Source organism: Curtobacterium sp. MCBA15_008, from assembly GCF_001865065.1.
Lineage (GTDB): Bacteria > Actinomycetota > Actinomycetes > Actinomycetales > Microbacteriaceae > Curtobacterium.
In genome coordinates this window covers 176,663-232,760 of record NZ_MJGN01000045.1, presented here as the reverse complement: position 1 = coordinate 232,760, position 56,098 = coordinate 176,663, and the positions used below count along the sequence as shown (strand labels likewise).

Here is a 56,098-nt window from a genome sequence, read left to right as displayed (position 1 = left end):
CGCCACGAGCCTCCCGTCCGCCGCGGGTCACCGGGGCGCGCGCCGGACGCGCACCGCAGCCGCCTCGAACGACGCGAGCGACGTCCGAACGACACCGTCGTCGAGGGTGATCGGCGCGTCCCTGTCGTCACCGAGGAACGTCGACCGGCCGGCGGTCTCGACGGGGACCCCGAAGGCGAGCTCGACGTCGACCGGCTCGTCCGCGAACGACTGGAGCCGCACGATGGACGCCCCGTCGTCGTCGCCGGCGACCACCGACACCAGTCGCACCCGCGGATCGCTGATCGTGAGGAGCTCGGCCGACGCCCCACCCGCACCACCCGCGCCGGAGGCGGGCACCGCCGCGAGGGGCCGGACGAGGTCGGCGGTCGTCTGCACCGCGACGGCCTCGACCGGCTCGGACGGGTCCGACCGGACCCCGATCGCGTACTCGAAGGTCGCGGTGAAACCCTGCTCGATCGGGAAGTTCGTGTCCCACACGTTGTTGTGCAGCCACGAGTAGACGGTCGCCGCCCGCGTCGGGCTGGTGCTGGCGGGGAACGGCGCGTACGGCAGGGAGATCGTCCCCGGGTGCACGAGCGGAGCGTCCTTCGTCACCCACACCACCGCGTCGTCGGCGTCCTGCACGCTGACCCAGTTCCGGATGGCGCGCATGTGCTGCGGAGCGCCGGGGACGTGCGCCAGGCCGTCGCCGGTCACGCCGCCGGAGACCTCGTACCGGACGACGGGCTCGGCGGCGGCGAAGGGGAAGGCGAAGAACGCGCTTTCCTTCGTACGGGTGACCGGCTTCTCGAGGCGGTTCTCGATGCGGAGGCGGGGCTCGCCGTGTCGCAGCCGGAGCGTGACCGTGACGCTGTCGACCCCGGCCGCCGCGAACCGGTAGACCAGCCGCTCCTCGACGGCGTCCGACACCCGCTCGACCAGCACCGCCGGACCGCCGGTGGTCCGGCTGGCGAGGAGCTCGAGGCGGTCGGAGCTCCAGAGCTTGTTCGCCAGGTGGTTCACGCCGGCGCCCGACGAGCCGTACTCGTCGTAGACGTACCCGTTGAAGCCGGCGGGCGCGTACTGCTCGACGATCTCGCGTCCGGTCGCCAGTTCGACGACGGAGCGGATGGTCGACGTCTGCGGGTCGACGGCGACGCGGAGGAACGTGTTCTCGAGCGTGAACAGCTCGGCTGCCGGCGTGGTGAGCGCGTCGTGCGTCCGCGGTGCCTCGACACTCCGGTCGGCGGACAGGACGTCGACCCGGACGAACCCGAACGCCGGCACGTCGCGCACTTGCACGGTCACCCAGCGCCCGGACTCGCGGTGCAGGGAGTTCGACTGCGGTTCGAGCACCGGGTCGAGCCGCTCGCCGGTGCGGCCGTCGCGGAGGGCGACGTGTGCGCCGAGCGGGACCGTGGACTCCTTGAGCAGGAAGCGGACGGCGCCGGTGCGCGTGGCCCCGGACGCGTTGGCGACGACGATCGCCGCGAGGGCGTCGTCCGGCGTGGCCACGGTGTCCGCCAGGTAGACGAGGGCGTGCTCCTCGAGGTCGCGTCCGTGCTGGTGGCCGGTGAGGGCCTGCGCCACCTTCCACTGCCACTGCCGTTCGCCGGAGTCGTAGCCCTCGTCGCCGTGGGTCCACGAGTTGCTCGCACCCCAGGTGTGCTCGTTGAACATCGAGATCGCGTCGTAGGCGGCGTCGGAGTCACGGCGCTCGGTCGGGACCGCCTGGCCGCCGAGCCACGCGGCCGCCTGCGAGAAGGAGCGGGCGTCGCTGACGGTGGCCTGCGCCTCACGCGCGAGTGCGAGCGGGACGGCGGCCGACCCGACACCTTCGACCCACCAGTCGCCCCAGTCCCCCTCGACGGTGATCAGCTCGTCGCCGTGCCGGGCCTCCGCCTCGGCGAAGAAGTCCTCGTTGGTCGAGACGCGCAGGGTCGGCGACGTCCAGGTCTCGTTCCACCGGCGGACGACCTCCGACAGGTGCAGTCGCGCCGGCCCGTTGTCGCCCATGAACCCCTGTGTGCGCAGGTGCAGGACCTCCCACGGGTAGCCGGGTCGCCCTTCGGCGGTCTCGCCGTGCGCGCCGAAGACCCCGGGCGGGAACGGGTAGCCGCGGGTCGCGAGCGCCGTCAGGTAGGCGGGCAGGTACGTCTCGGCGACCTCGTACGACTCGGTCAGCCCGACCATCGGCCCCTCCATGTAGGCGAGACCGTGCGGGCTGTCCGTCATCCACACCACGACCGAGTTGCCGGCCGGGGTGCGCCACCGGAACAGGCGCGGCAGGTCGAGGGCGCCGTTCTGGTGGGGCATCGACCGCCCGGCCCAGTTGTGCGCGACGGCGAGGTACCGGACGCCGACCTCCTGCAGGGCGTCGGGCAGACCCGCGACCTGACCGGGCACGTCGGTCTGCATGGCCGTGGTGAAGTCGATGCCGTACTGCTCCCGGATGCGCCGGGCTTCGCGGAGGAGCTCGTGGAGTTCCTCGGTCGAGCACGTGTCGGTGTGCAGGTTGTAGGGCATCGCGCTGAGACCGATCGACCCCTGCTGCACGAGCCGCACGAACTCGGCGACCTTCGCCGCCGGACGGTGCCGCTCCCAGTCGGCGAACGCCCAGAGCGCTTCGACGTTCCACCGGAACCGCGCGGCGTCGGGCCACTCGCTCGTCGCCGCGGCGAGCTCCACCGCGGAGTCGAGGTACGAGCGCTGCGACGAGATCACCGTGGTCTGCGGATCGGTGTACCCGAAGTCGAAGTGCGAGTGGTGGACGACGTGCACCGACCAGGCCCGCTGGGGCAGCAGCACGAAGGAGATCGTCTCGTCGCCGAGGTCCGACAGCGCCAGGGCCACCTCGGTCGGCTCGGCGACCGCGCGGACGAGGAGCCGGACGGACGTGTCGTCGGGCGCGGGAGCACTGCCGACGACGAGGTCGCCGGCCGGACCCGTGAGCGCCGCGGTGGCCGGATCGGGGAGCCGGCCGTCGACGAGCAGTCGCACGGCCTGCACGGTGGTGCCCTCCCGCTCGGTCAGCAGCGGCTCGGGGAGGACCCGCACGCGGACGCCCCCGATCGATCCCGTGGCGACGGTCGCCCGGTCGAGGAGTCCGTCGCGGGCCTCCAGGTGCGACCAGGGCTGGGCGGAGACGAGGGCGGGTTCGGTCATCGGAGCAGGACTTCCTTCGGTGGTCGGAGCAGGGAGCGGGACGGGGGACGGCGCAGGCAGTCGGGGTCAGGCCGTCGGGGTCAGGCCGTCGGGTTCAGCCCGCGGGCGAAGAACCGCTGGAACGAGAAGAACACGATGATGGTCGGCAGCGACGCGACGAGCGCTCCGGCGAGCGCCACCGGCGGCCCGTACGTCGAGTAGTTGCCGGTCAGGTCGGCGAGGGTCGCCATCACCGGCCGGATGTTCGGGCTGGTCGACAGGGTCAGGCCGAACAGCAGGTCGTTCCAGATCCACGTGAACTGGAAGACGAAGGCGGCGAGGAGCGCGCTCGTCGACAGCGGCAGGTGGACCTGGAAGAACATCCGGACCCACCCGGCTCCGTCGAGCGACGCGGCTTCGCGCACCTCGTTCGGCAGCCCGGTCATGTGGCCGCGCACCACGAAGAACGCGAACGGGATCGTCAGGGCCACGTAGACGAGCAGCATGCCGTACTGCGTGTCGAACAGCGACGCGGCGGCGAACCCGGTGAACAGCGGCGACAGGAAGGCCTGCAGCGGCAGGATCGTGCCGATGTAGATCACCCAGAACCAGAACGTCGGGCGCTTGACCGGCATGATCGTGACCGCGAACGAGGCGAGCGCCGCGATGAACACCGCGGCCCCCGCTCCGACGACGGAGTAGAGCAGGCTGTTCGCCATGCCCTGGCCGACGTTCGCGTTCTGGAACGCCGTGGCGATGTTGTCGAACAGGGACCACGAGGTCGGCCACCAGGACGGCGTGCCCGAGTAGTCGGCGCTCTTCGTGAAGGCGTTGACGACGAGCAGGTACGACGGGATCAGCCAGATCAGCGACACGACGGTCAGCACGGCCGCGAGGATGCGGCGGGAGGTCTTGGTCATCGAACGGCTCCTGCTAGTCGGTCGGTCGGAGTTGCCGGCGGAGGTACGCCCACGAGGCCACGACGACCACGAGCGTCAGGAAGACGGCCACCGCGGCACCGGACCCGTACCGGGAGAGCGTGAACGTCTCGCGGTACATGGTCAGTGCGAGTGTCTCGGACGCCGTACCGGGGCCACCGTTCGTGAGCAGCAGCACCTGGTCGAAGACCTTGAGGCTGCCGACGATGGATATCCCGACGACCACGACCGTCATCGGGCGCAGCTGGGGGAACGTGATGGACCAGAAGAGCCGCCACCCGGAGGCACCGTCGATCTGCGCCGCCTCGAGGGTGTTCACCGGGATCGACTGCAGCCCGACGAGGAAGAGGATCACGCACGCACCGGTGGCCTGCCACGTGGTCGCGATGATCATCATGACCGTGTTGAGCGGCCACTGCAGCAGCCACTGCGACACGAGCCCGTCGAGGCCGATCATCCGCAGGAGGGTGTCGAGTCCGCCGTCGGTGGAGAGCATGAAGGTCCAGACGACCGCGGTGGCGGAGCCCGAGATCGCGTAGGGCAGCACGATCGCGAACCGGGCGAGACCGCCGAGCCGGAGCTTCCACGTCCCCACGGCGATCGCGAGCCCGATGCCGACGGGCAGCAGCAGCGTGCCGACCACCCACATGAACGTGTTGAGCACGGACTGCCCGAACGCCGGGTCGGCGAACATCGCCTGGTAGTTGGCGATCCCGACCCAGCTCCTGGTGAAGCCGTTGTCGTCGAAGAAGCTGCGGTAGATGGTGAACAGGAACGGGACGACGAGCAGGGCGACGACCAGCAGCACGGACGGGGCGAGGAACGCGCCCCCGGTGATCCGTGCCCTGAGGGGTGCGCGTCTCGTCGGCGCGGGCCGACGTCGTGACGCGGGACGGGCCTCCTGGTCGACGACCGTGTCGGGGACGGGCGGTTGTGTCAGCGTCATGCGGCGTTCCAGGTCTTCCACTCGGTCGCTGCTCGGTTCTGCATGGATCGCAGGGTGGCGACGCCGTTCGCCTTCGACGGGTTGACCATGAAGGACCCGAGGTCCTGCACGTTGCCCTCGATGAGCGGCGTGGGCGAGGCCTCCCAGTAGCGGGTGAGCTCGACGGGGCGCGTCTCGGCGATGTCCTTCGCCAGGTCCTGCACGAGGTGGGACTTCGGCAGCGCGTGCGGGTTCGGACTGGTGTCGCCGAGGAACCCGACCCAGGCGGTCTGCACGTCGGTCGCGAGCCAGTTCTCGGCGACGTCGACCGCGGCGCCGTGGCGGTGCGCCTTCACCGGGACCGACAGGGAGCCGCTCTCGACCACGACGGCCGGCGCGGCGGACCCGCGGGGCGGGACCCGGAAGAAGCCGATGTCCGCGTCGCTGAGCCCGGCGGCGAGGAGGGTGTTCGCGAACCAGGTCCCGTAGAGCATCATGCCGAACTTCCCCTTGCTGACGAGTCCCGGGAGGTCGTTCGACGTGACGTCGGGTGCTGAGAAGAACCCGTCGGCGTACATCGACGACCAGAGGTCCATCGCCTGCTTCGCCGGTTCGTCGGTGTAGCTCGCCTTGTCGGTCGTGACGGCCTTGTAGTAGTCGGGGTCGATCGACGCGAGCAGCTGCATGAACCAGATCTCGGCCTCCCACGTGGTGGCACCGGGCGAGAGGAAGGGGGTGATGCCGGCGTCCTTGAGCTGCTGCGCGGCGGTGAGCATCTCGTCGAAGGTGGTCGGCACGCTGATCTCGTGCTCGGCGAACGCCTTCTTGCTGTAGAACACGGCGTAGTAGCTCTTGTAGAGCGGGACGCCGTAGGCCTTGCCGCGGTAGCTGAAGGACTCGCGCTGCGCCGGGTCGACCCAGCCACGCTCGACGGCCGAGTCCCACACCGGGTTGAGGTCGGTGAGGATGTCGGCGCGCGCGATGTCCTGCAGGCGGTACCCGTTCGTCCACTTGATGAGGTCGGTGGTGCTGTCGGTCTGCGCCGTCATCCGGATGACCTGCGTGTAGTTGTTCACGCTGGCGATCGAGCGCGACGTGATGCGGTACCCGATGCGCTTCGCCAGCACGGCGGACGCCGCGGCGTACCCGGGACCCCAGGTGGGGTTGTCGCTGTTCAGCGTGACCGTGCCGGGCGCCGACGGCTGCGTGTCGGAGCCGCGGGCGCAGGCCGCCAGGGTCAGGGCGAGGAGCCCTCCACCGCCGAGCGCGAGCGCGGTGCGGCGGGTCACGGCGGGTCCTCGGGAGAACGGGTTCGGCATCGGGCGTTCCATTCGACGATGAATTGATAACGTTACCAACCGGAGCATACACGGCACGCGAGCAGCCGCAAGTGGGATGTCCGGTATACAGGGACACATGCAGCCAGCCGCGGGATCCGGACCCGGACGGAAGCCCGCGATGACCGTGAAGGACATCGCACGGGTCGCCGAGGTCAGTCCGATGACCGTCTCCCGGGTGCTGTCCGGCGGCAAGAACGTCCGCCCGGCGCTCCGCGAGCACGTCGAGCGCGTCATCGCCGAGGTCGGCTACCACCGCAACGAGAACGCCCGGAGCCTGCGGCCCGGACAGCGCTCGGGACTGGTCGGCGTGATGATCACGAACATCGGCAACCCGTACTACGCCGGCGTCGTGCAGGGCATCGAGCAGGTGGTCGCCGCGACCGGCCGGCGCATCCTGGTCGGCACCACCAACGAGGACTCGGACCTCGAGCGGCAGCTGCTCTCCGACTTCCTCGGCCGCCAGGTCGAGGGGCTCATCGTGGTCCCCGTCGGCCAGGACGGCGAACGGTTCACCACCGACCGCCTGAACGACGCTCCGCTCGTGCTCGCCTCGCGCACCGTCGACGACGTCGCCGCCGACGCCGTCCTGATCGACGACGTGCACGGCGCCCAGGACGCCACGACCCTCATGCTCGAGGACGGCCACCGCCGCATCGCGTTCCTCGGCAACAAGGTCACGGTGTCGACCGGGCAGCGCCGCCTCGCCGGTTTCCGGAACGCCTTCGCGTCGCAGGGGGTGACACCCGACGACTCGCTCGTCGTGCTCGAGCTGCAGGACACGGACACCGCCGAGCGCGCGATGCGCCGACTGCTCGAGCGCGCGGACGCACCCACCGCCGTCTTCGCCGCGAACAACCGGATCAGCGTCGGTGCGATCCGGGCGATCGCGAAGGCCGTGGCGGACGGCACCGTCGCCTCGCCGCCGCGCCTGTTCGCCTTCGACTCGTTCGACTTCGCGGACATGGCGCCGATCCCGCTGTCGGTCATCGACCACGACCCCGCCGAGCTCGGACGGGTCGCCGCGCGGATGCTGTTGTCGCGGCTGGACGGGACGGCCGACGGGGAGCCGCCGCGGCTCGTCGAGCTGCCGGTGCGGATCGTCCACCACTGAGCGCACGACCGGCTGGTCCGGCCGGTCCGGCCCGGTGCTGCGGCGGCGGCCTGGAGGCGCGGCTTGCGTTCTCGCGCTGCTTCCGTTGTAGTGTTGGTAACGTTATCAGCGCGAAAGGGGCCTCATGTCCGCCTTCCTGCCCACAGGAGTGACCGTCGGTCAGTACGACAAGACGCCCGTCATCGACCTGCCGCCCGGACACGACGTCTGGGCGGGTACGGCCGCCTGGCAGCACCTCGCCTCGCTCCTCTCCGGGCCCGGTCGACGCACCATGGCGGTGGACACCTACCCCGGCAGCGACCTCGACGGTCTGCGTCGGGCACTCGCGGCGGCCGCGCCCGACGCGGTGCTCATCGACGTCGAGGACGCGGCGGCCCTGCCGAACTCCGTGATCGAGGAGCGCATCGCCGCGAACCTCACCGACGACCGCGTCTTCGGGGTCCTCGGCCACCAGGTGCTGTCCGACTTCTACGACGCGGACCGCCTGACCGGCGTGGCCGAACGGGTCCGCACCACCGACGGGCCCGTGGTCGTGTACGGCTGGGGCGCCACGCTCGTGCCGACGTCGTTCGACACCGTGGTGCTCGCGGACCTCGCTCGCTGGGAGATCCAGCGTCGACAGCGGGCCGGGGCGCCGAACTGGCGCGCGGGCAACGGCGACGAGGATCAGCTCCGCAAGGTCAAGCGCGGCTACTTCGTCGAGTGGCGCGTCGCCGACCGGCACAAGCGCGAGCTGTTCGAGCGGATCGACCTGGTGCTCGACGCCAACGGCTCGATGGCCGACGCGAAGCTCGTCGAGGCCGGGACCTTCCTGGCCGGCCTCGAGCTCGCCAGCCGTCGTCCCTTCCGCGTGGTGCCGTTCTTCGACCCCGGCGTCTGGGGCGGGCAGTGGATGAAGGAGGTCCTCGAGGTCGGGGACGCCGACAACTACGCGTGGTGCTTCGACTGCGTCCCGGAGGAGAACAGCCTGCTGTTCCGCATCCGCGACACCGTCGTCGAGGTCCCGGCGCTCGACCTGGTCTTCCGGCACCCACGAGAGCTCCTCGGTGTGAAGACCCACGCCCGGTTCGGCGCGGAGTTCCCGATCCGCTTCGACTTCCTCGACACCATGGCGGGCGGCAACCTCTCCCTTCAGGTCCACCCCCTCACGGACTACATGCAGAACGTGTTCGGGATGCCCTACACGCAGGACGAGAGCTACTACATGCTCGACGCCGCGGACGACGCCGTCGTGTACCTCGGCGTCCGCGACGACGCCGACCCCGCGGCGATGCAGGCCGCGTTGCGGACGGCCTCCGTCGGCGAGGAGCCCTTCCCCGCCGACCGGTACGTGAACACGTTCCCGGCGAAGAAGCACGACCACTTCCTCATCCCGGCCGGCACCGTGCACTGCTCCGGCGCGGACTCGATGGTCCTCGAGATCTCGGCGACGCCGTACATCTTCACGTTCAAGATGTGGGACTGGGGTCGGGTCGGACTCGACGGCGTCCCGCGGCCGGTCCACCTCGACCACGCGTTCGCGAACATCCAGTGGGACCGTCGCACGGACTTCGCACGCGACGAGCTCGTCAACCAGGTCACCGAGGTCGCACGCGGCGACGGCTGGGTCGAGGAGCGCACCGGCCTGCACGAGCTCGAGTTCATCGAGGTCCGGCGGCACTGGTTCGAGGGCGTCGTCCCGCACGACACCGACGGCACGGTGAACGTCCTCAACCTCGTGGAAGGGGCCGAGGCGGTCGTCGAGAGCCCGGACGGTGCGTTCGAGCCGTTCGTCGTGCACTACGCCGAGACCTTCATCGTGCCGGCGAGCGTCGGCCGCTACACGATCCGGCCGTGGGGGCTCGGCGTGGGTCAGCGCCTCGGCACCGTGAAGGCCTCGGTCCGCGGGACCGGCCTCAGCGGCTGAGGGACTCGGTGCCGCCCGGGCACGGCTCGCTACCGGTCGGTGCCGCGTGTCCACGCGACCGCGGCGCCGACGAGCGGCGCGCGGGATCCGAGCGCGGCCGGCACGAGCTGCGGGTCTCGGGCGGTCGTCCGGCCGGCCCGCGTGATCCCCGCGTGCAACGGCGCCGCGATGACGTCCCACGACCGCGCGATCGACCCGCCGACCACGACGCGGGTCGCCCCGAACCGTTCCACCCACGGTCGCAGCGCACCGCCCAGTGCGGACATCGCCGTCGCCACGACCTCGAGCGCCACCGGGTCACCGCCCCGTGCCGCGGCGCAGAGCTCCTCGACCGACCGATCCCGGCCGGACCGCTCGTGGTCGGCACGACGGAGCGCCGGCGACGACATCGTCTCCTCGAGCGGACGTCCGTCGATCGCGAGGCGGTGCACCTCCCCCTGTTCCGGGACCGTCGGACCGGAGTCCACCGCTGCGCCGTCGACGAGGAACGCCGACCCGACGCCGGTGCCCAGCGTGATGCAGACCATCCGGCCCGCACCCACTCCGGCCCCCGCCGCCCACTCGCCGATGCCGTAGGCGACGGCGTCGTTGAGGAAACGCACCGCACTCGGCGGAACCCCGAGGCGTTCGGCGAGCGCCGCGCGCAGGTCGATCCCGGCGATCGACTGGAACTTGTCGACGCCCGCGAACGTGCCCGTGCCGGCCGCGGCGTCGAACGGTCCGGGCATGGCGATCGACCAGCCTCGGAGTGGCACCGATCCGGCTCGGAGGGGTCCGAGCGCGCGACCCGGGCCGGCGAGCTGGTCGAGCAGGACGTCGCGGTCCGCGTGGGGGTCGATCGTCGCTCCCCGCTCGACCAGGACCTCCCCCACGGATGCCGGGTCCACGAGCGCTGCCGTGATGTGACCCCCGCCGACGTCCATGACGCCGACGGGGGTCGCGGTCGAGTGCGATGCGGTCAACTGACGTCCCCGAGCCGACCCGAGGACCATCCGAGCACCGCGAAGACCTGGATCATCGCCGCCTGGTCGAGCGTCGCTGCTGGGCGGTCCCAGGCGGGGTCGCCGCCGCCGCTCGGCTGGAAGTGGAACAGGCCGGTCGCCGGGTCGCGGTTGTCGCGCCAGGTCGCGGTGGCCCACTGCTCGGCGGCTGCCCGGTAGGAGGGGTCGTGCTGCACGGAGTCGAGCAGCAGCAGGTCCTTGAAGTAGAAGGCGTTGAAGACCGCGGGCTGCTGCTGCAGTCGGCCGTCCGCGCTCCAGTAGCGCAGGGACGCCCGTGCCGCCGCCGAGGCCTGCCGCAGGTACTTCGGGTCGTCGGTCGCACGGTAGAGGATCGTCGCCGTGCCGATCATCGCACCGGAGTTGTACGTCCACAGTGTCGGGTCGACGGTGCCGTCGTCACCGAGGCTGTTCCGGTAGAGCCCGGCCGACTGCCGCAGGCACCGGTTGTTCCAGTCGTACAGCCGGGTGCTCCAGCGCAGGTACGACGCGTCGCCGGTCTCCTCGTAGAGGTGCGCCGCGAGCTGCGCGGTCAGTCCGGTGACGTTCGCCGCACGGGTCGTGTTGTCCGGCCGGTCGATCCAGTCGGATCCGCCCGGGCAGGTCAGGGACGCATCCGTGTTCCAGCTCCGGACCGCGACGTCGAACGCCGCTCGGGCGTGGTCGAGCGAGGCGGCGTCGTCGGTCGCCTGGTACTGGCTGACGAACGAGAGGCCCACGACGGCATTGTCGTCGTAGTAGACGTCTCCACCGGTACCGAGCGGTGCGGGGAGGTACGACTCGTACCCGGGGCGGCCACCCGGAGCGACGGCGAAGTAGTGCTCGAACCCGTCGACGCGCGCGGCGGCGGAGTTCGCGTACGCGGGTCCGACGCCGTCGATCCCCTGGAGGTCGAGTGCCGCCTGGGTCGCTTCGCGGTACTCCCAGAGGAACGAGTACGGGTTGCCGGTGGTCGTGTCGGTGTTCTCGCGGTAGAGCCCGTGTCCTGCGGCTCCGGTGTACAGGTTGTCCTGCATCGCGTCGTAGGTCGCGCTCGCCCGTTGCTGCCAGACCGGGTCCGGGGTCGGTCGGGGCGGGGTCGCGGCCTCGGCCGCGAGCGGCACGGTGCTCGCCACCACCCCGAGGACGATCGCGGCCGTGGTGATCCGGGCGGCATGGCGGCGCCGCGTCCGAGCTGTCGCTGTCGCTGTCGCTGTGGTTCCGAGCATCGTCGCTCTCCCGTCGGTTGGTATCGTTACCATAACCGCATCGGGAACACCGGACAAGCCCCCTCCGCGCCCCCGCTCACGCGCCGTGCGTGGCCACGACGATCGCGTGCAGCAGGAGCGCGCCGCCGAAGACGACGAACCAGAACCCGCCGACGACGATGCCCGCGATCGCCAGGCCTCGGCCCCGCTCGCCGGTGCGGCCGATCTGGACGAGGGCGATGACCGACACCACCAGGCCGACGATGTTCGCGACGAACGCCAGCACGAACCCGACGATCGACAGGGTGTTGAGGCGGTCGGTGGGGGTCGGGGCTGCGGTCTGCTGGTCCAGGGTGGACATGGGGTCTCCTTCGGTGAGGTCGGACACCTTCGGCGTCCGTCGAGACCAGCGTGCGCTCGCAGCCGAACGGGTTCGACGGCCGTGCGGATGACGCCGATCCCCCCGCAGGATGATCGTTCCGCCGCGGTACTTCTCGGTCAGGCGCAGATCGCGATGAGCGTGCACCCCTCGGGGCCGGCACGGAACCACCGCTCGGGCTCCTCCGTCACACCGGCGCTGTCCCCGGCGGCGAGGGCGGTCTCGGCACCGTCCACCACGAGCCAGCCGGACCCCCGGACGACGACGTACGCGTCCTCGGCGTGGTCGTCGCGGTGGTCGTGCGGCACCGTGGCCGCTCCCGCGGGCAGGTCCACCTCGTACAGACCGAACCGCGTGATCCCGAGCGGACCCGTCAGTCGTCGGTCGTAGGGGCTCGACGCCGGGTGCTCCGAGTCGCTGGCGGGGACATCGGACACGTGCACGACGGAGAAGGGCATGACGGGATCGTACGACTGCGCACCTCCCCGTCGTCGCGGGTCCGGCCGGGTGCGCGGGCCACTCAGTGGTTGCACGGACGCGCCCCGTCGACCCCGATCCGCAGCATGGTGCGATGCACGAGCAACGCGCGAGTCGGAGCGGGAGCGAGGGCCGGCACCGCTGGACGAACCCGCTGACCGACGGTTGGGAGTACCGCTGGAACGTCCTCGTGGCGCTCCCCGACCGCGATCCGGAGACGCTCGACGCCGTGCTCGCCTCGATCGGGGCATCGCAGGCCAACACGGTGGTCCGGCTCGCCGAGGGCTCCGGGACACCGTCGACCGAGCCGTCGCGGAACCTGGTCTACGCGGTGGACGAGGCGCTCCCCGAGCTGCTCGAGGGCATGGACGTCGCCGTCGTGTCCGGCGACGCGCTCACCGCCCTCGCCGCCGCACAGCACCGGGTCCCCGTTGTGGTGTTCCCCGCCAGCGACGCACAGGACGGTGTCGGCCGGGCACTCGCCTCCGTCGGCGCCGGTGTCGTGGTGCGCTCGGCGGCCGAGGTCGGGCAGGCGATCCGGGCGATCGCGTCGGACGGATCACGGGGACCACGGATGCGGGGGCTCGCTCGTCAGCTGGGCGCCGTCGCCGTCCTGCTCGCCGCCCTCGGGACGTCCGCACTCCGCCTCGTCGCCCGCACACGGGCGCGCTGAGTCCGGTCACGCCGAGCCGGGGTCCGCACGCCGAGTGGGACGGTCGACGTGCGCCGTGACGGCCGCGGCGAGGTGGCTCGCCAGCCCCGCGTAGCTGTCGGCGGACACCAGGCGCTCGTCGCGGGACACCGGTGCAGCGTGGGAGATCGCGGGGACGAAGGTCGCTCGCGGCCTCGACCGGCACAGCTCCCGGGACGCACGGTCGAACGATTCGGCAGCCCGGTCGGCGGCGCCCCCTGCCGGCAGCCGGAAGGCGGGGAGCGTGCTCGGCCTGGGGATCCCGACGAGGAACACGTGCGCTCCGGACCGGGTCAGGACTGCGTCGAGGACGACCGCCATCGCAGTCCGCCACCGCTCGACGTCGCCGAGGCGCACGGCGTCGCTCACACCGCCGATGACCACCGCGACGTCGTGGGCAGCGGTCGGCAGCACGCTCGCCACCGCCGCGAGGTCCGCGACCCGGGCCACGCCGCAGTCGACCAGCGTCACGTGCACCCCGCGACCCGTCGTGCCGCGCAGCGCCCGCGCGAGGTGTCCGGGCAGCGCGAGGTCCTGCCGGAGGACGCCCCAGCCGCTGGCCGCGTCGGTGCCGAACACCAGGACGCGCAGCGGGTGCGGGCCCGCGACCCGGACCGGGGTCGTGCTCTCCGGTCTCGGGTGGCGGCGGTAGGCCGCACTCCCCCGCCGCGACCACATCGCCGCGACGAGGCGCGACAGCGAGGGCAGGCGCAACGGTCGTCCTCTGGTCTGCCCTCGGGGCCGGTGCGGCTGGCTGGCGTTCAGCTGATCGCCGCGAGGAGGACCGTGGGGTCGCCCTCCATCCACCGGCAGTCCATCGTGAACCGCGCGACACGGGGGCCGGCCGGGGTGGCACGGACGTGGAAGGTCCACGTGTTCCCCATCAGGGCGTGCCGCGTCGCGCGCACGTCGGACCCCTCGCCCGGCAGGTAGTGCTGGGCGAGTGCGTACGCCTCCACCAGGTAGCCGTCGCCGAGCCCACGTGCGGAGACGTTGCTGACGGCGTGCATGGTGTCGAGAGGCCCGACGGCCCCGATCATGGTCGGGATCACCGTCTCGCGCCCCTGCAGTACCGGGAACTCGAGCCCGATCTTCGTCGTGGCGGGCGTCATGTCGACGACGACGTCCTCGGTGAGCAGGTCCTCGAGCACGGAGGCATCGGCGGTGTCGAGCGCGCGGGCCCACAGCAGTGGGAGCCGCCCGAGCTCCCACTCGGTCTCGATCGGCAGGGTGGTGGTGATCTCGGTGGTGGTCACGGTGGTGCTCCTTCGGGAAGGTCGGTGGTGTCGGATGGTCAGGACTCGATGAGCGGCTGCTGCGTGCGGAAGAGGTTCCGGGGGTCGACGGCGGCCTTCACGCGCAGCAGCCGCTCCCAGTCGGCCGCGGAGAACGACCGCTCGGGGTGCCCGTCGTCGGGCGCGAAGTTCAGGTACCGCGTTCCGGTGCTGGACGGCCGCATGGCCTCGACGAGCGCCCGCGCCTGCGCGATCCCCTCCGCGTCGGACTCGGGCATGCCGATCGAGACGGCCCAGAGGACGTAGGAGGCGGTCGGTGCGACGATCGCGCCGGCACCGGGGCGGGTGACGTCGAAGGCTCCGCCGAGGTGCCGGAGCTCGACGATGTGGAGACCGGTGTCGGTCGACGGTCCGACGACGTCCAGCAGCGCGCGCTGCGCCGACGGGTCGAGGTCGGCGAGCATCGCCGTCTCCTCGGAGAAGGGGGCCGGGTCGACCGGGTCGTTGTGGATCCGTTCGAAGTCCTCGACCCGGGTCTCCTCGATCGTGTCGAGGACGACCGGGGCGGCGGCACGGAGCGGCGCGAGCAGCGCGTCGGCGCCTGCGGCGTCCCCGAGGTGCGCCACGCGCAGGTGCAGCACGAAGCGCCCGGCGAGCAGCGGGGGGATCCCGGGCACCGGAGGCAGGCGGAGGAAGGCCAGCGACAGTGTGAGGTCGTCCGGGGCGGTCGCCGTCGCCGTCGCGAAGGCAGCCAGGACCGCAGCGGCGTGCCCGCCGTCGTAGAAGAGGCCGCCGCCGATGAACCGCTCGACCGGGAGCAGCTCGATCTCCATCGACGTGACGATGCCGAGGTTGCTCCGTCCGCCGCGCAGGGCCCAGAACAGGTCCGCGTCGTCCTCGGCGGACGCGCGCACCAGCTCGCCCGAGGCCGTCACGACGTCGAGCGAGACGACGTGGTCGGACCCCCACCCGTACTTGCGCCCCAGCACGGGGCTCAGCCCGCCGCCCAGCGTGAAGCCGACCACTCCCACCTGCCCGGACGAGCCGTGGACGGGCGCGAGGCGGTGCGCCGCGGTGCGGGACACGACGTCGCTCCAGCGTGCGCCGGCGGCGATCACGGCTCGGCGAGCGGCAGCGTCGACGTGCACCTCGTTCATCGCCGCCGTCGTGACGAGCAGCCCGCCCCGGAGCGGGCGTGTGCCGTGGTGGCCGGTCGCGACGACGGCGACGGGCAGGCCGTGCGCGGCGGCGAAGGACACCGCTTCGACGACGTCGCTCGCGCTGTGCGCGGTCACCACGACGTCCGGGTGTCGCTCGCCGGCCAGGTTGTAGCCGGCGCACGCAGCCGGGTAGCCGGCGTCCTCCGGGGTGAGCGCGGCACCGTCGAGGGTCGCGTCGAGGGTCTCCACGGCCTCACGGAACGCGGCGCGCGCGCCGTGGTCGACGGTGTCGTCGGTGTCTTCGGTGTCGTCGGGGATGGTCTGGGACAAGGGGTCCTCCAAGAGTGATCGCGCCCCGCACGGGGCTGGTCGGGATCGAGCACACCAGCGCGGCGTCGACGTCGGGTCGATGCACCGTCGACGCCCGATCGGCAGCGTGCCGATGGGTCAGTCGTGGCGGGGCGTCACGGGTTGCACGAGCAGCGTGAAGCGCGATGCCCGGTCAGGGCTTGGTGGGTGGTGGAAGGAGACGTAGGACCGGCGGTGCGCCACGACGTCGAGTTCGGCGAGGAACACCCGCAACCGGCCCCAGTCACGGTCGGTCTGGTCCCCCGGGACCAGGAGGGTCACGGCCTCGTGGCTCGGACGCTCGACGACCCGGATCGTCTCGGTCGGGACCACGGGCTCGTGCACGACCACTCCGACCTCGATGCCGATGCCGGCGTCGTCCGCGGCGACGATCGTCATCGACGCAGAGCCCGTGCTGCTGACGCCCTGGTCGGCGAGCTCGGAGACGAGGTCACGGAGGAGTTCGTCGGCACGTCGGTGCGTCGCGGCCGGACGGAACCCTGCGCTCCTGCCGGAGGTCACGGCGAGGGTCAGCGCGGGCATCGGCACCAACGCGGGAGCACGACCGTCCGCGACCCGCTGGTCGGCGGTCACACGCGCTCCCGGGTCGCGGCCGCGACGACCTGCTCGACCTCGGCGAGCGCCGACTCCACCGACGGCAGCGCACGGATCCGGTCTGCGACGTCCCGGGCGGACCGACGCAGGTCCTCGTCCTCGAGGACGCGGCGGAGCGCCGGACCGACGGCTTCCGGAGAGTCGACGGTCACGGCGGCACCGGCTGCCGTCGCTCGCAGGGCGTTCACGGAGTGGTCGGCACCCAGCGGCATCACCACGAGCGGGACCCCGGCGACGAGCGCCCCGAGGACGGTGCCGGCGCCGCCGACGGTGACGACCGCGTCGACGTCGGCGAGCAGCTCGGCGAGCGGACGGAACGGCACGTTGACGACCCGCACGGCGGAGTCGGGCGAACCCGCACGGGCCTGCACGCCGTTGACGGCGGTCGTCACGAGGTCGACCGCGAGTCCCTCCCGCTCCGACGAGGCGACCGTGCGGTCCAGGAGCGCCTGGTCGGTGAACACGGTGCCCATCGTCACGAGCACCCGCGGACGGGTCCGAGGCGCTGCGGACACCGGGGCGTCCGACGCCCCGACCGCTCCGTGCGCCGACGGGCGCAGGGCGATGCGACGACCCTCGCGGACCGTCCCGGCAGCCTCGAGGAACGCCGGGTAGACGTCGATCCACGCCGCCACCGGCGGCAGCTCGACACCGCGCGCCGCGGCGGAACGCGCGGACGCCGCGGCCATCGCGGCCAGGACGGGCTCCGGGCGCTCCGGGCCGAAGCCGTGCCGGAGGAACGGCACGTCGAGCGCCGCGGCGACGTACGGCCCGACGTGGTCGAGGCTCTCGCTGATGACGACGTCCGGGTGCCAGGCCCGTGCGGCCTCGACAGCGTCGTCCACAGCCGCTGCGACCCGCCGGACGGCGAAGTACTCGGCGACGGTGTCGGGCCGCGGCGCGGTCGCCGGGCTCGTGCCGGTCTCCCGCTGCATGTCGGCCATCGCGACGAGGGTGGGCGGGCCGGCGGGCAGGACCTCGATGTCGGGGCTGCCCTGCGCGTGCACGAAGTCCGCCGCGTCGGCACCGGTGACGAGGGCGACCCGGTGGCCGGCAGCGAGGGCGGCACGCATCAGCGGGACCATCGGCACGATGTGCCCCGGGAGCGGGTTGGCGGTGAAGACGATGCGCATGGTGGACCTCCGTCTGGAGTGGGACTACGAGAGTGGGGGCGTCGCTCAGGCGGCGCTGGTGACCAGCGCCACCGTGAGGAGCACGCCGAACGCCAACGAGGCGAACGACGACAGCTGGAGCGCCGCGATGAGCCGGGGCGCCTCCGCCGGCCGGGAGCCGATGGCCACTGCCGGGAGGGCCAGGGCGAGCGCCGCGGCCGCGACGAGGGTCAGCGGAGCGGCGACGACGAAGACCAGCAGGACGAGGAAGGGCGCCAGCATGAAGAACGCGTACAGCGAGCGCGCGCCCCGCTCGCCGACGACGACCGCGAGGGTGCGCTTGTCGGCGAGCCGGTCGACCTCCAGGTCACGGATGTTGTTGACCATGAGGACCCCGCAGGCGAACAGCCCCGCGGCGGTGCCCGCTGCCCAGCCCTGCCCGGTGACGTGCCCGAGTTGCGCGACCTGGGTGCCGAGGACGGCGACGAGCCCGAAGAACACGAACACCGAGACCTCGCCGAGCGCCCGGTACCCGTACGGCCGCTTGCCGCCCGTGTAGTACCAGGCGGCGACGATCGTCACCGCCCCGACGACGAGCATCCACCAGAGTCCGGTGAGCAGCACGATGACCAGTCCGGCCACCGCCGCGATCCCGAAGAACGTCAGGCCGACGCGGAGGACCGCCCGCGGCGTCGCGGTGCCGGCGCCGGTCAGCCGCGCCGGACCACGGCGGAAGCGGTCCGTCCCGCGCACACCGTCCGAGTAGTCGTTGCTGTAGTTGACACCGATCTGCAGGCAGAGGGCGACGACGAGGCAGAGCACGGCGATGCCGACGTGCCGACCGTGGCCGGCCCACGCCACCGCGCCGCCGTCCGTGCCGGCGACGGCGACGCCCGTCCCGAGCAGCACCGAGACGACGCTCAGCGGCAGCGTGCGCGGTCGGGCACCACTGATCCACTGGCGGGTCGTGGGGCGAGCGGCCATGACTTCGGGTTCCGGCATGGGGCAAGGGTCGTCGCGACCGGGCGCGCCGGCATCCGTACAACCACCGACCTCGTCCGGTCCGGTGGTACCGACCCGGAACATTCATCCTCCAGGGTGATGCGGGTCATCCTGACAGCCGTGGCCCGGACCCCCGAGGGGTCGCACGCTGAGACGATGACGACTCCCCGTGCACGGCTCCTCACGCCGACCATCGCGATCGTGACGCTCGCGGTACTGCTGACCGGGTGCGCCGCCACCGGGAACGGCGCCTCGAGCGCTCCGACCCCGGAGGCTGCGAGCACCGGTGCGACGACCTCCGCCCCGACCGCGACGCCCACGTCCGGTCAGGGCACGACCCCCTCCACGCCGGGGACCGCGCCCGCGAGCGCCGCACCGAGTGGCTCCACCACCGCGTCCGGCGGGTCGACTGCCGGGGCGGGAGACGCCGACGGCGCCCGGTGCACCGTCGCCGAGCTGTCGGGTTCGATCGCGGACGGCGGCGGGGGTGGCGGCGCGGGAGCCGAACGGGTCGCGATCGTCCTCCGCGACTCCGGCACCCGGTCCTGCACCCTGCAGGGCTGGCCCGGCGTGTCCTTCGTGGGCGGGGGCGACGGCGCGCAGATCGGCAACCCGGCCACGCTCGACCGGTCCGCGCCGCACCCGACCCTGACGCTCCGACCGGGCCACGAGGTCCAGGCGATCGTGACCGTCGAGCAGTCGGGCGACTGGGACGCCGCGACCTGCGAGCCGCGCACGACCGACGGGTTCCGGGTCATCCCGCCGGGATCGCGGCAGTCGCTCTTCGTCGCCGCCTCCGGCTCGCTGTTCGAGGCCTGCGCCTCGACGAGCATCCACCAGCTCACCACCACCGCACTCGCGTCGTTCTGACGCGGGCGCTCGTGTCCCGGGCACCGGGACCGATCTGCACAGGAAGCACGCCCATGCGCCCATCCGCGCTCCCCACCGTCCGGTTCGCCGTCCTCGGGCCGGTCACCGCCGCCGCGCACGGTGTCGACCTCGACATCGGGTCGCCGCAGCAGCGAGCCGTGCTGGCGATGCTGCTGCTCGCCGACGGACGCCCGGTGGACGTCGACACGGTCGTGGACCGGATCTGGGGCGACACCCCGCCCCGGAGCGCCGCCGGCGTCCTGCGCACGTACGTGTACCGCCTGCGACGGGTCCTCGCACCCCACGCGGAGGCCGACGGGCTGGTGATCGGGACGGACGGCGGGGCCTACCACCTCGACCGCGGCTCTGCCGAACTCGACGTCGCGGTCGTCGAGACGGCCCGGCGTCGCGCCCGCGAACTGGTCCGTGTCGGTGACGTCACCGGAGCCGCCGACGAGCTCGCGGCCGCGACCGCCCGCTGGACCGGGACCGCACTCGGAGGGCTGCCCGGCTCGTGGGCCGACGCCCAGCGCTTCCGGCTCGGCGAGCTCCACGACGAGGTCGCCCTCGGGCGCGCGACGCTCGAGGTCCGGCTCGGTCGGTACGAGGAAGCCCTGCCGGAGCTCCGACGTGTGGCCGAGGACCGTCCGCTCGACGAGCGCGTCGCCGCGCTCCTGCTCGAGACGCTCCTCGCGCTCGGCCTCCGCAACGAGGCCCTCGGCGCGTACGACGACTTCCGGCACCGGCTCGCCGACCAGCTCGGCGTCTCCCCCGGCAGCGCGCTGCGGCAGGTGCACCAACGGTTGCTGCAGGACGACGTCACGGAACCGGCCGTCGGACTGGAGGCGCCCCCCGCGTCCGTCACCGCGCCTCCCGGCCCGCCGGTCCGACCGCCCACCGCCGCGGCGCCCGCCCAGCTGCCCCCGGACCTCGCCGACTTCGTCGGCCGTGCCGACGAACTCCAGCGCGTCCGACGCGTCGTCGCCCAGGATTCGTCCGGCGGCGTCCTCGGGATCACCGGACTCGGCGGCATGGGCAAGACGGCGTTCGCGGTGCACGCGGCCCACCGGGTGCGCACGGCCTTCCCCGACGGGCAGTTCTTCGTCGACCTCCGCGCCGCCGGCGGCGACCCGCTGACCGCCTCGGACGCCCTGCTGTCGCTGCTCCGGACCGCCGGCGTCCCACGGTCGACGATCCCCGACGGTCTGGAGGAACGCTCCACGGCGTGGCGGTCCCTGGTCGCCGACCGTCGGGTGCTGCTCGTCCTCGACGACGCGGCGAGCAGCGCCCAGGTGCGTCCGCTGCTGCCGTCCGGACCGGGCTCGCTGACCCTCGTGACATCGGTCCGACGGTTCCTCGACCTTCCGGGTACGCGGTGGACGACCCTGCTCCCCCTCGCGCCGGAGGAGTCGATCGACCTGATGGGTCGACTGGTCGGTCACGAGCGGCTCGCGGCCGAGCCGGGGCCGACGGCCAGGCTCGCGGCCGCCTGCTCCCACCAGCCCCTCGCCGTCCGTGTCGCGGCTGCCCGCCTGGCGGACCGGCCGACCTGGACCGTCGCGGAGATCGAGCAGCAGCTCTACGACGACCTCGACCAGCCGGTCGTGATGCACGCCGACTGCCGGATCGTCGACGCGCCGTTCCGACGCGCGTCCGCCGGGCTGCGCGAGGACCAGCGCGATGCCTTCCACCGGCTGTCGCACCTGCCGGAGGGACCGTTCTCCGTGGAGGAGGCGGCACGTGCGCTCCGCCGTGACACGAGGTCGACGCGTGCGGTGGTCGAGGACCTGCTCGACGCGCACCTGATCGTCGCCGAGCCCGGCGGGCGGTACGGCTTCTTCGCCCTGGTCCGCGCGTTCGCGCGACGGCAGCCGGTGCGGGAGCGCGTGGCCTGACGACCGCGCTCGACGGCGGAGGGCGGCACCTCAGTCGTCCTCGGGCAGCAGCGGGTCGGGACCGACTCCGCCCAGCTGCAGCACCACCCACCGGAGGAGCGCGCGGCAGACGACCCAGGCCGTGGCCACGCCGATGCCCAGCGCGACGAGGGACCGGGCGTGACGCGCGCTCACGCCGCGGACCACCGGACGAGGGTGTCCACCTGCCGGAACCCGAGCGACCGGTACAGCCGGAGCCCGTCGACCGAGCTGACGAGGTACGCGGCGGTCGCGCCGTCGGCGAAGCCGTCCTGCACGACCCGTTCCGTCACCGCCCGCCCTGCGCCGTGGCAGCGTTCACCGGGCAGGACCGCGATGTTGTGGACTCCGAGCCCGTCGTCCGTCCGGACGCCGAGGCCGGAACCGACGACGTGGTCGTCGAGCCGGACGGCGTACCCGGTGACCAGCGGGTCGTCGAGCAGTCCGCCTCCGAAGACCGAGCCGAACGCCGCTCGCGGTACCTCGAACCCGGCCGCGACGGTCGCGGTGTACGCACCCCACGCGTCGGCGGACACCGTGTCGACCCGGATCCGCGCCGCCGGTCCGTCCGCCGGTCCCGACCGGGTCGCCGGTCGGAAGTCCGCGCGCTGGCACACCAGGAACGGGTCCTCGTCCCGCTCGGTGAGACCGTGGCGCACGGCGGCGCGCTCGACGGCACGCAGGCGAGCCCCGTCCCGGACCGTCCCCGTCCCCCGCTGGGCGGTGATCGACCAGGGCCGGCCACTCGCCGCGGCGAGTCCGGTTGCCCGGTCGAGGTCGCCGGCGGACCAGGCCGCACCCGTCACCGTGATCGCGTTGAACGCCGCGACGTCGATGCCGGAGTCGGTGTACGTGAGCGAGCCCGCGCGGGCGACCCGTCCGACCGGGCTGGCCGCCGTCAGCCGCTGGAGGGCGTGGACGTGTTGTCGGAGGAGCACTGCGGTCTTCGTGGTCATGGCGCGATGCTCGCCGCAGCCGGCGGACCCCGCATCGGTGACATCACCGGGACGCTGTGCCCGGGGCGGTCGCACGGGTGAGCGGTTCCGTCAGGCGGCCACCCGCTGGCCGCCGGAGCGGTCGACGGTCCGGAGCGGCAGCAGCACGGCGACGGCGACGGCCACGGCGAGCGGAGCCGCGAGCGTGACCACGCCCTCCACCTGCCACAGCACTGGGCGGGTCGACGTCGACGCGTCGACGGCGGCACGGGCGACGAGCGCGGCCAGGCCGATGGCGACGAGCACCACGGCCGGCGACCCGACGAGGAACCAGGCGCGAGGCCGCACGGCGTTCGCGAGGAACCACGCGGCCAGCAGGGCGGCGAACCCGATGCTCGCGGCGACGAACCAGACCGCACCGCCGAGGACCACGCCGACCGCGACCGTGCAGGAGCCGGCGACGGCCGTGACCGCGGCCGCGCCCCACCGCCGGCGGCTCGTGGTCACGCGGGACAGCGCGACGAGCACCAGGGCCAGCGGGACGAGGAAGCCGAGGACGACCTCGAACGCCTCGCCCACGCGGTACTGCGCGGTGCTTGACACGACGAAGAACACCGTCTGGTCGAGGACGGACGCGGCGACGACGGACAGGACGGCGGCAGCGAGGAGGAGCCGGGCGGGGCGAGCGTGCGCGGGACGGGACGGGTTCATCGATCCTCCTGGTCGGGGGTGCGCGGAGCGGTGGAAGGCAGCGGTCGTGATCATCCCGAGCACGAGGGCCGTGCGCAGGACGCCGACCTCCGGAGCGGCCGCGACGTCGGCGTGCCACTGCTCGCGGCGCTCCGCGCGGAGCGGCGCGGTGGACAGGTCGGCCGCTCGGTCGACCCACCAGTGTGCGGTCTCGGCGATCCGTCGGGGTTCCTGTGGCACGGGTGGTCCTCTCGTCGGTCGATTGTGATCGACCTATGTAGATTAAGCACCTCTCGGTCATCGTGACCCGTACTCGTCCTGAGCGTCCACGCAGGTGCGGCAGGGCGTGGCCGAACATTCTTGACCGATCGATCCACAAAGCGTACAGTTCGAGACCGATCGGTCCAGTACCGGGCACCCGCGGCCGTCTCGGGGATACCACCGTGGTGCCGGCCCGGACGGACGCCGTAACGTGCGCGGGCGGATCGGCTCACCACGAGCGACAGGAGCTCCTCATCGACCACGACCACCCCGACCTCGACGGCGACCGCCACGTCCTCTGGGAGCACGCGACGGTCCTGACCGGAGCGGACGCTGCGCCGGTCCCCGACGGAGCCGTCCTGGTGCGGGGCGAACGGATCCTCGCCGTGGGGACACGTCGCGCACTCGCCGCCGCCGCACCCGGGAGCACCGTGCGTGCGGACCTCGACGGCGCCTTCCTCCTCCCCGGACTGGTCGACAGCCACCAGCACGTCGCAACCCCGCCGTCCGTGCCGTACGCCACCGCGCAGCTCGAGCGCGAGGTGTACGGCGGCGTCACCACGATCCGGGTGATGGCCGACGACCTCCGCGTCGTCGCGGAACTCGCGCGGGCCTCCGCCGCCGGCGAGCTCCCCGCCCCCGACATCGCCTTCGCGGCCTTCTTCGCCGGTCCGTCGTTCTTCGACGACGAACGGGTGCGGGTCGCCTCAGCGGGGTACGAGCCGGGGACGGCCCCGTGGATGCAGGCCGTCGACACGCACACCGATCTGGCGCAGGCGGTCGCGGTCGCCCGCGGCACCGGCGCCCGCGCGATCAAGGTCTACGCCGACCTCGCCCCTGAGACCGTCGGTCGGATCACGGACGAGGCGCACCGCCAGGGCCTCCTGGTCTGGGCGCACGGCACCGTGTTCCCGTCCGGCCCCTCGGAGGTCGTCGCGGCAGGAGTGGACTCCGTGAGCCACGCCTGCCTGCTCGGCCACGAGGGCAGACCGATCCCGGCCTCCTACGCACCGCCACGGCAGGACATCGACCTGGATCGGTTCCGCGATCGGGTCCCCGAGTCGGTGGACACGCTGCTGCGGGAGATGCGTCGTCGTGACTGCGTGCTCGACGCCACGCTGTTCGTCGACGCCCACACCGGCACGCCGACGCCCCGCCTGTCCGCTGCCGCACGGATCACCGCCCGTGCCGCCGAGCTCGGTGTCGTCGTCTCCGCGGGGACCGACTTCCCGACGACGCCCGACGACCCGTTCCCCGCGATCCACCGGGAACTCGCCCTGCTGGTCGAGCAGGCCGGCTTCACCCCGGCCCGCGCACTCGCCGCCGCGACGGTCGGCGGCGCGGCGGCACTCGGGCGCTCCGCCGACCTCGGGCGCATCGCACCGGGCGCACGCGCCGACATGATCGCCACCGCGGAGGACCCCACGTCGGACCTGTCGGCGCTGCGGTCGATCACGACGACCATCACCCGGGGTCGTCGCCTCGACCGGCGCGGGTTCGACCCCCGGGCTCGCGCTCGGGAGCGGACGTGGCGCCCCTGATGCGTCCGGTGGCGTGACGTCGACACGACGTCGACACCGCCGACCGATGATGAACCCCCGATGCCGACTCCCAGCGAGCCGTCCGCACCGACCGATCGCCCTGAGGATGCCCGATGCCCATGTCCCCCTCCGTCTCGAAGCCGACCACACAGCACGACCGCGGCGCAGTCCGAGAGCACCTCGCGCGCTCGGGGGTGCTCGACGCCTGGCGCCCCGACCGCGGTGGTCCGACCCCGTGGACCGTCGCCGACATCGCCGATCGCCTGCGCGACCTCGGCGCGGCGGACGCCGACCTCGGGTGGATCGGCGCGGTCGCCGCGGTGACGAACCTCGCGGTCGCGGAGTTCCCCGACGAGACGCTGCACGAGGTCTGGGAGTCGGACGGCGACACGCTCGTGGCCGGCACCCTCGCCCCGCAGGGCACCGGCACCTGGACCGACGGCGCGTTCCACGTGCGCGCGGTCTCGACCCCGGCGAGCGGCCTGCCCTGGGCGGACTGGGTCATGGCGACGGTCCGCGACGCCGACTCCGGCGCGCTGGTGCGGGTCCTCGTCCCCATCGCGGACGTCCGCGTGGAGACGACCTGGGACGCCTCGGGCCTGCAGGACTCCGGTGGTGACACCGCGCACCTCGAGGACGTCGTCGTGCCCGCTCGGAGGACCCGGACCCTCGCGCCGGCGCCGTCGGTGGCTCCGCTGACGTTCTTCGCCACGATCTTCTTCGCCGCCCCGTTGATCGGCGCCGTCGAGTCCGCGCTCGACCGGGTCCTCGACGACGTCGCAGCCCACGGGGAACGATCCGCCCGAGCCGACGTGCGGGCAGCCGTCGGTGCCGCTGCCCGCGACGTGGCCCGTGCCGCGGGTCTGCGCGCGGCTGCGTCGGGCGCCCTCGGAACCCGCGACGAGGTGGACGCGCTGCCCGCCGTGGCCCGTGCCACCTCGGCCGACCTCGCCGTGCAGGCACTCGCCGCGGCCGAGCAGGCGCTCCCGCTCCTCGTGAGCGGGACCGGAGCGGCGGCACTGCGCACGGGGCACCCGCTCGCGCGGACGGTCCGCGACGTCGCCGTCGGCGCGCGGCACACGGCGCTCTCGCCGACCAAGTCGGCGCTCGCCCACACCGACGCGCTGTTCGAGGGTCGCTCCTGATGGCCCGACAACGCGACGAGCAGCCGTCGCACAACCGCATCCCGCTCGAGCGTCGCGACCTGTTGGAGCGCATGGTGCGCGTCGCCGGCGAACGCGGCGGCCGCCTGGCCATCGTCGGGGAACCCGGCGTCGGGAAGACCACGATGCTCGAGGCGCTCGCCGGCCGACTGGCCCAGGACCGCATCGTGTTGATGCTGCGGTTCGACGAGGGGACGACGGGCCCGTACGCGGCGGTCAGGACACTCCTGCGACTCGTTCCCGACCGCATCTTCCGCACCCTGCCCATCGGCTACCGGGCGGTCCTGGAGCAGGTGCTCCAGACCGCTCCCCCGGGGTTCGCCGACCACCGGATGCTCGAAGCGGCGTTGCGGCACCTCTGCAACGTCCTCGCCGCAGCGCACACGGTGGTGATCCTGGACGACGCGCACCTGGCGGACCGGGAGTCCGTCGACCTGATGGCCCCGATGTTCCGGCCACCGCACGAGGCCGCCGGGACGGTGCTCATCGTTGCGCGGGAGCTGGACGCCGGCGGCCCGGTCACCTCGTGGAAGGTGGTGTTCACCGCGTCGCAACTCGCCTTCCTGGCGCCGCTCAGCCCCGCGGCGGTCGCCGGCGTCCTGAAGGACTCCGAGCTCGGGGGCCTCTCCGCGACGGACCTCAACGAGATCGCGACGGAGAGCGGCGGCAACCCGTCGTGGGCGATCGACCTGGCGATCACGCGGCTCTCCGGGGACGACCGGACGGCCGCGTCGACGTCACGTGCCCTCGCGTCGACGATCCGTCGGATCGAACGACTCCCCCCGGCCGTCCGAGAAGTCCTCGCGGTCACGGCGTCGATGCGCGGTGGCACCGTCGAGGCGCTCTTCCACGTGGTCGGGCAGGCGGAGGACGCCCTCGCCGAGGGCGTCGCACTCGGCGTCCTCAGCACCAAGGGGCACGAGGTCGCCGTCCGGACCCCGCTCCTGCGTGCCGCGATGTCGGCGATGCTGTCCGCGCAGGAGCGGCGAGCGCTGCACGCCGGGCTCGCCGAGTCCCCCCTGCCCGCTGAACAACGACTCGAGCACCGCGACGACGCCGTCCTGCCGGGGCCGCGACCGGACCTCGCGGAGGAGCTGCGGGCCGCCTCGGGCCGCGCCCGCCGGATCGGGACGACCTCGAACGCGCTGCGCCTGGCGATGCGCGCGGTCGCGCGGTCCGACGGACGCTCCGACGCGCACGTGGACCGCGTCCTGCACGCCGCGGAACTCGCGGGAGCGCACGGCGATGCCGCGCTCGTCAGGCGGTTGTCGGCGACCCTCGACCCCGCCGTCCTGGCACCGGAGCAGTTCGACCGGATCGCGGTCGTCAGCGCCGAGGCGATCGCGCAGGACCTCGGCGTCGACGCGCTCGACCGTCGGCTCGCGAACGCCAGACGGTCGTTCGAGTCGGGCGACGTGCGCGCATCGATCATCGACGTGCTCCGGATCCTCTGGTCCTCCGGTGGAGCGAGCGACGTCGCGCACGAGCTCGAAGACCGCGCCGCCGAGCTCCCGCCCGAGGTCGCTCCGAACACGCTGCGCGCAGCGCTGGAGGACCTCGCGTTCCGGCTCCTCGACGCGGGCGAGGGACTCTCGTCGGAGATCATCGCGAGGACCCGGGCCGTCGAGTCGGCCAGCGGCACGCTGGACCTGACCTCGAGCGCGGCGTCCATCGAGGCGACGGGCGCCTACCAGGCAGACGACCTCGGCCGTTCGCGTCCCGCACTCACCGCCTTCGTCCGGACCGCGGAACTGCTCGGTGCGCACCCGACCACCACCCGTGCGCTCGCGCACGCGGCCATCGTCGAGATCCTCGCCGGACGCGTCGTCCAGGCGGCATCGCTCCTCCACGAGGCCGAGCAGCACGCGCTCCGCCTGGTGGACCCGCCGGCTCCGCTCACCCGCGCCCGGGGACTCTTCGCACTCACCCGGAACGACCGCGAGACGCTCGAGGAGATCCTGACCGGGTGGTCGAGCCCGGCGGCGACGATCCGCGGCAGCCTGCTCGTCCACGGCCTCGCCGGCATCGACGCGGCCTGGTCCGAGAACTGGACGGAGGCGCGGACCGAGCTCGAGCTGGCCCTGGAGCTGGCCGAGGCGAAGGGCATCGTGGAGCCGGGACGACGCCTGTGGATCGACATCGAGCTCGCCCGTGCCCGTGTCCACCTCGGCGACCTCGACGGCGCCGAACACCTCGCCCGTCGACTCGCCGCGCTCGACGAGTCCCACCGGCGACCCCATGCCCACGGCCAGTCGCTCCGGATCCGGGCGATGGTCGCGATGCGGCGGGGCCAGCAGGACGAGTCGCTCCGGCTCGCCGAGGAAGCCGTGGAAGAGCTCCGCCGCGGCGGCTTCGCACCCGAGTCGGCGCGCGCGCAACTCGATCGTGCGCAGCTCCTGCTGGACGCCGGCCGCAGCGGACGGGCACGACAGGTGCTCGCCGACGTCGCGACGAGCCGGATCCACGCCGACGACCCGCGGATCGCCGCCCGGACACTGCGTCTGGCCGAGGCCGCCGACACCGTCGACGGTCGAGCGCTGCTGACGGCCGCCGAGACCCGGGTCGCGCAGTCGGCTGCCGCCGGACGGACGAACCGCGAGATCGCCGCCCAGCTGTTCGTGAGCGTCAGGACGGTCGAGACGCACCTCGGCAACGCCTACCGCAAGATGGGCGTCCGCACGCGCACCCAGCTCGCCCTCGCCCTGAACGACCTCGGCCAGGACGACCCGGGCCCTGGCCGAGGCTCCGGCCCCGCATGAGCGTCGGACACGCGTCCGGCTCCGGCTCCGGCCCCGGCTCCGCCTCGGGGCGGAGCCGGAGGACCGGTCGGCACCACAACCGAACGGAGTACCCATGACACAGCGCCACCGGTCGCAGCCCCTCGGCATCGCCCGTCACGGACGGCTTCCGCGCCGGCGCGGATGGGGCCGCGTGACGGGCATCGTCGGCGCAGCGGCGGCCGTCGTCCTGGTCAGTGCCACCAGTCTCGTCGCGATCGCGGGTGCGCAGCTCGACGCGGCACCGCACACGGTCGCCCTCAGCACCGACGACCAGAGCGTGGCGCGGGCCGCCGACATCACCGCGATCCCGGGCGGCGCCAACATCCTGCTGATCGGATCCGACACCCGCGTCGGACAGTTCGACGCGGCCGACGGGCTCGCCGGCGCGCGCAACGACGTGACGATCCTCGTCCACGTCTCGGCCGACCACACCCGGTTGACCGCTGTGAGCTTCCCGCGCGACCTGGAGATCCCGCTCCCGTCCTGCAGGAACCCGGAGAGCGGAACGACCTACCCCGCCGCCGCGAAGGCCCTGCTCAACACCGCGCTCGGCCACGGCGGGATCTCGTGCGTCGTGGACACCATCGAGAACCTCACCGGCGTGACGATCCCGTACGCCGGTCTGATCACCTTCGACGGGGTGATCGCGATGTCGAACGCCGTCGGTGGTGTCGACGTCTGCGTCGCCAAGCCCATCGACGACGACTACGTCGGGCTGCACCTCTCGGCGGGGACGCACGCGCTCAGCGGTGCGACGGCGCTCGAGTTCCTGCGGTCGCGCCACGGCGTGGGTGACGCCAGCGATCTCGCCCGCATCAGCTCGCAGCAGGTGTTCCTCTCGGCGCTCCTCCGGAAGGTGACGTCGAACGGCACGCTGAGCGATCCGGTGACGCTCTACCGTCTCGCCGGTGCGGCGCTGAGCAACATGACGCTGTCCGACGGGTTGCACCAGCCCCGGACGATCGTGGGACTGGCGTCGATGCTGCGGTCCATGGACACGTCGGACATGCTCTTCGTGCAGTACCCCGTCACCGACGACCCCGATTCGCCCGCGCACGTCCTCCCTGAGCCCGAGCCCGCTCACGCGCTCGACGTCGCCATCCAGGACGACCAGCGGACGTCGTTGAGCGACTCCACGACGGGGCGGGCGTCCACGCCGGTCACCGCTGCTCCGCCGTCGTCCGACGCCGCGAACGGCAGCGCAGGGGCCGCGCACGGCAGCGCCGGCGCTCCCGGGACCACCCGGGCGCAGCCCGCCGAGCCGGGCCCGTCAGCCACCCCGTTGCCGTCGGCGATCACGGGGCAGAGCGCGGCGGAGCAGACCTGCACCGTCGGGTCGTGACCGCTTCATCGTCGTCTCATGCCGCCAGTGTCAGGTTTTCCGTGTGCAGCAGCTGACGCTCCGAGGGACGGTGATCGCGACCCTGGTGGTCGCCCTCGCCGTGACCTCGGCCGGTTGCACGTCGTCCACACGCCCGACCGGCCGGGACCACGAGCACGTGCAGAGCCTGCGGTCGCCGCGGTGCCACGACTCCTCGCTGTCGGCCAGCGTGAGCGGCCGCGACGGAACGGCGTTGCCGCCCCGTCCGACCGACGAGGGTGCGGTGCTCCTTGCCGTCGTCTTCACGAACGAGGGCGACCACAGCTGCGTCCTGCAGGGATGGCCCACGGCACGCCTGGTCTCCCACGGGAGCCCCTTCGGTCCGGACGCCCTCGAGATCCGAGCCGTCCCCTCGCCGGCGGTCACACTCCGCCCGGCGAAGCGCGCACAGGTGTACGTCGCCCTGCACGCGGGGGAGTCGCCGATCGACTGCGTCGAGGCCGAGCCGGAGGCGCTGGCGGTGGTGCTGCCGCACAGTGAGAGCACCCTGACGGCCGGCCTGCCCACCGGGTACCTCGGATCGACCTGTCGCGCGGAGACGGCGACGTTGATCGGCATCCAGGCGGTGCTCCCCCTCTGAGGTCGGCGCGATGCGCTCGTCCCTCCTGAACTCATCCGGCGAAGTCAGTCCCACTCCACCATCGGAAGGAAACGACCATGAACACGAACACCTCGAGCACACGGGGCCGCGCGTTCCGACGCATCGGCGGCGCAGCCCTCGTCACCGGCGCTGCGGCGTGCGCTGCCGCAGCACTCTTCGGCACGCTGCCCGCCCAGGCGACGGTGACGCACGACGCCGCGACGACGACCACCGCGGTGCGCACGACGTCCGACCGCACCGTCCCCGCGGCGGCTGCGACCGGCGCCCAGCGCGCCAAGGCGGAGAAGGACGCCGCGATCCGCAAGATCCAGAACGACCCCACGACGAAGAACCTCGACGCGTACTACGCGGCGGGCTACAAGTACGAGGACGCGCTCGACCTCGCGGCCCTGTGGAACGCCTCGGACCGGAACCATGCAAAGTTCACCGCCGGGGCGGAGCTCCGTGCCGGCCACACGCTGCCGTTCGCTCCCGGCGCCGGGTTCGCCCGGAGCTACACGAGGGCGCAGCAGGTGCACGCGTTCGAGATCGCCGAGGTCGACGACGGCGGGCTCGCGGCACGCCTCGCCGCCTCGTGGAAGGTGTCCCCGGAGACCGCGAAGGCCAAGGCCGGCGCACTGGCCCTGGCGAACCAGCCGGTCCCGCTGGAGCACCCGACGCCCTCGGCCGGTGACGCGGCCACCGCGTTCGCGGCCGCCGGGTACGACTACGCCGATGCCGAGAAGCTGGCCCAGATCTGGAAGATCGACGCCTACAGCGCCAAGGTCAAGGCCGGTCAGGACCTGCTGAGCTCCCCGCAGATCCCGCTCCCGATCCAGCCGTGACCGACGGACCGGTGCCGGGTCCCCGGACCGGCACCGGTCCCGCGTCTCCCCTCCACCGCACGAAGGACCCACGATGACCACCCTCAGGCGCCGCATCGGCTTCGAGATCGAGCTGCTGGCTCCGCGCGGTTCCGACCGCCGTGCCCTCGCAGGGAGTGTGGCCGACCAGGTCGGCGGCCGCGTGTCGACCGTGTTCCACACGGACTCGGAACCGTCGCTCGTCCCCGGGATGGGGCAGTTCTGGCACCTGACCCCGGGGTTCGCCGTGAACGACGGTGCCGGGCGACCGGTCGCGTCGTTCGTCGACGACATCACGCTGGTCGACGACCTCCGCGACCTCGCGGACCCGACGGACGTGCCGAGCGCGGAAGACGGCTGGTACCGGATCCTGTCCGACGAGCCCCGTCTGCTCCGGCTCGTCGAGCGCCACGAGACCCCCGGCGCACCGTTCGACCGCGTCCTCCGGTCGGCTGCGGAACTGTTCGGTACCCGGGTCGACGTCATCGGTCCCGTCCGCCGGCTCGACGACGAGAGCGGAGCGACCCTCGCCATGGCGACGGCACTCGCGCGCGGACGCGACCGCCCGTGCGAGATCGTGACGGCCCCGTTGACCGCCGACCACCACGCGACCCTCGAACTCCTGCTCGGCCGGGCCCGGACGCTCGGCTTCACCGTGCCCAGGGAAGCCGCGGTGCACCTGCACTTCGACGGAGCGCCCTTCCGAGCGCCCGGACCGTTCGCGAACCTCGTCCGGCTGTTCGCGCTCTGGCGGGACGAGCTCCGGTCGGCGCTCGGCTCGAACCCCGCGGCCACGAGGGTCCGTCGGCTGCCGGACGAACTCCTCGCACTGGTCGAGACCGCCGACGGCTGGCCCGCTCTGCAGACCGCGGCGGCCGGCGTCGGTCTGACCAAGTTCTTCGACGTCAACCTCACCGCGCTCCTCGACGCCGACCCGGTCCGCGACACCGTCGAGGTGCGGATCCTGCCCGGTTCGATCGACGCCGACGCGATCACCGAGCGCGCAGCGCTCGTGGAACAGCTCCTCGACCGGTGTCTCCTGTCGGAGCCCGTTCCGTCGCCCGAGCGCGCGGGTGGTGACCTCCGTGCGCTCGCCGACCACGTCGTCTGACCGGACGCGGCCGATGCCGACCGGCGGGACGATGACGACCCGGGCGCTCCCCGCGGCACCGCAGTGCCGCTGCCGCGTCTACGGCATCCGGTGCGTCCGGCCCGACCGGCACGCGGGCGAGCACGAACGCGGAGCGCTCCGGTGGTGAGCGGTCCGGACGGCACCCGGCCGACCGGTGCCGGGTCCTCCCCGTCCGTCGGCGAGCGTGGGACGGCGACGACGTGAAGGTCCTGCTGCTGGAGGACGACCGGTCCCTCGCGACCGAGGTCGAACGCGTCCTGCGTCGTGCGGGGTACGCGGTCGACGTCACCCGCACCTACCAGGACGCCGACGTCGCCGCGGTCTCCGGCGACTACGCGTGCCTGGTCCTCGACCGGAGCGTTCCCGGTGGCGACGGCTCGGAGCTGGTCGCCGCGCTGCGGAGGAGCGGGGACCTGACGCCCGCGATCCTCATCACCGCACGGGACGCGTTGGCCGACCGGGTCAGGGGCTTCGACCTCGGCGCGGACGACTACCTCGTGAAGCCCTTCGCCGCGGTCGAGCTGGTCGCACGGGTCCGTGCGCTCAGCCGTCGGGGCCAGGTCACGCTCCCCCCGGTGCTCGACGCGGTTGGCATCCACCTGGACGTGCAGCGGCACACGGTCCATCGGCACGCTACGAAGCTGCTCCTCCGCGCGAAGGAGTTCGCCGTGCTCGAGGAACTACTCCGTTCGGGCGGCGGCGTCGTGACGAGGGCCGAGCTCGTCGAACGGTGCTGGGACGAACTCCACGATCCGGCGTCCAACGTCGTCGACGTCGTGATCGGGCAGCTCCGGAAGCGCCTCGGGTCGCCGCCCGCCATCCACACGGTGCGCGGCGTCGGCTACCGCGTGGGGGACGAGGCGGCCGGTGACGCCTGAAGCGCGGCACCTCCGCCGGTTGCGGTGGCGAGGCACGGTGCTCTTCGCGATCACGACGGCGATGTGCCTGGTGGTCCTCGCCGTGATGGCGTCCGTCATCGACTCGCGCTCGCACACGCGCGAGACCTACCGCGAACTCACCGTGCTCGCGGAGCAGCTGGCCCGGTCGGCGGAGTCGTCCGGCCCCGAGGTCCGGTTCGACGCGCAGGACGTCGCGACCTGGACGTCGATCGACGGCACCTTCGCGTACGTCGACCCGGCCGGCATCGTGGTGGCCTCGCCGTCGCAGCGTGCGCTCCCCACGTCTGCGATGATGACCGACCTGATGAAACGAGCACGGCACGGCGACGGGGCCGTCCGGACGAGGGCGCCCGCCGTCGGGAGCGGTCGGCCCGTCGACTGGGTCGTCCTGGCGGTCCCGTACTCCGACACCGTCGTCTTCGCCGGGGCCTCGGCCACTGCCCCACCCGACCACCGTCGGCTCGATCTCCTGCTGGTCCTGACGGTCGCCGGGCTCTGCGCCCTCGGGACCGCGCTCGGACACCTCCTCTCCGGACTCGCCGTGCGTCCGTCCATCCGGAGCATCGAGCAGCACGAGCAGTTCCTCCGCGAAGCTGCCCACGAACTGCGGACGCCACTCGCCGTGATGCGGCTCGCGCTCGACGACGGGTCGCCGCACCTCGGGTCGATCTCGACGCAGGTCACGCGGATGTCGGCGCTGGTGGGCCGGCTCCTCGACCGCGCGCGCATCCGGAGCGCCGACCCCGCGTCGTTCGAGCTCGAGCCCGTCCGCCTCGACCAGGTGATCGAACTCGCCGTGGAGGAGTTCGAGGACACAGAGGGCGGGTCCGGCGTCCGGCTGGACCTCGACCCGTCGGTGGTCGTCGGGCACGCGGAGCTCCTGGCGCAGGCGGTGCGGAACCTCGTCGAGAACGCGCTCCGCCACGGCACCGGCCCGGTCGTGGTGGCGCTCCGCGGCGACGTGCTGATGGTCACGGACCGGGGCTCGGGGATCCCGGTCCGCCGACGGCGCGCGGTGCTCGAGGGTGGACGGACGACCGCTGCGGGTGGGACCGGCACCGGGCTCGCCATCGTGTCCTGGGTCGCCGACGTGCACGGGGCCGACCTCACCCTCGGGGACGCCGAACCGCACGGGCTGCGCGTCACCCTCACCTTCCCGGGGCCGAGCGCTCGACGACCGCGCTCGAACGCGAGGTGACCGGGTCCCCACACCCGGCCCCGCCGGTCGGCTACCGCAGCGCGTCGGTGACCGGTCGTGCGGCGTCCGGGTCGAACCGGCGGAACACCGCGTCCGGGAAGTGCGGGCCGACGAGGACCACGTCCTCGGTGCCGACACGACGCGCGATGGCGCGACGGGTCCGGACGGCTTCCTCGGCGTCGTGGTCCCCGACCCAGACCACGTCAGGGTGCAACACCTCTCCTGGGCAGTGCACCGCATCGCCGACGATGAAGGCGCTCAAGCGGCTCCCCTGCACGGCGAACGCGTGGTGGCCCGGGGTGTGCCCGGTCGTCGCGACGGCGGTGACGCCCTCGACCGGTCGGGCGCCGTCGGTGAGGCTGTGTCGGCGCTCGTCGATCAGGGCCAGCTCGTTCGGTCGCGGGGCGACTGCGTCGGAGCGGTGCTCGGGTCGGTTCCAGAACGCCCACTCGGCGTCGTCGAGCCAGTACTCCGCGCTCGGGAAGGTGTGGACTCCGTCGACGTCCTCGTCCCCGATCCACCCGACGTGGTCGGCGTGCAGGTGGGTCAGCAGGACCGTGTCGACGTCGCCGGGCTCGACCCCGATCGTGCGGAGGTTGTCGAGGAGCATGCCGCCGCGCATGAACGCGTCGCGTGTCGTCCCGGGTCGGACGAGCGGGATGGTTCGTCTGCCGATGCCCGCGTCGACGAGGATGCGGCGTCCCTGCGTCGAGATGAGGATCGCGCCGACGCTCAGGACGAGCATCCCGTCGTCGTCGAGCACGTCGAGGCCGTCGGACAGCACGGCGTCGTGCCCGCGGGGGTAGGCGAGCGCGGGTTCGGCGCGGAACTCGCCGTCCGGCACGTAGGTGAGCGTGATGCCGCCGAGGTCGAGGCTCGTGACGGCAGCGGGGGATGCGGGCACAGGAGGCTCCAGTCCGTGGTCGGGGTGAGGACGGGGACAGTCTGCGCGGCCGGGTGCCGGTGCCGCCTCCGCGCTCTCACGGAGTTCGACGCCGACCACGACCGGGCACCGGAGGGCGAAGGAGGGCGACGTGGACTTCAGCAGCCCTGCGGATGCCGACCATGAGCGCTCGACCGAGGGTGGTGGGGCCCGGTCGATCCCGGCCGGGCGATCGAAGGAGGACCATCGTGGCTGCTCTCCAGCTGCACCAGTCGACGCCCAGCCCGACGTCCGCACCCCCGGCACGGAACGCACCGGCGACCGGGATCGCGAGCGCCCGGGCGGCGGTGGCGACCCTGATCGCCCTGGCACTCGCTGCCCAGTACGGGCAGAGCGTGGTCTTCTGGCACCACATCGGTGTGACGAGCATCCCGGGGAAGACCCTCGACTTCGCGCTGTTCTTCACGGAGGACTCGAACGCCGCGGCGGTCGTCGTGTTGGTGGTCGGTGTGGTGCGGCTCGCGCTGGCGGTCCGCCCGACGACCGCGTGGACGACGACACGGCTCGCCGTGACGGTCTGCGTCGTGATGACGGCCGTCGCCGACAACGTGCTGCTCCGCGGCCTGCCGCACCCGGACGGCTCGGTGCTCCCCTGGGCCGACGACGTCGTGCACATCGTCGGCCCCGCGCTGGTGCTCCTCGACTGGCTCGTCGCCCCGGACCGCGTCCGGCTCCCCGTCCGACTGCGGACGGTCGGCCTGGTGGCCGCCGCGCCGGTCGTGTGGCTCGTCGTCACGCTGACGCGGGGACCCTTCACCGGGGACCAGGCGAGTGATGCGGTCCACTACTACCCGTACGGTTTCCTGGACCCCGACACGTCCCGGTACGGGTACGCGTCGGTCGCCGCGTACGTCCTCGCCCTCCTGCTGTTCCTCACGCTGACCACGCTGGCGCTGTGCTGGTCCACGCGGCTGCGCTGGCATCCGCGACCGTCGACGTCGCGCCGTCCCGGGGACGGCGTGCGCGAGTGAGCGGTGCCGGACGGAACCCGCGCCGGGGAACCGCGGCGAGGACCCCCACGGTCCCCGCCGGGCGGCCCCCAGCGGGACCCGGTTCCCCGGCACGGCCTCCAGCGACGGGCCGACCCGAACGGCCGCGTCCGCACCAGGATCCGCGACACCGGTCGGTCGTGCATCGGTGGGACCACCGGACACCGACCACCGGCGACCGGCCCCTCGGCCCGGCCCGCGCTGGTGCAGGAACCGGTGGGAACCCTGAGGGAGAAGCCGGTGCGGCCACCGAAGATGCTCGCATGACGCATTCTCATGTGAACGATCCCGACGTGCCGTTCGACGGCAGCACCGACCCGGTGACGACGAGCACCCCGGACCGCGACGAGGACGTCCGGCCGGACGAGCAGCACGCGCAGCCCCGCAGCGACTGGTGACGAGCGCGTCCACCAGTCCTCCCCGTGGTCGCACGGATGCGACCACGGGCCGTCCGACCCGATGCTGCTCCTGTCCGTCGGCCAGGTACGGGCACGGCACAGGCGCGCAACGCGCACGGAACGTGAGGACGTGCAGGTCGGATGCAACGAGTACTGGACATCGCGGTCTGCGGTGGCGGCATCGCCGGCCTCGCGACCGCGCTGCTGCTCACCCGCGCGGGGCACCGGGTCCGTGTCCACGAGCGCGACGCCGACGCCGACGCCCGTGACCAGGGCGGGAGCATCGGGATCGACGGTGCGCTCGGCCGCGTCGTGCTCCGACGCATGGGCCTGGACGCGGCCTTCGCCGAGATCGCCCACCCCGAGGCAGCGGTCGGGCGGCTCGTCGACGCCGCGGGGACCGTGCTGCGCGAGTCGCCGGGGGTGACGGACTCCGGCGACGCCGAGGTCGAACGGCCGCGCCTCCGTCGTCTGCTGCTGGACCGGCTCCCTCGCGGCACCGTCGAGTGGGGGCACCGCGTCCGTGCGCTCGAGGACGACGGCGGGCGGGTGCGCCTCCGGTTCGACGACGACACCGAGGCCGTCGCCGACCTCGTCGTCGGAGCGGACGGTGCGTGGTCGCGCGTCCGCGCCGCGGTGGGCGGGACCGAGCCGGTCTACAGCGGGATCACGTTCCTCGACCGCCGGTTCCCGGACGTCGAGCGGGACTTCCCGCGCGTCGCGGAGACCATCGGCCGGGGCACGCTCTTCGGCGCCGACAGCGGCCTCGGGTTGATCGCGCAGCGCATCGGGCGGAACGCGCGGGTGTACGTCGCGTTCCGCGCGGAGCTCGCACGCGTGCGCGAGACACCGGTGCAGCGGCTTCGCGCCGGACTCCAAACGGCGTTCGACGCCGCCGGGTGGGCCCCGTCGCTCCTGGAGCTCGTGTCCGCCGGTGCCGAACCGGGGACGGTCCGTCCGGTGTTCGAACACCCGGCCGGCCACCGGTGGGCGAGTCCCCTGGCCGCGACGCTCGTCGGCGACGCGGCACACCTGCAGTCCCCGTTCTGCGCGCTCGGGACCAACGGCGCGCTGCTCGACGCCGCCGACCTCGCCGACGCACTGGACGGCGCCGCGACGGTCGACGAGGCACTCGTCGCCTACGAGGCGAGGATGTGGCGCCGAGCGGCCCCGAACGCGGCGGCGGCGCACCGGAGCCTCCGGTGGTTCATGCACGACGACTCCCCGGGTGAGTACCTGCGCCGACGCGACGGTCACACCTGTCGTCCCGCACCGGCCGTCTCGCTGGACGAGCCGTGGTCCCCGGGGGCCGTCGCGGCACGGTGGGCGACCGACGACTCCGACCCCGTCCCCCGTGCGGGTCGCCGACGACCCGTGTGATCACCGATGCCGGGCCCGAGCGGGCGCGCGACGATGCACTCGGAAGGCGCTCCGGTGGTGGAGCGTCGGAGAGGAAGACCGATGGACCTGCCTCGCATCGAAGGCTCCCGGATCCTGGTGACCGGAGCGAACGGCGGACTCGGGGTCGAGTTCGTCGACCAGGCACTCGCGCGCGGCGCGGAGCGGGTCTACGCGACCACGCGCACGCACCGTGACTGGGACGACGACCGCGTCGTGCCGATCGAGCTGGACGTCGACGACCCACGGGCCGTCGAACGAGCGGCCGAGGTGGCGCACGACGTCACGATCACCGTGAACAACGCGGGGGTCGCCTCCCTGGAGCCCCTCGCGACGGGCGACGTCGACGTGCTCCGCCAGGTCGTCGAGACCAATCTCTGGGGCGCCCTCGGCGTCGCGCGGGCGTTCGCGCCGGTGATGGCGACGAACGGCGGCGGCACGCTCGTCAACGTGCTGTCGGCGGCGAGCTGGGCGCACCGGCTGGGTGCCTACAGCGTGTCCAAGGCCGCGCTCTGGGCGGCGACGAACGTCCTGCGTCTGGAACTCGCGCCGAGCGGCGTCCGCGTGGTCGGGGTGCACCTCGGCTTCACCCGCACGCCGATGCTCACGAAGTACGACGTCCCGATGCCGCCCATGGGCGAGGCAGTCGACGTGGTCCGGTCGGCGTACGACCAGATCGAAGCGGGCGCGCTCGAGGTCCTCGCCGACGAGCGCAGTCACACGGTCCGGCAGACGCTGGCGCTGCCGCTCGGAGAGGCGTACCCCGAGCTCGAGCAGCTCGGACTCCTCTGAACCGAGGACCCGAGCGGACCGAAGACCCGAGTGGACCGAGGAACCGAGGACGAACCCCCGCGCGGGCGCCGCCGTCAGCGGCCCCGCCGGGCCGGCGCGCCCACGGCCTCGATCGCGTCGGCTGCCCCGCGCGTCCCGTCCTCGGCGGCGAGCGACGTCCGGAACGAGCGAGCCCGTCGGCGGGCGTCCGGCCCGAGCAGGGGCCGGATCGCCTCGACCAGGCGGGCGCCGGTCAGCTGCGCGAACGGCATCCAGGTCCCGAGTCCGCGGTCCTCGAGACGCTGCCCCCAGAACGGTTGGTCGAACGACACCGCGCAGACGACGCTCGGGATCCCGGCGGCCACCGCCTCCGCCGTCGTGCCGGCGCCCCCGTGGTGCACGGCCACGACGCAGCGCGGCAGGACCGCAGCGTGGTCGACGGGCCCCACGACCCGGACGCGCTCGGAGTCCTCCCGGTCGCCGAAGTCGGACCAGCCCGCGCCGATCAGCCCGCGGACGCCGAGCTCCTCGCAGACGCGGTCGACGAGCGCCGTCATCGCGGCGGGGTCCCGCACGGGCATGCTCCCGAACCCGAAGAAGACCGGCGGTTCCCCGGCGGCGAGCCACTCCTCGAGCCGTCCGTCGACGCCGGCGTCACCCCAGCGAGCGTGGTCGTGCGCCGTGGCCCGCGGGAACCCGGTCAACGGTCGGATCGGCGACCAGTCCCGGAGCTCGGGGACCAGCAGGCTGCTGTACGCCTGCACCTCGAGGTCCGGCGGTGGGAACTCACCCCGGTCCTCGGGACGCCGGGTGAGTCCGAGCGCGCGGCGGAAGTCGCCGAGGTACTCCGCGTTCGCGATGCGGTCGCGGCGAGCGGCGATCCGGTGGGTCACCAGGTTCACCGCACCGGGGAGCCGTGCGGTCGACACGGAGAACGCGGGGAAGAACCGGTTCGACCGTCGCGGCGAGTGGACGAGGGCGACCACGGGGATGCGCGCGACGCCGGCGATGTGTCGCACCTCCTCGAGCGTGAGGTGGTTGCCGACGATCACGTCCGCACCCGAGCTCGCCGCGATCACCGCCGGGAAGAAGGTCGGCGCGATGCGCTGCTTGAACGCGGCGATCCCGGTGAGGTACGCGCGGGTCCCGCCGGTCCGGAGGAACTCGCTGCCGTCGTCCGACCGCAGGAAGGCGCGGATGTCGACGCCGAGCGGGACCGTGTCGAGGCTGAGCGCGCGGCCCATCGGGACGAGGTCGTCGGCGGTCGCCAGGACGACCCGGTGTCCCCGGCGGTGGAGTTCCGCGGCGACCAACGCAGCGGGTTGGACGTCGCCGCGGGTGCCGGGTGTGATGAACGTGATCTGCATCGTGGCCGGAACGGTACCGAGCAGCACTCGACTCCACCCCCGTGGTCCCACTGAGCGTCGGGTGGCCCGGGTGGAACCACGGACGACCAGACGCCGCGGCGTTCCTACAGTCACGACATGCGCACGCACACCCCCCTGCCCGTCGACGAACTCCCCGACACCGACCGGCTGCTCGACCGGCTGCGGGACGCCGCCCCGGCCATCGACGAGGACGCCTCCGTCCCCGCGGACCTCCTGAACGAGCTGCGGACGAGCGGACTGTTCGAGTTGCTCACGACCCCGCCCGACGGCTCGCCCCGGGTTCCGCTCCCCGCCGTGTTCCGCACCTACGAGCGCATCGCCCGCGCCGACGCCTCGATCGCGTGGCGCGTGTGGAACGGCAACTTCGGCTTCCTCCACGACCTCCTCGGACCGGCCGGGCGGGACGCACTCCGCAGCGGCGTGCGGGACGGGTCCCCCCGGTTCGCCAACGCCGGACAGCCGGGTCGAGCGCGGAGGACTCCCACGGGGTGGCTCGTCGACGGGCGGTGGCCGCTCGTGTCGGGTGCCGACACGGCCGACTGGTTCGTCTTCGGGGCGCTGGCCGAGGACGGCGATGCGCCGGGAACGGTCCTGCGGACGCCGCTGCGCGCCGACCAGGTCAGGATCGAGGGTGACTGGGACGGCGCCGGTCTCCGCGGAGCGGGCAACCGGGTCGTCGTCGCCGACGGTGCGGCCGTGCCCGACCACCTCGTCACCGTCATGCGTCCCGCACCGGGTTCCGCCGAGCCCGACGGGTTCACGCCCCTGCTGCTCGTGGCGCCGGGCGTCTCGGCAGTGACCCTGGGGATCGCGCGTGGCGCGCTCGACCTCGCCACCGAACGCTTGCGGGAGGATCCCCGGCGGGGCGCCGACCCCGTGCACCGGATGGGCCTCGCGCGCGCCGACGCCTCACTCCGGGCTGCGCTCGGCGGGCTGCTCGACGCGGCGGCCGTGGTCGAGCGTCGGCGGACCGCCGGCGAAGCGGTCCCGTCCCGGGAGCGGGCCCGGACGATGGCGAGCATGTTCCACGCGGCCGAGGTCGCCTCGGACGCGCTCCAGGCCGCGGCCGCGTTGGGCGGCTCGGCGTCCCTCCGTCGGGGCTCCGCGCTCGAGCGGGTGCTGCGCGACGGCGCCACCGCACTCCGGCACGGCAACCAGTCGGCCACGGGCTACCCGGCAGCGGGTGCCCTCCTCATCGCGGACGACGGGCCGAACCCGTGCCGTGGAACCGGGGGGTGACGGACGGGAGGCGCGGTGCGGGCCCGCCCCGCGCCTCCCGTCCGTCAGCGGTGCCGTCTGTCAGCGGTGCTGTCCGTCGGCGGTGCCGACGGTCAGGTCCAGTCGCCGTCGTCGGTGCCCAGGTGCTCGCGTCCGACGGACGTGATCGGGACCGTCGCGAGGCTGGTGAGGCCGATCTGGAGCAGCGTCGCGCGCGAGACGCCGACGCGGCCGAGCGTGGACATGCCCTCGATGACCGCGCAGAAGTAGGTCCCCAGGGCCTCGGCGTCGGCGTCGGCCTCGATCTCGCCGGCGGCCTGCGCGTCGACGATGCACGCGACGTAGTCGGCCCGGATGGCGTCGAACGCGCTCGCGACGGCCGCGGCGACCTCGACCTCGCGGCTGGAGAGCTCGACCGCCGCCCGCAGGAACAGGGAGGGCGGCGCCTGGCCGGCGCCGTGCTCGACCGCGGCGGAGACGAGCACGGTGCGGATGCGGACGATCGGGTGCTCGGCACTCTGCAGGCTCGTCTTGACGGCGTCCACCGCCTCGGCGGTGTCGCTGAGGAAGGCCCGCATGAAGAGTTCCTTCTTGCCGCCGAAGGCGTTGTAGAGGCTCTGGCGTGCGAGGCCCGTCGCTTCGAGCAGGTCGTCGAGGGACGTGCCGGCGAAGCCCGTCTCGGCGAAGGTGCGCCGCGCGCGGTCGATGACCTCTGCCTCGTCGAACATGCGTGGTCGTGGCATTCGCGATCCTCCTCGAACCGGTTATTGACTGAAGCGTCCATTATGCCCTATCGTTCTGGACTAAGCAGTCAACAACTAGGAAACGGAAGCACATCATGGTCGGAACACTGAACGGCAAGACCGCACTCGTGTCGGGCGGCACCTCCGGGATCGGCCTGGCGGTCGTCCGTCGGTTCGTCGCCGAGGGAGCCCACGTCTTCGTCACCGGACGACGCCAGCAGGCGCTCGACGCCCTCCGCGAGGAGTTCGGCGACCACGTCACGCCGGTGCAGGCCGACGCCACCGAGCCCGCGGGCATCGAGACGGTCTTCCGGGCCGTCGCAGCGCGCGGTGCCGGTCTGGACGCGGTGCACGTCAACGCGGGCATCGGGGAGTTCAAGCCGCTCGCCGAGGTCACGGCAGAGGACATCGACGAGACCTTCGGCACGAACGTCCGCGCCACCACCCTGACGGTGCAGGGCGCGCTGCCGTTCCTCGGGAAGGGCTCGGCGATCGTCGTGACGGGCTCGTCGTCGGCGTCCGGCACCGAACCGGCGTTCGGCCTCTACGGCGCCTCGAAGGCCGCCGTCGCCACCCTCACCCGGACCTGGGCGGCCGAACTCGCGCCGCGGGGCATCCGGATCAACACCGTCGTGCCCGGCCCCACCGAGACCCCGGGACTCAAGGGCCTCGCCCCGAACGACCCGGACGCGCTCCTGGCCGCGATCGCCAGCAAGCTCCCCTTCGGCCGCGTCCTGCTCCCCGAGGAGGTCGCCGCAGCCGTGCTGTTCCTGGTCTCGGACGAGAGCTCGGGCATGACCGGCAGCGAACTCGCCGTCGACGGCGGCAGCACGATCGTCTGATCCACCCGGCCCCGCCCCACGACGGGACACCGCCGCGACCGCACCCGCGGTCGCGGCCACCACCCGGACGCCCCACGTCCGGCAGGAAGAGGAGGAAGAACATGTCACGCACACACCGCAACGGGTGGTTCGGGGTCGCCTCGGTCGCCGTCGGGTCCTTCGGGACCGTCCTGTCCGAGTTCCTGCCGATCGGGCTGCTGCCGTCGATCTCGGCCGACCTGGGCGTCCGGATCAGCACCGCCGGGCTCATGGTCGTCGTCACCGGTCTCGCAGCCGCGGTCGCCGCACCCGTCGTCACGGTCGCCACGTCCCGCCTCGACCGTCGCGTGGTCCTGATCGGTCTCAGCGCCGTCCTGGTCCTCGCCGACGTCGTCGCCGCGATCGCCGGGGTCTTCCCGGTCCTGCTCGTCGCCCGGGTCCTGCTCGGCGTCGCGCTCGGCGGGTTCTGGGCAATCGGCGCGGGGATCGCTCCCCGCCTCGTCGCCGCGAAGGACACCATCCGAGCCACGTCCCTGATCACCGCCGGGATCTCGATCGCCACCGTCGTCAGCCTCCCCCTCGGTGCGCTCGTCGCCGCCTTCTCGACCTGGCGGCTCGCGTTCGTCATCGGCGCCGCGCTCGGTGTCGTCGCGCTCGTCCTGCAGCTCGTCGCCCTGCCCGCGATCCCCTCGCAGCAGCGCATCCGCGCCACGGCGCTCACGAGCCTGTTCGGTGTGCCGCGGGCCCGTGTCGGACTCGTCGTCGCCGCGTTCCTGTTCGCCGCGCAGTTCGCCGCGTACACCTACATCAGCCCGTTCCTGCAGGACGTTGCGAAGCTCAGCCCCGACGTCGTGTCGGTCGCCCTGCTCGTGTTCGGCGTCAGCGGCATCGTCGGCAACTTCGTGGCCAGCGCGACCCTCGACCGCTCGGTGCTCGGCACACTCGTCGCCGGCGGGCTCGCACTCGCCGCCGCCGTCGCGATCCTCCCCCTCGTCGCGCACCTGTCCCTCGCGGTGTTCGCACTGCTCGTCGTCTGGGGACTGGTCTGGGGCGGGCTGCCGCTCGGCCTGCAGACCTGGATGGCGGGCGCGACGCCCGAGGGCGCTGAGGCCGGACTCGCGATGTTCGTCACGACCATCCAGGTCGCCCTCGCCGTCGGTTCCACGCTGGGCGGCGTCGCGGTATCGGTCTCGGGGCTCGCCGCCGACTTCGGGTTCGCCGCCGTCGTCGCGCTGCTCGGTTCCGCCGTCCTGGTCCTGCTCGGCGTGCGCTCGACCCGCAGCCGGCTGGCCGTCGCACACCAGTAGCCCCAGCACCCCGCCGCCGGCCGCACCGGACGACGGGCACCACGCATTGACGCCGACCCGGACCCCGGGCCGGCGTCGGCACGTGCGGGTGCTGCCCGTGGTCAGGACGCGCGGATCGGCGGGGAGTCCCCGCCGGCCGTCCGGTCGCCAGTGAGCCGGTACTGGTGCGCGTAGATCACGAGCTGGACGCGGTCGCGGAGGCCGAGCTTGGTCAGGACACTGCTGACCTGCGTCTTGATCGTCGACTCGCTGACGAACTCGATCCGGGCGATCTCGACGTTCGTCCGGCCCGCCGCGACGTGGTCGAACACGATCCGTTCGCGGGGTGCGAGCGAGCGGAACGCCGCCGGCGCCGGGGGCGCGTGGGTCCCCGACTCGAGTCGCAGGAGCGCGGCGAGGTCATCCGGGCTGACCACGGCGTTCCCGGCGACGACGGTCCTGATCGCCGTCAGCAGGGCGTCCGGGGTCGCGTCCTTGAGCAGGAAGCCGGCGGCGCCGAGCCGGACCGCCTCCGCGGTGGCATCGTCCACCGCGAACGTCGTCAGGACGATGATCTTCGTCGCGATCTCGGGGCCGTCGTCGCCGAGCAGACGCCGCACCACCTCGACACCGTCCAGCCGTGGCATCCGCACGTCGAGGAGGGCGACGTTCGGCACGGTCTCCCGGATGAGGTCGACCCCCGCCTCGCCGTCCGCGGCCTCGCCCACGACCTCGATGTCGGCCTGCTTGTCCAGCATGAAGCGGAGCCCGGCGCGGAACAGTTCCTGGTCGTCGACCAGTGCGACGCGGATCACGTGGCCGCGCCGTCCGGAGCGGCCGCGCCGGGGTCCGCCGAACCCTCGACCGACAGCCGGACACGGGCGACGAAGCGCTCGTCGTCGGTGATCGTCTCGAAGGCGCCGTCGACCTCGCGCGCGCGGTGCGCCATGTTCCCGAGCCCCCGTCCCGACCCCGGTTCGGCGTCCGGTGACGTCCGGTTCTCGATCTCGAGCACCACGACGTCCGGCCACCAGGTCTCCCGTACCGACACGACCGCGGCTGCGTCGCCGTGCCGCAGCAGGTTCGCGACCATCTCCTGCACGATCCGTCGGGCCACCGCGCCCTCGCGTGCGGCCAGCCGCCCGCGATGCCCACGGACGGCGTGCTCGACCGTGAGCCCGGTCTCGCGGAGGCGTTCGACCACCTCGGCGAGGCCGATCGCGTCCGTCGCGCTCGGCTCGGCGTCGATCCCGGCCAACACGTCGCGGACCTCGTGCAGCGAGGACCGCGCGGCCGCGGCGATGTTCCCGGTGATGCGGTGCAGCTCGTCCGGGTCGTCCGTGAACGCCGCGGAGTCCGCCTGCGCCACGATCACGGCCAACGAGTGCCCGACGACGTCGTGCACGTTCCGGGCCATGTCCGCGCGGAGCCGGTCGGTGCGTGCGGACTCCGTCGCGTCGACCGCCCGTCGTTGCGCCCGCTGCCGCAGCGCCGTCTCCGCCACGGCGGACCGGCGCAGGCGCACCGCCAGCCCGACCGACCACGCGACGAACAGCACGGCAGCGGGCCCGACCAGCGCCGGCCACCGGGTGTCGGGGTCGTTCGCGATCCCCGCCACCAGGCGGCCGCCGGCGAACGAGAAGTCGTACGCCGCGTAGGCGCCGCCGACGACGGCCCCGACGGCACTCGCGATCCGCAGGAGCGGACCCCCGTACAGCGCGAGGCTGTACACGACGACGACGTACGTCAGGACCAGCGGCGTGAGCCCGTCGCCCGGGAAGGGCTGGAGGACCACCAGGAGGAGCGTCGCGGCGGCGGTCAGGGCCGGACGGCGGCGCACCGCCACCGCGACGAACCCCAGGAGGAGCGCGACCGGCGAGGGGACGCCGAACAGGAAGGGACGCACCACGAACGGAGCGAACGAGGCGCCGACGATGGCCAGCCCGAGCAGGACGTCCGCCGGTGGCAGCTGCCGGAGGAACGACTCGACCGCCCGCAGGGTGGGGACCGCGCGCTCGGTCACACCGCCCTCGTTCCGTTCCACCAGCGAACCGTATCCCGCTCCGGACGCACCGGACATCGCCCGATCGGGGGAAGACCGGTTCGCTCGGTCTCCGGATGAGGGTCACCGTCGGGGCCGATCCGGTGACGGGGTCCCCGGCCGTAGCGTTCCGGGATGCCGACCGACACCGTCCTGACGTCCACGCCCCGCCCGACCCGATCGGCCACCAGCCGTCGACCCGTGGTCGCCCTCGTCGTGGCAGCCGCGACCGTCGTCCTGGTCTTCGCCCTGCTCCCGTTCCTGCCGCACATGCTGCCGGTGGACTTCCTGGTCTACCGCGACGTCGTCCCGGTGCTGCTGCGCGGCGGGGACGTGTACGCCGGCAACCTCCGCGCCCCGGAGCTCGGCCCGGTCGGCATGCCGTTCACCTACACGCCCTTCGCCGCGCTCCTGTTCACGCCGACGGGCCTCCTACCGTGGTACGCGGCCTTCGTCGGCTGGACCGTCCTCAGCGTCGCTATCCTCCTCGTCACGGTCCTCTGGTCCGCAGGGTGCCGGAGCGCCGCCGACGTCGGGTACCGGCACCTCGGGCTCTTCCTGCTGGCCTGCAGCACGACGGTCGCGGTGCAGCACCTCGTCTACGGCCAGGTCAACCTCCTGCTGATGGCGCTCGTCCTCGCGGACCTGGTGCTGCCGGACCGCATCCGGGGCCACCGGCGCCCGACGGGCCTCCTCGTCGGCATCGCCGCGGGCGTGAAGCTGACGCCGGCCCTGTTCATCGTGTACTTCGCGGTCACCGGGCAGTGGCGCCGACTCGGCTGGTCGAGCGCGGCGTCCGTCGCGACCGTGGCGATCGGGTTCGTGGTCGCACCCACGGCGAGCCTCCACTTCTGGACCTCGACCGTGTTCCACCTGTCCGACCGGGTCGACCTCACGGGGAGCGCCTCCGCCTCCTCCGGCAACAACTCGGTCGCCGGCGCGATCGCCGGGCTCGCCCCGGACTGGGCCGGCCTGACGACGCCGCTCGTCGTGGTCGTCGGGATCGCCGGACTCGCGGTCGCCGCGATGGTGCACCGGCGTGGCCGTCCCGTCGCCGCGGTGCTCGTCATCGGGCTCCTCGCGCCGATGCTCTCGCCGATCAGCTGGATCCACCACTGGGTGTACCTGTTCCCCGCCGCGCTCGTCGCCCTCAGCGCCGTCGAGGACCGTCGGACCCGCACCGCGATCGCCGTCGGGCTGCTCCTGCTGGTCGTCCCGGGGCCGAGCTTCGCCGACTTCATCCAGAGCGACGCGCCCTGGGCCGCCGCGGTCGCACCGGTCTGGCGGGAGTCGCTCCTGCTCTGCGGTGCCGGCCTGATCGCGGTCCTGGCGACCACGTCGCCCCGCCGGACGGCACCGGACCGGCCGCTCGTGACGAGCTGATCCCGCGGTCAGCGCGTCGGCCCCCGCCCGGCCGGGTCGGTCGGGTCGGTCAGGTCGGTCGGGGTCGGGGTCGGGGTCGGGGTCGGGGTCGGGTCAGTGGTTCCGCGGTGGTGGAGCGGCGGGTGCCGTGCACACCATCGACCATGACCCCACCGACACGCCTGCCCCGGTCCTCCTCCCCCGTGCCGATCGCGGGCGCCTCCGTGTTCGTCACCGGCGCCGACGGCGGACTCGGCGCGGAGTTCGTGGCCCAGGCGCTCGACCGGGGCGCCGCGGTCGTCCACGCGGCGACGCTCGAGCCCCACCGGTGGTCGGACCCCCGGGTCCGTCCCCTGGTCGTCGACATCCGGGACGGCGCGTCGGTCGAGGCAGCCGCCACGGCCGCTGCGGACTCGAGGATCGTGGTGAACAACGCCGGCACGGGCTCCGCGGCGTCGCTCGTCACCGGTGACCTGGACCAGCTCCGGGACGTCGTGGAGACGAACCTGTGGGGGTCCCTGCGCGTGGCCCGCGCGTTCGCGCCCCTGCTCGAGGCGAACGGCGGCGGCACGATCCTCAACGTCCTGTCCGGGGCAGCGTGGGACCACTGGTTGCGGTCCTACAGCGTCTCGAAGGCGGCGCTCTGGGCGGCGACGAACGGCATGCGCCTGGAGCTCGCCCCGCGCGGCATCCGGGTCGTCGGGCTCGTGCTCTCGTTCACCGACACGGCGATGCGCCGGACCTTCTTCCCCGGGATGCCGGACGTGAACCGGCCCGCCGACGTCGTCCGGACCGCGTACGACCGGTACGAGGCCGGCGCGCTCGAGATCCTTGCCGACGCGCACTCGGCAGCGCTCAAGGCCGCGCTCGCCGAGCCCCTCGTCGAGGCCGCGCCCGACCCGGAGTGACCCGGTCGTCCGGACGTCCGGTCGTCAGTCCTCGTCGCCGACCGCACGGACCCGACCGTCGCGCAGCTCGACGACGTGGTCCGCCATGGCGATGACGAGCGGGTCGTGGGTCGCGACGACCGTCGCGACCCCGCGCTCGCGGGTGAGGGCGACCACGAGGTCCATCACCTGCGCGCCGGTCTCGCTGTCGAGCTGCCCGGTCGGCTCGTCCGCGATGAGCACGCTCCGCGGGGACACGAGTGCCCGGGCGATCGCGACCCGCTGCTGCTGACCGCCGGAGAGCTGCCCGGGGCGCTGGTTCTCGTGCCCGTCGAGCCCGACCGAGGCGAGCGCCTGGGCGACGCGGGCCACTCGCTCGCCAGCGTCACGTCGGGCGATGCGGAGCGGGAGCTCCACGTTCTCGGCGGCCGTCAGGGTCGGCAGCAGCCCGAACTCCTGGTGCACGAACCCGACCACGTCGCGGTGCAGCTCGACCAGCTCCCCCTCGGTGGCGGCGGCGACGTCGAGGTCCCCGATGCGCACGGCACCCGCGGTCGGACGGTCGAGCCCGCCGAGCAGTCGCAGGAGCGTGGACTTGCCCGCCCCGGAGCGACCGCGGACGACGAGGAGCTCACCCGGCCGGACGGCCAGGGAGACGTCCTCGCAACCCACCACCCGCGCCTCGCCGGCACCGTAGTGGCGGGTGAGCCCCTCAGCGGTGAGGATCGCGTCGACCACGGCCTCAGACATCGTCGTGCTCCGTTCGGTCGTCCGCCGCCGACCGCGGCGCGTCGTGGGCGGTGGTGTGTGCGTCGTCGCCGCGGTACACGCCGACGTGGTCCGGCCGCATCGCCAGGCGGACGCGGTCCCGCAGGCCGAGCCGGTCGACGTAGTCCTGCGGGAGCTGCAGCCGACCGGCACGGTCGACCAGGGCGAACTCCTGGGCGTCCCCGTCCGGTGCGGACCCGGTCGTCGTGGACCGGAGCGTCTCGGTGGAGGTCCGCCCGTCGCGGATGCGCACGGTCCGCTCGACGTGCTCGGAGACGGCGGCGTCGTGCGTGACGATGAGGGTCGTCGTCCCGGTCTCGCGGTTCACGGTGCGGAGCGTCTCGAGCAGCTGGGCGCTCGTGGACTCGTCCAGCTCACCGGTCGGCTCGTCCGCGAGGAGCACCGACGGGCTGTTCGCGAGCCCGACGGCGACCGCCGCGCGCTGCCGCTGACCACCGGAGACGTCGGCGGGTCGACGCTCGAGGACGTCGCCGAGGTCGAGCAGCTCGACGAGGGTGTCCAGGCGGCCCGCACGGTCGCGCGTCCCACCGATCTGCATCGCGAGGAGCACGTTGTCGGCGATCGTCAGGTACGGCACCAGGTTCCGTTCGGTCTGCTGCCAGACGAAGCCGACGACCCGCCGGTGGTAGTGCAGCCGGGTCTTCCGCGTCATCGTCGTGAGGTCCACGCCGGCGACCAGGGCGGAGCCGGCCGTCGGGCGGTCGAGACCGGAGAGGATCCCCAGGAGGGTCGACTTCCCCGAGCCGGACGCCCCTACCAGCGCGACGAGCTCACCGCTCGCCACGTCGAGCTCGAGGCCCTGGAGCGCCTGCACCTCGACGTCGTCGGAGACGTAGATGCGGACGAGCTCCCGGCAGTGGATCGCTCGGTCCGGTCCCACGGCGGGCAGTCCGCTGCTGGCGGTCGGCGTCGTGTCGGTCATGCTGCACTCCTGTCGTCGACGAGGGCCGGCCGTCGCCGGTCGGAGAGGACCGCGGCGACCGTCGCCACCGAGGCTGCGAGTCCGAAGCCCAGGGCGGTGGCCACGACCGGCAGCGGAGCCGGCCACACCGTTCCGGAGCCGGGGACGACGGCCGGCACGACGACGATCGCGGACAGCAGACCCGCCACCGTCCCACCGAGCACCCCGGCCACGCAGCGTGGGATCAGCTCCCACACGGTGACCGCGGTGCGGTCCCGTCCGGACAGTCCGAAGGTCCTGAGGAGCCCACTCCGACGACGCCGCTCCGGCGCCGCGGCGACCACCGTGATCACGACGGCGACCGCGGTGAGCACGGCGGCGAGGGCGAGGCCGCCGACCACCACGGTCGGCGCACCGCCGACCAGGACGCTCCGGTCCAACCCCGTCGTCGCCCCCGTGGTGCTGGCGGTCGCCGCCCCGACCGCGCGGAGCAGGGCCGCGGCGACCACGCCGGTCCCGGTCGCGAGGACCACCGCTCCGAGCACCCAGGCCGGGGCGCTCCCGCCACGGGCGTCCTCGGCGGTGCCGACGAACGCTGCGGCGCTGCGGTCCCGCACCAGGCGCGCGGTCCAGCGGACGAGCGTCGGGCGGAGTCGGAGGAGGACCACCACCAGGACCGCGGCGACGAGCAGCGGCGCGGCGACCACGAGCGGGTCGCCGACGATCGACTGCGGTCCGGCGCCGCTCGGTGCCCGGCGGAGCACGGCGACGGCTGCGGCGACGGCCCCGGTCACGACCAGCGCCTCGAGCACCCACCGGAACGGTGCCGCCCGTGGTCCGCGGACCTCGACGACCTCGGCGACGGCGACGACCGCAGCGACCGCCGGCGGCAGGACGATCCCGGCCAGACCCGCTGCGAGGCCTGCGGCCCACGGCACGTGCGGCAGGACGGCCACGGCGACGAGCCACCCCACCACCGCGGCCGGGACGGTGGCGACCGCGGTCTCGACGACGGTCCGCAGCACCGTCGCCCCGCCACCGGTCCCGCGCGCCCGGAGGAGGGCACGGTCCGGCCGACGGCGGGCGACGACGACGGACGTCGCGAGGACGACCACGACGAGTGCGACGCCGAGCGGTCCGGTCGCCGACACCGCGAGCAGTTCCCCGGACGCCGCGGCGCGCTGCTCGGCGATGGCGAAGAGCCGGGGCAGGAACGAGCTGAAGCGGAGGACGCGCAGGTCCCCCGCCGGGGTGGTCACCGTCGGCGGGTTCGCGAGCAGCCGGTCGAGGCCCGCGCTGATGGCCGGCTGGCTCGCCGTTGAGATCGATGCGGTGTCGAGGTGGTACCAGGTCGCCACGTCGGTGCCGCCGAGCTGCGGACCGATCTGCGGCCAGGTGCTCGGATCGACGAACACGATCCCGTGCCGGGTCGGCGTCTGGTACCGGTCGTAGGTCACGGACGTCCGACTCCGACCGGGATCGAGCGCCCAGAAGTCCGAGTCGGTCGTCCGTGGCGACACGAGCCCGACCAACCGAGCGGTGATCGTCCCGCCCTCCTGCGCGAGCTGCTGCTCCTCGCCGACCCGCCACTGCATCTCGCGTGCGGTGCGGGTGGTGACCACCACCTCGAGCACGGAGCCTGCGCCGACGCTCGAGGCGGGGGCCGGCCAGTGCCCTCGGACGAGGCGGGAGTCGGCGCGCAGGCCCGGGTAGGCGTCGATGCGGTACCCGGTCGCGACGGACAGACCGCCGCGCAGACCGCTCGCGGCGAACTCGGTGACGGCGCCCGCGGCCGGCGGGCCGGCGTGCAGCCCGACCGCGCGACCCGAGACGTGCCCGTCGTCGAGGAGCGCGCGGAGTGCCGGCGCCGTGTGCGCACGCGCGGTTCGGAGTCGGTCCGGCAGCGCGTTCCAGATCCGCGGGAAGAAGTCGCCCGGCGACGACACCGTGTCGTCGACGGCGAGGGACACGCCGGCGGCCGGGTCGCGGAAGGACGGCGACGCGCTCGCGACGGTCCGGTTCAGGTCGGCGTCCAGGAGGGACGTCACCAGTCTCGGGGTCCCGACCGCTGCCAGGGTGGTCACCGCGACGAGCACCGCGAGCGCCAGCAGCGCCGCCGCCTGGTCGGCGAGCGACCGCCGGACGAGACGTCCGGGCCAGGGTGCGCTGCGCCCGGGACGCGCCGTGTGCCGGGCGCGACCGGTGTCGTGGACGCTCATCGTGCCTCCCGTCCGGTGCGGCCGGCCGCTCGACGGACCGCGACTGCGTGCGCGGCGGTGACGACCACCACGGCGACGACGACCAGCGCGACGACGACTCCGACGTCCCACCACGCCGGGGCGAGCGGGACGCCGAGCCCGACGGGCGCGCGCGGCGCGCTCGCCCGGACCGCGGCGACGCCGACCAGGCCGGCGGCCGCGACACCGGCGACGAGGCCGGCGACGAGGCCGAAGGTGCCGGTCAGCGCCGGACCGATCGCGCGGAGACGCGACTGCTGCGACGCCGAGGCCCCGACGATCCGGAGTCCCAGCGCTTCGGCACGACGGCTCCGAGCGACGGACACGGCCGTCGCGGCGAGGATGAGCACGGCGCAGAAGAGTGCGGCAGCGGTACCGGCCAGCAGGGCGAGGACCACCGAGCGGGCGAAGGGTGCCTCGAGTGCCGTGGAGGGGACCGTGAGGGTCGCATCCGGGGCGGCGTCGGCGACCAGGGAACGGGCGGCCGCGTCGGCGGCCCAGATCTCTCGGATGCGGGGAGGGCGCTGGGACGCGGCGAGGACGGCCTGGTCCAGCGTGGGGAGGTCGGCCAGGTACGCCGCTCCGCCGTCGGTGCCGGGGACCGTCGGAGCAGTGCCGACGACCCGCGCGCGGAAGCTCGCCCAGTCGCCGGCCACCGAGACGCTGTCGCCGACGGCCGCGCCGCTCGACGCGCTGGCCAGCACGGGGACCACGCGCCCCGTCACGGGCATCAGCCGGATCGCGGAGCTGCTCCCGGACTGGGCCGCGAGCTGGAGCGATGCGGCGTGGACACCGATCGGACCGGACGCCGCGCCGCTCCCCGCGGACGCACCGGCGCGGAGGCCGGAGGCGTCGTAGGCGTCCGGCGCGGCCGTCCAGGACCGGCTCGGCAGCGCGACGGCGACGTCGTCGACGGCGAGGGACCCGACGGCGAGGCTGACGCCGGTCACGTCGGCGTCGCCGCGGAAGCGGAGGTCGAGCGCCGCGAGTCGCCAGGGGCCGCCGCTCGGCAGGGTGGCGCGCAGTGCCTGCGCCGTCGGACGGCCGCCGGTCGGCAGCGCTCCCGCCGCCGTCGTCACGGGTGCCACGTCGCCGACCCCGTCGACGACCCAGGCGACGGCCTGCACCTGGACGTCCGCGCCGACGACGGGCGTCGGCGCGACCGAGCTGCGGATCCCGATCTCCAGCGTGCTGGCCGCGCGGCTCCGGCCGGTTCCGAGCTCCACGCCGGGCAGGCTCTGGCGCAGCCCGCGGACCGTCTCCGGGACGTCGAGGGTCCGTGGCGAGACCGGGAGCATCGCGGGCACCGCGGAGGCGTCGACGCCGACGACCTGCACCGATCCCTCGGCCTGCGCGGCGTCACCCGTGGTGCCCGTCACGCGGAGCACCGGCCGGACTCCGCGGTCCTGGGCACGCTGGTCGCGGACGCCGACGGGCAGGAGGTCGGACACCCCGTTCAGCGGGATCGGGCCACCGACGTCCGCCCGGAGCGCGGCACCGTGCTCGATCCGGGTGCTGTCGTGCAGGAAGCCACGGGTGGAGGCGTCGACGGTGGCGCTGAGGACCCCGGACGCGACGGCGAGCACCAGCAGCGCCGCGGGCACGAACAGCCGCCGGCCGTCGCGCGCGGCGAGCCGCAGGCCCACCGGGCGCACGAAGCCGGTGCGACGCTCCGCCAGGCGAGCGAGCAGCGCCAGGGTCGGCGGGAGCAGGAGCGCCCCGGTCACGGCGAGCGCCGTCAGCAGCGCGGCGGGGGCGACGACGGCGAGCGCGTCCCCGGCTGCGGCGGCGCCCGGGCTGCCGTACCGCCAGACGGCGACGCCGGCGAAGAGGTCGAGCAGCGCGACGAGGGCGCCGATCCGGGCTGCACCGACGCGGGACGCCCGATCGGCGGGACGAGCGTCGGCGGACCGCGCACGTCGGCCGGCCGCCAGTGTCGTCGCGGCGACCGTCAGCACGGTCACCGACGCGGCCGCGACGACGACGTCGACGCTGGTCGCCGCACCGGCGATGCCCCAGCGGTCAGCAGCCCAGAGTGTGCCGGCCGTGCTGCCCACCGCGGCACCGATCGCACCGGTGACGAGTCCCTCCAGCCCCGCGAGGCCGACGATGCGGGCGTCCGAGGCACCGCGTGCCCGGAGCAGCCGGTCCTCGGTGACCCGGGCCCCTGCGAGCAACCGGCCCGTCAGGAAGAGCGCGACCGCGCCGGCGATCACGACGATCGACAGCGGGACGGGCGCGGCGGCACGGACGGCGGACGCCGCGGAGGCGAGCACCGCCGCATCGGCACGCACGGTGGCGGCGTGCCGGGTCGTGGTGCCGCCGTCGACCGCGAACCGCTCGGCGGCCGCGGACGGGAGCCTCGTCAACCCGGACTGCAGACCGCTCAGGTCCTCGGCGGTGATCCGGTCCGCATCGGCGCTGACACGCCACTCGGACGTGTCGCCGCGGACCTCGGTCCGGACGTGCACCGGCACCGCACCGAAGGTCCGCGTCACCAGGCCCCGGAAGGCGCGGCCCTGGCTCGTCGGGTCTCCCGACGCCTCGATCTCGAGGGTGCGTGAGGCCACGGGGATCCCGTGGAGCGCGCTCCGCAGGTCCGTGGTCGGGGCCTGGAGGACGAGGACGAGGGTCACTCCGACGACGGCGGCGAGGACCGCGGCGACGAGGGTGACGACGAGCAGCAGTCCTGCCCGGGCGCGGGACCGGAGGAGCCACGGGCGGATCGCGACGAACATGCTGCCCCTTCCTGGTTCGGCGAGCGGCAGGTGGGGCCGTTCGTCCGCGCGACGATCGCTCGGGTCTTCGGTGGTCGGGACAACGTTAGGGGTTCGAGGGAGCCGCGCGTCGTCCTCGGCGCAATCTCCGTGTTTCCACTGGCAACACCGACCGTGCCGGGCTCCGAACCCCCGAACTGGGGGCCTCTCGGGCGGTGCTTGTCCGCAGAACCGCTGACGCTGTCGGCTCCGTCCGCTGGCTACCGTCGCCCCGTGCCCACAGACAACTGGTTCGTCCGACACACGCGTGCGCGGTCGCTGACCGCGACCGTCGCCCTCGTCGCGCTCGCGGCACTGCCCGGTGCAGTGCTCGTCTCCTCGTCCACCGCGGCCTCCGCCGCGACCCCCTCGACCACGGCCGCGAGCGGGACCACCTCGGAGGATCCCTCGTCC

General features: G+C 73.6%; 50 protein-coding genes (1 of these 50 only partly in view). 24 read left to right on the top strand and 26 right to left on the bottom strand.

Going from position 1 to position 56,098, the window contains the following annotated elements:
• Window positions 1–27 precede the first annotated feature (27 nt).
• From BIU96_RS15595 to BIU96_RS15580, 4 genes are all read right to left on the bottom strand, one after another.
• Entirely contained in the window at window positions 28–3,147 is a 3,120-nt protein-coding gene (locus BIU96_RS15595) for a glycoside hydrolase family 38 C-terminal domain-containing protein (protein ID WP_071293519.1), read from the bottom strand.
• 80 nt (window positions 3,148–3,227) lie between these two features.
• The gene (locus BIU96_RS15590) at window positions 3,228–4,046 is read right to left on the bottom strand and encodes a carbohydrate ABC transporter permease (RefSeq protein ID WP_071293518.1); all 819 of its coding nucleotides are present in this window, start codon (window positions 4,044–4,046) and stop codon (window positions 3,228–3,230) included.
• Between the two features lie 13 nt (window positions 4,047–4,059).
• Window positions 4,060–5,010, bottom strand: a complete 951-nt coding sequence (locus BIU96_RS15585) for a carbohydrate ABC transporter permease (RefSeq protein WP_083402984.1) — start codon at window positions 5,008–5,010, stop codon at window positions 4,060–4,062.
• Entirely contained in the window at window positions 5,007–6,278 is a 1,272-nt protein-coding gene (locus BIU96_RS15580) for an ABC transporter substrate-binding protein (protein ID WP_175477580.1), read from the bottom strand. The genes BIU96_RS15585 and BIU96_RS15580 overlap by 4 nt, the downstream gene beginning before the upstream one ends.
• Window positions 6,279–6,405: 127 nt before the next feature.
• Here BIU96_RS15580 and BIU96_RS15575 point away from each other — a divergent pair, with 127 nt between their 5' ends.
• Both BIU96_RS15575 and BIU96_RS15570 read left to right on the top strand, forming a co-directional pair.
• Window positions 6,406–7,440, top strand: a complete 1,035-nt coding sequence (locus tag BIU96_RS15575) for a LacI family DNA-binding transcriptional regulator (RefSeq protein ID WP_071293516.1) — start codon at window positions 6,406–6,408, stop codon at window positions 7,438–7,440.
• Between the two features lie 124 nt (window positions 7,441–7,564).
• Complete coding sequence (locus BIU96_RS15570; RefSeq protein WP_071293515.1) at window positions 7,565–9,346, top strand: class I mannose-6-phosphate isomerase; 1,782 nt, start codon at window positions 7,565–7,567, stop codon at window positions 9,344–9,346.
• 29 nt (window positions 9,347–9,375) lie between these two features.
• Here BIU96_RS15570 and BIU96_RS15565 read toward each other — a convergent pair whose 3' ends face one another.
• The 4 genes from BIU96_RS15565 to BIU96_RS15550 form a co-directional block, all read right to left on the bottom strand.
• A complete protein-coding gene (locus BIU96_RS15565; RefSeq protein WP_217642284.1) occupies window positions 9,376–10,308 on the bottom strand; it encodes an ROK family protein in 933 nt (310 codons plus the stop codon).
• Window positions 10,305–11,462: a glycoside hydrolase family 76 protein gene (locus BIU96_RS15560; RefSeq protein ID WP_217642283.1), complete on the bottom strand. Its 1,158-nt coding sequence runs from the start codon at window positions 11,460–11,462 to the stop codon at window positions 10,305–10,307. The genes BIU96_RS15565 and BIU96_RS15560 overlap by 4 nt, the downstream gene beginning before the upstream one ends.
• Window positions 11,463–11,628: 166 nt before the next feature.
• Entirely contained in the window at window positions 11,629–11,892 is a 264-nt protein-coding gene (locus tag BIU96_RS15555) for a DUF4190 domain-containing protein (protein ID WP_071293514.1), read from the bottom strand.
• 137 nt (window positions 11,893–12,029) lie between these two features.
• Window positions 12,030–12,368, bottom strand: coding sequence for a cupin (locus BIU96_RS15550; RefSeq protein ID WP_071293513.1), 339 nt, complete (start codon window positions 12,366–12,368; stop codon window positions 12,030–12,032).
• A 113-nt stretch (window positions 12,369–12,481) separates the two neighbouring features.
• Here BIU96_RS15550 and BIU96_RS15545 point away from each other — a divergent pair, with 113 nt between their 5' ends.
• On the top strand, window positions 12,482–13,060 hold the full coding sequence (locus BIU96_RS15545; protein WP_071293512.1) for a hypothetical protein: 579 nt from the start codon (window positions 12,482–12,484) through the stop codon (window positions 13,058–13,060).
• 6 nt (window positions 13,061–13,066) lie between these two features.
• Here the strand turns inward: BIU96_RS15545 and BIU96_RS15540 are convergent, their stop codons facing one another.
• The 6 genes from BIU96_RS15540 to BIU96_RS15515 all read right to left on the bottom strand — a co-directional run bounded on the left by BIU96_RS15540 (window position 13,067) and on the right by BIU96_RS15515 (window position 18,550).
• Window positions 13,067–13,792, bottom strand: a complete 726-nt coding sequence (locus BIU96_RS15540) for a hypothetical protein (protein WP_071293511.1) — start codon at window positions 13,790–13,792, stop codon at window positions 13,067–13,069.
• 47 nt (window positions 13,793–13,839) lie between these two features.
• Window positions 13,840–14,334, bottom strand: coding sequence for a nuclear transport factor 2 family protein (locus BIU96_RS15535; RefSeq protein ID WP_071293510.1), 495 nt, complete (start codon window positions 14,332–14,334; stop codon window positions 13,840–13,842).
• 38 nt (window positions 14,335–14,372) lie between these two features.
• Entirely contained in the window at window positions 14,373–15,803 is a 1,431-nt protein-coding gene (locus BIU96_RS15530; protein WP_139200091.1) for an FAD-binding oxidoreductase, read from the bottom strand.
• Between the two features lie 117 nt (window positions 15,804–15,920).
• On the bottom strand, window positions 15,921–16,415 hold the full coding sequence (locus BIU96_RS15525; protein WP_071293509.1) for a hypothetical protein: 495 nt from the start codon (window positions 16,413–16,415) through the stop codon (window positions 15,921–15,923).
• A complete protein-coding gene (locus BIU96_RS15520) occupies window positions 16,412–17,569 on the bottom strand; it encodes a glycosyltransferase (RefSeq protein WP_071293508.1) in 1,158 nt (385 codons plus the stop codon). Before BIU96_RS15520 ends, BIU96_RS15525 begins: the two co-directional genes overlap by 4 nt.
• Window positions 17,570–17,614: 45 nt before the next feature.
• Complete coding sequence (locus tag BIU96_RS15515) at window positions 17,615–18,550, bottom strand: 1,4-dihydroxy-2-naphthoate polyprenyltransferase (RefSeq protein WP_139200090.1); 936 nt, start codon at window positions 18,548–18,550, stop codon at window positions 17,615–17,617.
• A 156-nt stretch (window positions 18,551–18,706) separates the two neighbouring features.
• Between BIU96_RS15515 and BIU96_RS15510 the strand changes: the two genes are divergently transcribed.
• A complete protein-coding gene (locus BIU96_RS15510; RefSeq protein WP_071293650.1) occupies window positions 18,707–19,420 on the top strand; it encodes a DUF4232 domain-containing protein in 714 nt (237 codons plus the stop codon).
• A gap of 53 nt (window positions 19,421–19,473) precedes the next feature.
• Window positions 19,474–21,315, top strand: a complete 1,842-nt coding sequence (locus BIU96_RS15505; RefSeq protein ID WP_071293507.1) for a BTAD domain-containing putative transcriptional regulator — start codon at window positions 19,474–19,476, stop codon at window positions 21,313–21,315.
• Between the two features lie 30 nt (window positions 21,316–21,345).
• Here BIU96_RS15505 and BIU96_RS19945 read toward each other — a convergent pair whose 3' ends face one another.
• The 3 genes from BIU96_RS19945 to BIU96_RS15495 form a co-directional block, all read right to left on the bottom strand.
• Complete coding sequence (locus tag BIU96_RS19945; protein ID WP_166645760.1) at window positions 21,346–21,489, bottom strand: hypothetical protein; 144 nt, start codon at window positions 21,487–21,489, stop codon at window positions 21,346–21,348.
• Entirely contained in the window at window positions 21,486–22,289 is an 804-nt protein-coding gene (locus BIU96_RS15500; RefSeq protein ID WP_071293506.1) for a GNAT family N-acetyltransferase, read from the bottom strand. The genes BIU96_RS19945 and BIU96_RS15500 overlap by 4 nt, the downstream gene beginning before the upstream one ends.
• A gap of 90 nt (window positions 22,290–22,379) precedes the next feature.
• Window positions 22,380–23,198, bottom strand: a complete 819-nt coding sequence (locus BIU96_RS15495) for a hypothetical protein (protein ID WP_071293505.1) — start codon at window positions 23,196–23,198, stop codon at window positions 22,380–22,382.
• Between the two features lie 203 nt (window positions 23,199–23,401).
• Between BIU96_RS15495 and BIU96_RS15490 the strand changes: the two genes are divergently transcribed.
• From BIU96_RS15490 to BIU96_RS15450, 9 genes are all read left to right on the top strand, one after another.
• Window positions 23,402–24,760, top strand: a complete 1,359-nt coding sequence (locus BIU96_RS15490) for an amidohydrolase family protein (RefSeq protein ID WP_071293504.1) — start codon at window positions 23,402–23,404, stop codon at window positions 24,758–24,760.
• A gap of 113 nt (window positions 24,761–24,873) precedes the next feature.
• Complete coding sequence (locus tag BIU96_RS15485) at window positions 24,874–25,905, top strand: hypothetical protein (protein WP_133520785.1); 1,032 nt, start codon at window positions 24,874–24,876, stop codon at window positions 25,903–25,905.
• Window positions 25,905–28,682 (top strand): LuxR family transcriptional regulator, encoded by a 2,778-nt coding sequence (locus BIU96_RS15480; RefSeq protein WP_071293502.1) that lies wholly within the window; start codon window positions 25,905–25,907, stop codon window positions 28,680–28,682. Before BIU96_RS15485 ends, BIU96_RS15480 begins: the two co-directional genes overlap by 1 nt.
• Window positions 28,683–28,776: 94 nt before the next feature.
• Window positions 28,777–30,045, top strand: coding sequence for an LCP family protein (locus tag BIU96_RS15475; protein WP_071293501.1), 1,269 nt, complete (start codon window positions 28,777–28,779; stop codon window positions 30,043–30,045).
• A 43-nt stretch (window positions 30,046–30,088) separates the two neighbouring features.
• Window positions 30,089–30,664 (top strand): DUF4232 domain-containing protein, encoded by a 576-nt coding sequence (locus BIU96_RS15470; RefSeq protein WP_071293500.1) that lies wholly within the window; start codon window positions 30,089–30,091, stop codon window positions 30,662–30,664.
• A gap of 77 nt (window positions 30,665–30,741) precedes the next feature.
• A complete protein-coding gene (locus BIU96_RS15465; RefSeq protein ID WP_071293499.1) occupies window positions 30,742–31,509 on the top strand; it encodes a hypothetical protein in 768 nt (255 codons plus the stop codon).
• A gap of 73 nt (window positions 31,510–31,582) precedes the next feature.
• Window positions 31,583–32,638 (top strand): amidoligase family protein, encoded by a 1,056-nt coding sequence (locus tag BIU96_RS15460; protein WP_071293498.1) that lies wholly within the window; start codon window positions 31,583–31,585, stop codon window positions 32,636–32,638.
• Window positions 32,639–32,859: 221 nt separating this feature from the next.
• Entirely contained in the window at window positions 32,860–33,537 is a 678-nt protein-coding gene (locus BIU96_RS15455; RefSeq protein ID WP_071293497.1) for a response regulator transcription factor, read from the top strand.
• Window positions 33,527–34,756, top strand: a complete 1,230-nt coding sequence (locus tag BIU96_RS15450) for a HAMP domain-containing sensor histidine kinase (protein WP_139200089.1) — start codon at window positions 33,527–33,529, stop codon at window positions 34,754–34,756. The genes BIU96_RS15455 and BIU96_RS15450 overlap by 11 nt, the downstream gene beginning before the upstream one ends.
• A gap of 31 nt (window positions 34,757–34,787) precedes the next feature.
• Here BIU96_RS15450 and BIU96_RS15445 read toward each other — a convergent pair whose 3' ends face one another.
• Window positions 34,788–35,660, bottom strand: coding sequence for an MBL fold metallo-hydrolase (locus BIU96_RS15445; RefSeq protein WP_071293495.1), 873 nt, complete (start codon window positions 35,658–35,660; stop codon window positions 34,788–34,790).
• 227 nt (window positions 35,661–35,887) lie between these two features.
• Between BIU96_RS15445 and BIU96_RS15440 the strand changes: the two genes are divergently transcribed.
• The 4 genes from BIU96_RS15440 (at window position 35,888) to BIU96_RS15430 (ending at window position 39,276) form a co-directional block, all read left to right on the top strand.
• Window positions 35,888–36,670 (top strand): Pr6Pr family membrane protein, encoded by a 783-nt coding sequence (locus tag BIU96_RS15440; protein ID WP_139200088.1) that lies wholly within the window; start codon window positions 35,888–35,890, stop codon window positions 36,668–36,670.
• A gap of 281 nt (window positions 36,671–36,951) precedes the next feature.
• Window positions 36,952–37,086 carry a hypothetical protein gene (locus BIU96_RS20440; RefSeq protein ID WP_302847733.1) on the top strand — a complete coding sequence of 45 codons (135 nt, stop codon included), beginning with the start codon at window positions 36,952–36,954 and terminating at the stop codon, window positions 37,084–37,086.
• 141 nt (window positions 37,087–37,227) lie between these two features.
• Window positions 37,228–38,466 carry an NAD(P)/FAD-dependent oxidoreductase gene (locus BIU96_RS15435; protein WP_071293494.1) on the top strand — a complete coding sequence of 413 codons (1,239 nt, stop codon included), beginning with the start codon at window positions 37,228–37,230 and terminating at the stop codon, window positions 38,464–38,466.
• Between the two features lie 81 nt (window positions 38,467–38,547).
• Window positions 38,548–39,276, top strand: a complete 729-nt coding sequence (locus tag BIU96_RS15430; RefSeq protein WP_071293493.1) for an SDR family oxidoreductase — start codon at window positions 38,548–38,550, stop codon at window positions 39,274–39,276.
• Between the two features lie 74 nt (window positions 39,277–39,350).
• Here the strand turns inward: BIU96_RS15430 and BIU96_RS15425 are convergent, their stop codons facing one another.
• Complete coding sequence (locus tag BIU96_RS15425; RefSeq protein WP_071293648.1) at window positions 39,351–40,622, bottom strand: glycosyltransferase; 1,272 nt, start codon at window positions 40,620–40,622, stop codon at window positions 39,351–39,353.
• Between the two features lie 117 nt (window positions 40,623–40,739).
• Here BIU96_RS15425 and BIU96_RS15420 point away from each other — a divergent pair, with 117 nt between their 5' ends.
• Window positions 40,740–41,882, top strand: coding sequence for an acyl-CoA dehydrogenase family protein (locus tag BIU96_RS15420; RefSeq protein WP_071293492.1), 1,143 nt, complete (start codon window positions 40,740–40,742; stop codon window positions 41,880–41,882).
• A gap of 92 nt (window positions 41,883–41,974) precedes the next feature.
• On the opposite strand, the gene BIU96_RS15415 is transcribed toward BIU96_RS15420, so the two are convergent.
• Complete coding sequence (locus BIU96_RS15415; protein WP_071293491.1) at window positions 41,975–42,604, bottom strand: TetR/AcrR family transcriptional regulator; 630 nt, start codon at window positions 42,602–42,604, stop codon at window positions 41,975–41,977.
• A 95-nt stretch (window positions 42,605–42,699) separates the two neighbouring features.
• On the opposite strand from BIU96_RS15415, the gene BIU96_RS15410 reads away from it, so the two are divergent.
• Window positions 42,700–43,446, top strand: coding sequence for an SDR family NAD(P)-dependent oxidoreductase (locus BIU96_RS15410; RefSeq protein ID WP_071293490.1), 747 nt, complete (start codon window positions 42,700–42,702; stop codon window positions 43,444–43,446).
• Between the two features lie 101 nt (window positions 43,447–43,547).
• On the top strand, window positions 43,548–44,732 hold the full coding sequence (locus tag BIU96_RS15405; protein ID WP_071293489.1) for an MFS transporter: 1,185 nt from the start codon (window positions 43,548–43,550) through the stop codon (window positions 44,730–44,732).
• Between the two features lie 101 nt (window positions 44,733–44,833).
• On the opposite strand, the gene BIU96_RS15400 is transcribed toward BIU96_RS15405, so the two are convergent.
• Both BIU96_RS15400 and BIU96_RS15395 read right to left on the bottom strand, forming a co-directional pair.
• A complete protein-coding gene (locus BIU96_RS15400; RefSeq protein ID WP_071293488.1) occupies window positions 44,834–45,526 on the bottom strand; it encodes a response regulator transcription factor in 693 nt (230 codons plus the stop codon).
• Window positions 45,523–46,755 (bottom strand): sensor histidine kinase, encoded by a 1,233-nt coding sequence (locus tag BIU96_RS15395; protein WP_175477579.1) that lies wholly within the window; start codon window positions 46,753–46,755, stop codon window positions 45,523–45,525. The genes BIU96_RS15400 and BIU96_RS15395 overlap by 4 nt, the downstream gene beginning before the upstream one ends.
• A 132-nt stretch (window positions 46,756–46,887) precedes the next feature.
• On the opposite strand from BIU96_RS15395, the gene BIU96_RS15390 reads away from it, so the two are divergent.
• Together BIU96_RS15390 and BIU96_RS15385 are read left to right on the top strand one after the other, a co-directional pair.
• On the top strand, window positions 46,888–48,135 hold the full coding sequence (locus BIU96_RS15390) for a glycosyltransferase 87 family protein (protein WP_071293486.1): 1,248 nt from the start codon (window positions 46,888–46,890) through the stop codon (window positions 48,133–48,135).
• A gap of 143 nt (window positions 48,136–48,278) precedes the next feature.
• The gene (locus BIU96_RS15385; RefSeq protein ID WP_083402976.1) at window positions 48,279–49,022 is read left to right on the top strand and encodes an SDR family NAD(P)-dependent oxidoreductase; all 744 of its coding nucleotides are present in this window, start codon (window positions 48,279–48,281) and stop codon (window positions 49,020–49,022) included.
• A gap of 24 nt (window positions 49,023–49,046) precedes the next feature.
• Here BIU96_RS15385 and BIU96_RS15380 read toward each other — a convergent pair whose 3' ends face one another.
• Genes BIU96_RS15380 through BIU96_RS15365 form a run of 4 tightly spaced genes read right to left on the bottom strand, consistent with a single transcriptional unit; the run spans window position 49,047 to window position 55,666 of the window.
• Window positions 49,047–49,751 carry an ABC transporter ATP-binding protein gene (locus BIU96_RS15380; RefSeq protein ID WP_071293484.1) on the bottom strand — a complete coding sequence of 235 codons (705 nt, stop codon included), beginning with the start codon at window positions 49,749–49,751 and terminating at the stop codon, window positions 49,047–49,049.
• Window positions 49,744–50,712 carry an ABC transporter ATP-binding protein gene (locus BIU96_RS15375; RefSeq protein ID WP_083402975.1) on the bottom strand — a complete coding sequence of 323 codons (969 nt, stop codon included), beginning with the start codon at window positions 50,710–50,712 and terminating at the stop codon, window positions 49,744–49,746. Before BIU96_RS15375 ends, BIU96_RS15380 begins: the two co-directional genes overlap by 8 nt.
• The gene (locus tag BIU96_RS15370; RefSeq protein WP_071293483.1) at window positions 50,709–52,910 is read right to left on the bottom strand and encodes an FtsX-like permease family protein; all 2,202 of its coding nucleotides are present in this window, start codon (window positions 52,908–52,910) and stop codon (window positions 50,709–50,711) included. Before BIU96_RS15370 ends, BIU96_RS15375 begins: the two co-directional genes overlap by 4 nt.
• Entirely contained in the window at window positions 52,907–55,666 is a 2,760-nt protein-coding gene (locus BIU96_RS15365; RefSeq protein ID WP_071293482.1) for an FtsX-like permease family protein, read from the bottom strand. The genes BIU96_RS15370 and BIU96_RS15365 overlap by 4 nt, the downstream gene beginning before the upstream one ends.
• A 252-nt stretch (window positions 55,667–55,918) precedes the next feature.
• On the opposite strand from BIU96_RS15365, the gene BIU96_RS15360 reads away from it, so the two are divergent.
• Window positions 55,919–56,098, top strand: partial view of a discoidin domain-containing protein gene (locus BIU96_RS15360; RefSeq protein WP_071293481.1) — the 5' portion only. The gene runs 5,277 nt beyond the window's last position; the window shows 180 of its 5,457 coding nt (coding positions 1–180); its start codon is at window positions 55,919–55,921; its stop codon lies off the right edge, out of view.

Excerpts from the sequence above, each read along its gene's own strand:
- BIU96_RS15595 (WP_071293519.1), bottom strand. The coding sequence starts at position 3,147 with ATGACCGAACCCGCCCTCGTCTCCGCCCAGCCCTGGTCGCACCTGGAG.
- BIU96_RS15590 (WP_071293518.1), bottom strand. The coding sequence starts at position 4,046 with ATGACCAAGACCTCCCGCCGCATCCTCGCGGCCGTGCTGACCGTCGTG.
- BIU96_RS15585 (WP_083402984.1), bottom strand. The coding sequence starts at position 5,010 with ATGACGCTGACACAACCGCCCGTCCCCGACACGGTCGTCGACCAGGAG.
- BIU96_RS15575 (WP_071293516.1), top strand. The coding sequence starts at position 6,406 with ATGCAGCCAGCCGCGGGATCCGGACCCGGACGGAAGCCCGCGATGACC.
- BIU96_RS15570 (WP_071293515.1), top strand. The coding sequence starts at position 7,565 with ATGTCCGCCTTCCTGCCCACAGGAGTGACCGTCGGTCAGTACGACAAG.
- BIU96_RS15555 (WP_071293514.1), bottom strand. The coding sequence starts at position 11,892 with ATGTCCACCCTGGACCAGCAGACCGCAGCCCCGACCCCCACCGACCGC.
- BIU96_RS15550 (WP_071293513.1), bottom strand. The coding sequence starts at position 12,368 with ATGCCCTTCTCCGTCGTGCACGTGTCCGATGTCCCCGCCAGCGACTCG.
- BIU96_RS15545 (WP_071293512.1), top strand. The coding sequence starts at position 12,482 with ATGCACGAGCAACGCGCGAGTCGGAGCGGGAGCGAGGGCCGGCACCGC.
- BIU96_RS15520 (WP_071293508.1), bottom strand. The coding sequence starts at position 17,569 with ATGCGCATCGTCTTCACCGCCAACCCGCTCCCGGGGCACATCGTGCCG.
- BIU96_RS15515 (WP_139200090.1), bottom strand. The coding sequence starts at position 18,550 with ATGCCGGAACCCGAAGTCATGGCCGCTCGCCCCACGACCCGCCAGTGG.
- BIU96_RS15510 (WP_071293650.1), top strand. The coding sequence starts at position 18,707 with ATGACGACTCCCCGTGCACGGCTCCTCACGCCGACCATCGCGATCGTG.
- BIU96_RS15505 (WP_071293507.1), top strand. The coding sequence starts at position 19,474 with ATGCGCCCATCCGCGCTCCCCACCGTCCGGTTCGCCGTCCTCGGGCCG.
- BIU96_RS15500 (WP_071293506.1), bottom strand. The coding sequence starts at position 22,289 with ATGACCACGAAGACCGCAGTGCTCCTCCGACAACACGTCCACGCCCTC.
- BIU96_RS15485 (WP_133520785.1), top strand. The coding sequence starts at position 24,874 with ATGCCCATGTCCCCCTCCGTCTCGAAGCCGACCACACAGCACGACCGC.
- BIU96_RS15480 (WP_071293502.1), top strand. The coding sequence starts at position 25,905 with ATGGCCCGACAACGCGACGAGCAGCCGTCGCACAACCGCATCCCGCTC.
- BIU96_RS15475 (WP_071293501.1), top strand. The coding sequence starts at position 28,777 with ATGACACAGCGCCACCGGTCGCAGCCCCTCGGCATCGCCCGTCACGGA.
- BIU96_RS15465 (WP_071293499.1), top strand. The coding sequence starts at position 30,742 with ATGAACACGAACACCTCGAGCACACGGGGCCGCGCGTTCCGACGCATC.
- BIU96_RS15460 (WP_071293498.1), top strand. The coding sequence starts at position 31,583 with ATGACCACCCTCAGGCGCCGCATCGGCTTCGAGATCGAGCTGCTGGCT.
- BIU96_RS20440 (WP_302847733.1), top strand. The coding sequence starts at position 36,952 with ATGACGCATTCTCATGTGAACGATCCCGACGTGCCGTTCGACGGCAGC.
- BIU96_RS15435 (WP_071293494.1), top strand. The coding sequence starts at position 37,228 with ATGCAACGAGTACTGGACATCGCGGTCTGCGGTGGCGGCATCGCCGGC.
- BIU96_RS15430 (WP_071293493.1), top strand. The coding sequence starts at position 38,548 with ATGGACCTGCCTCGCATCGAAGGCTCCCGGATCCTGGTGACCGGAGCG.
- BIU96_RS15425 (WP_071293648.1), bottom strand. The coding sequence starts at position 40,622 with ATGCAGATCACGTTCATCACACCCGGCACCCGCGGCGACGTCCAACCC.
- BIU96_RS15420 (WP_071293492.1), top strand. The coding sequence starts at position 40,740 with ATGCGCACGCACACCCCCCTGCCCGTCGACGAACTCCCCGACACCGAC.
- BIU96_RS15415 (WP_071293491.1), bottom strand. The coding sequence starts at position 42,604 with ATGCCACGACCACGCATGTTCGACGAGGCAGAGGTCATCGACCGCGCG.
- BIU96_RS15410 (WP_071293490.1), top strand. The coding sequence starts at position 42,700 with ATGGTCGGAACACTGAACGGCAAGACCGCACTCGTGTCGGGCGGCACC.
- BIU96_RS15405 (WP_071293489.1), top strand. The coding sequence starts at position 43,548 with ATGTCACGCACACACCGCAACGGGTGGTTCGGGGTCGCCTCGGTCGCC.
- BIU96_RS15390 (WP_071293486.1), top strand. The coding sequence starts at position 46,888 with ATGCCGACCGACACCGTCCTGACGTCCACGCCCCGCCCGACCCGATCG.
- BIU96_RS15385 (WP_083402976.1), top strand. The coding sequence starts at position 48,279 with ATGACCCCACCGACACGCCTGCCCCGGTCCTCCTCCCCCGTGCCGATC.
- BIU96_RS15380 (WP_071293484.1), bottom strand. The coding sequence starts at position 49,751 with ATGTCTGAGGCCGTGGTCGACGCGATCCTCACCGCTGAGGGGCTCACC.
- BIU96_RS15375 (WP_083402975.1), bottom strand. The coding sequence starts at position 50,712 with ATGACCGACACGACGCCGACCGCCAGCAGCGGACTGCCCGCCGTGGGA.
- BIU96_RS15370 (WP_071293483.1), bottom strand. The coding sequence starts at position 52,910 with ATGAGCGTCCACGACACCGGTCGCGCCCGGCACACGGCGCGTCCCGGG.
- BIU96_RS15365 (WP_071293482.1), bottom strand. The coding sequence starts at position 55,666 with ATGTTCGTCGCGATCCGCCCGTGGCTCCTCCGGTCCCGCGCCCGGGCA.